Source organism: Arthrobacter sp. Cr_A7, from assembly GCF_029222765.1.
Lineage (GTDB): Bacteria > Actinomycetota > Actinomycetes > Actinomycetales > Micrococcaceae > Arthrobacter.
Genome location: NZ_JARHXQ010000277.1, coordinates 1 through 50,010, shown reverse-complemented (window position 1 = coordinate 50,010; position 50,010 = coordinate 1). Strand labels below are relative to the sequence as shown.

The following is a 50,010-nucleotide window of genomic DNA, read 5'->3' as shown; positions in this document are numbered from 1 at the left end:
TTGTAGGTTCCGCCGTAAAGGCTGGGGCTCGCGACAATATGGTCGCCGGCCTCGGCAATGTTCAGGACAGCGAAGGTCTCGGCTGCCTGTCCGGAGCTGAGCAGCAGGGCTGCCAGGCCGCCTTCGAGGCTGGCAATCCGTTGCTCCACCGCGTCCTGGGTCGGGTTGCCGATGCGCGTGTAGATGGGCGCCAGTTCCGCCAGCGCAAACCGGTTCGCGGCGCTCTCCGCGCTGGGGAACACAAAGGACGTGGTCTGGTAAATGGGCAGCGCACGGGCGCCGGTGGCGCTGTCCGGTTCTTGTCCGGCGTGGATCTGGCGGGTTTCGAAGGACCATCCGTTGGACATTCAAGGCTCCTTTGACATGGGCCCGGCATGCTGGGAGCACCACGGGCCGCGCTTGCCATCCGGCCGTTGCCGGACAGCCAGGTCCTCACCCGGGGCACCCCACCGCGGATGGAGGGTTGCCGGCCAGCGAGCCGGGGCTTGGCGCTGGCGCTCATGACCTGAGCTCAGTGTAGGAACATTGCCGGCTGAGCGGACAGCATTGTGACGAACATAGTCCTGCAGGTTTCGCCGCCTGAAGGTTGCCCGTGAAGGGGTTGACCTCGGAAAATCCCAGTAAGGCAACCCTTAGCTGAGAGCCCGATCACAAAGTGCCAAGATGTTGGCATGCGCATGGATCACGTCTCTTACGCCTGTGAACACGATGGCCTCGCGGCCACTACCGAACGTATTTCCTCTGCCCTCGGCGTTGAGGCAGTGAAAGGCGGGGTACACCCCCGGTTCGGAACCCGGAATATGATCATCCCGCTCGCGGGACACAAATACCTCGAGGTGGTGGAGGTCCTGGACCACCCCGCATCGGACAAGGCACCCTTCGGGCAGGCAGTACGTGCCCGCTCGGCGGCCGGCGGCGGATGGATGGGCTGGTGCGTCGAAGTGGACGACCTCGCCCCCTTCGAAGAACGCCTCGGACGCTCCGCCGTGAACGGCAACCGGAAATTCCCGGACGGCCGTGAACTGGTGTGGAAGCAGATCGGCATCCTGGGGCTCATTGCCGACCCCCAGGTTCCGTACATGCTCAAGTGGGAGGGCGACCCCTCCCTGCACCCGTCCAACGCCTACGACAGCAACGTCAAGATGAGCTGCCTCACCATTGCCGGTTCGGCTGCCCGGGTCACCGAGTGGCTGGGCGAACCGGTGGAGAAGCCGCTGGAAGACGTGGCCGTGGAGTGGGTGGCGCCGCACGGGACGCCGGGCATTCTGTCAGTTACATTCGAAACCGCCAGCGGAGCCGTCACAATTTAGCCTCCCGAAGTGGTCCGGTGCTGCCGGATCACGCCGGGGCACCCCCCTGGGGGTCCCTGTCCGACCATCTTCGGCCGCCATCAGCATGTGACAACGAAGTCACCTGCCGATGACGGCCGAATCCATTTCTGGGCCGCCGGGTCTTGGTTTGCCGGGTTCCTGGTTTACCGGGTTCTTTGGTTTGCACGGTTCTTGTCGTGCCCGGTTCCTGGTTTGCCGGTTCCTGACATGCGCAGTTACTGGCCCGCCCGGACATTGGACTGGAGTACCTGCCGGGCTTTTCATGCCGAACTCCCAGTGGTCCACATGGATTGTCAGACCCCACTGTCATAGTTTTCCTATGGCAAGCAGGGCGGCATTGGAAGCGTTGGAGGTCCTTGAGGCGTCCCTTGCTGAGCTGGGTGCTGTGCTCCGTGGGACCGGTGAGGGTTTTGATCCATTGCGGGAGCAGGCTGATCGGAGCCTGGACGGGCTCGCCGGGGTCGCCCGGCTTGAGGCCCGGACAGCTGCGTTGAAGGTGCATCTGGCCGCAGGGTATGCAGAAGCTGCCAAAGCTGTGGCGTCACGGGCCACGGTACCGTCCGGGGCGATGGCGCAGGAAGCGTCAATGGTCGCCGAAGTCGCGGGTGTGCTAACCATTGGTGCGCGGGCCGCCGGTGTGCTGCTGAACGAGTCGCAGGTGCTGGCCAATGTTTTGCCGTTGACCCTGGCGGGGTTGCAGGACGGTAGCCTGTCGTGGGCGCACGCGAAGGCGATGGTGGAGGAAACCGCCACCCTGGATCGGGCCGGGGCCGCGGCGTTGGAGGCGCATTTCCTGGGCCCGGACGCACCGAACCCCGCCCGCGGGTGTGCGGGGCCGGGGGAGTTGGTGCCGCACCGGTTCCGGCACAAGGCCCGGATCTGGCGCGAACGCCACCACCCCGAATCCCTTGAGAAGCGCCACGCCAGGAGTGTTGCGGAGCGGCGGGTGGAGCACCGTCCGGACCTGGACGGGATGGCCTGGTTCCACGCCTACCTCCCTGCCGATACCGCGTCGGCGATGTGGAACCGCACCACCGCCCTGGCCCGGGGCCTGCAGGGCCCGGACGAGTCCCGCACCCTGCCCCAGCTCTGCGCCGACATCTTCGCCGCCGCCGTCCTCAGCAACGGCCAGGACGGGCGCAACGGGCAGACCGTGCAGGATCCCGGCGGTACGGTTGCGGAGGTCCGTACTCCGCACGCGGAGGTCCTGGTTACGGTGCCGGTGTTCTCGCTCATGGGTCTGACGGATGAACCGGCCATGCTCGACGGCCACGGCCCCATCCCGGCGTCGATGGCGCGGAAGTTGGTCGCGGACGGGGCTGGCTCGTTTTACCGGGTGCTGGTGGATCCGCGGGACGGGGCGCCGCTGGAGATCGGGCGCACCAGTTACCGGGTTACGAAGGCGATCCGGCGGTGGCTGCGCTTGCGGGACGGGAAATGCCCCTTCCCGGGCTGTTCCAACAGCTCGTTGGACAACGAGGCGGACCATTTGTTGGCGTGGCATCACGGTGGGACCACCGGGATCAGCAACCTGGGCCAGCCCTGCCGCAAACACCACCGCCTCAGGCACACCAGCGGCTGGACACCCACCCCGGCCACGAAACACGAACCACCCGGCTGGATCTCACCCTCAGGCCGTCGCTATAAGAGCGAACACCAGGACTGGGAACCACCACAATGGCCGGATCAGCTCAGGCGCGAGCTGCATCGGAAGCGGAAACGGAGACAACTTTCGCAGCGGAAGCGAAACGTGCACCGGCCGCTGTCACTGACCAACCGTGCTCCCTACGGCTACCCGGACCTCTGCTACAAAGGGCTGTCCCCAGGTGAGGAAGGCCTGTTGCGTGTCCTGCACGGGACCGGAAACTGAGCAACGGCCCGCTTGTGCCCCGCCCGTCGTCGTGCCCGCCTAGCCCAGGCCCACGGACCTTCCAAAGAGGCTGAAGCCGACAAAAGCGACGATGTCCAGCAACGCATGCGCAATGACCAGGGGCATGACGCGCTTGGTCCGGGTGTAGAGCCACGCGAAGACAATACCCATGACCACATTGCCGATGAACGGCCCGAAGCCCTGGTACAGGTGGTAGCTTCCACGCAGGAGGGCGCTGGCGGCAATGGACAGCGGCACGCTCCAGCCAAACTTGCCGAAGCGGTTCAGCAGGTAGCCCACCACGATGACTTCCTCCACCACGGCATGCCGGATGGCGGACAGGATCAGAACCGGCACCGTCCACCAGTAGGCGTCCAGCGCACTGGGAATGATCGCGGTGGTTATCCCCAGCGCCCGGCCCGCGGCGTAAAGGCCGAGCGACGGGACCCCGATCAACGCCGCGAGCCCCACCCCCTGCATCATGTCCATTCCCGGACGCGCAAAATTGAAGCCCAGCTTCCGAAAGGCTGAGCCCTGATTGCCAACATCTCCGGACGCCTGCCGCTGGTCTGTAAGGAAGTAGATCACCAGCAGCACCGGAACCAGCGCGAAAATGATGTCCAGCAACTGGTAGGTCAGGTCGAAATACTCGCGGGCACTCTGGGAGCGGTTCAGCGTTGAGGTGCCCTCGGCCAGCGGCGCTCGGGTCATCTTGTCCAGGAGCTGCACCACGGAGTACACGGCGGACTGGCCAAGGGAGAGCCCCAGCACAATCCAGACTTCGAACTTCAGGCGGCGGCGGGAGGGAACCAACATGTACCCATCTTGCCTGCAGTTGCTGGGTCAAGCCTGACCCAGCAATCCACGCGTGGCGCCGGCGGTATTCGGAGGGCGGTGTGCAGGCCTGCAGTATCCAGGCCGGAGGTATTGAGGCTGGCTATATTCAGGCGGGGATATCCAGGCCTGCCGTATTGAGCCGGGAGTTCAGCTGGGCGCGACGATAACTTCGGTACCGTTGGCCTCGAAAGCCGCCTTGTCCCGCGGCGAGATCCCGGCATCCGTAATCAGCCGGGTGAAGTTGTACCCGTCCATGGTGGCAAAGGCCCGGACGCCCACCTTGGAAGAATCAGCCAGGACATAGGACACCCGTGCCCGGCTCGCGAGCAGCGCGTTGACGGATGCCTCCCCCTCGCCGGTGTTCGTTGGCCCCACTTCCGGGTCGATGCCGTTGACCCCGATGAAGGCGATGTCCAGCACTACCTTCTGCATGATGATGTCCGTGTAGGGGCCTACCAGCTCGTAGGACCGGGGGTTGAGGATGCCGCCGGTCACCATGACCTTGATGTTGGGCCGCACCGCCAGCTGCCCGGCGATGTTAATGGCGTTCGTGACCACCGTCAGCGTGGGCTGGTTGGAGGGGGCGTTGAGGTCTTCGCGGGTGGCGAGGATCTGGGCCAGCGCGGTGCTGGTGGTGCCGCCACAGAGACCGATCACGGCGCCGGGCCTGATCAGCGCGGACGCCGCCTGTGCAATCTGTTCCTTGGCTTCGGCGTGGTCGTCCCGGTTGTAGCGGCCGGGAAGGTCGTACGCCAGGGCACCGGTGGTGGCTCCGCCCCGGGTCCTGGTAAGGAGCCGGCGCTTGGCCAGGCTGTCCAGGTCCCGCCGTGCGGTGGCCGGTGATACGCCCAGGGTGCTGACGATTTCATCGACCTCCACCTGGCCCGATTTGGCCAGCAGGTCAAGGATGGCGGTCAGCCGGTCAGTGCGGGTCATGCAGGGCCTCTCGGTACTCCGGCCATCGCTTCGATGACGCTTTCTGATCATAACAGAAGCAAAACGATCACCTTACGTCACAAAGGTGGCAGGGATTTACCGTGCCCGGTCTCCGGCCCGCCACACAGCGTACGTCAACGGCATGCCCGGCCGGTAAGCGAGGTGCGTGGCCGAAGGTGCGTTAAGCATGTGAAGGTCCGCCCGGTGCCCGACGGCGATGGAACCGACGGCGCGTTCGCCGTCGGCGTCGTTTCCGGTGTCCTTGTGCAACGCCAGGGCGCCGCCGTAGGTGGCGGCCCGGACTGCCTCGTGCACACTGAGGCGCATCTGGAGCACGGCAGTAGCGACGCAGAACGCCATCGAGCTGGTGTAGGAGGTGCCGGGATTGCAGTTGGAGGCGAGCGCCACCTGCACGCCGGCGTCCAGGAGCGCGCGGGCGGGTGCCAACGGCTGCCGGGTGGAAAGGTCGCACGCCGGCAGGCACGTGGCCACGGTCCCCCGCGAACCCTCGCCGTTCGACGCATTCCAGCCGGACCAGGTGCCGGCCAGGGCTTCCACGTCCCGGCCTGCCAGGTAATTCACATGGTCCACGCTGGCTGCGCCGAGTTCCACGGCCAGCTGCACACCGGGGCCCTCGCCGAGCTGGTTGCCGTGCACCCGTATCCCCAGGCCGGCGTCGCGGCAGGCCAGCAGGACCCGGCGTGACTGCTCAGCCGTGAAGGCGCCTTCCTCGCAGAAAACATCAGCCCACTGAACGTAGGGACGGACCGCAGCCAGCATGGGACCGCACACCAGGTCGGTGTACGCCTCCGGATCCTGGCCCGCCGGAACCAGATGGGCGCCCAGATACGTCACCTGGTCTGCAACGGTGGACGCGATGCGGGCACTGCGGGCCTCATGGTCCGTGTCCAGGCCGTAACCGGTTTTCGTCTCCAGGTAGGTGGTTCCTTGTGAGACGGCTTCCGCCACCCGGCCGAGCGCCAGGCGCGTGAGGTCGAAGTCCGAGGTGGCGCGGGTGGCGTTCATGGTGACGGCGATGCCGCCTGCGGCGTACTGCTCCCCCGCCATGCGTGCTTCGAACTCGGCCGTCCGGTCGCCGGCGAACAGCAGGTGGGTATGCGAGTCCACCCACCCCGGGAGGACCGCCCGGCCGCCGGCATCCATGGCCTCGTCCGCGGCAGGGGCATCTGCAGCAGCGCCGATCCAGGCAATTCGCTCCCCCTCAACTACCACCGCCGCGTCTTTCAGGACCCGGTGCTCGAGGTCCTGGGTCATCAGCTCGGCAATGTTGGTGATCAGGGTGCTCATGGAACCATTCTTCAGCGCCGGATGGACCAGCGGGTGGCTGCCAAAGCCTCCGCTGTCCGGGATTCCGGACGCTCGCCGCCGGCCTCAGCCCGGCCCTGCTGCCCGGCCAGGATCTGTTCAGCAGCCAGTTCCGCCATGGCGGATGAGGTCTGGAACCCGTAGCCGCCCTGTCCCGCGAGCCAGTAGAAGCCGGGCGCTTCGGCGTCGAATCCCGCCACCGGGACGCCGTCGGCAGCCTCGGTCCTGAGTCCCGTCCAGGCCCTGCGCACCGCCGTGATCCCGAGCGTGGTGACAGCGTTCAGCCGTTCCACCAGGTGCTCCACGTCGCCCGCGCGGGGCCGGGCGTCCTCCGGCCCGCTGGGCACGGTCTCCGACGGCGAAATGAGCACGTCGTTGCCTTCCCGCCGGAAGTAGAAGGTGTTGTCCGCCGCTGCAACCATGGGGCTGTGCTCCGGCAGGGGGTGCCCGACGGCGGCAATCGCCGCAGTGCGCCGGTACGGCTGAAGGCCCAGCTTTTCCACGCCGCTGATGACGGCGAGTTCATCGGCCCAGGCACCGGCGGCGTTGACCAGGACGCCGGCCTGGAAGGCCTCGGTGCCCGCCCCCACCTGCCAGCCGGAACCCAGGCGCTGCGCTGAGTGGACCCGTGCGCCGGTGATGATATCCACGCCGGCCGCTTCCGCCCGCTGCCGGTGGTCCGCCAGCAGCAGTGGAGCATTGCATCCGAAGGAGTGGGTGTCCAGGCCCGCCGCACTGAACGCGTCCGGGACCAGCGCCGGGCAGAGCTCCAGCGCCTCGGCGTGCGTGATGGGCTGCATGGAGCCGCTGGCTTCCGCCGCCACATCCTCCTCGCCGCCGATCAGCATGAAGCTGCGGGGCGTGAGCACCGGTTCAGGCAGTTCCACGTCCCTGGCGGCAATAAGCTCCAGGGTCCGGACCGTCAGTTCCCGGACCACCGGCGGTCCGTAGCTCGGGATGAGCTGGCGGGCGGACCGGGAGGACGTGTGGTACGCGAGTTCCTGCTCCGCTTCCACCAGCGCCACGCTGCATCTGCCCGCCAGCGCGGACGCCAGAGACAATCCGGCGATGCCGCCGCCGACAATCAGGACATCGTAATGTGCTGCCATGCTTCCATCCTTGCAGAGATGCAGAGTTACTGAGCTCCTTCTGGTTTCGACAGGCTCAACCACCGGAGGTTAGGGAGCGAACCAGGGTGTTGCAGGGGTGCGGCGGCGGGGTCAGTCTGCTGCTACCTCAGCCCGGCTGGCGACGAAGGCAGCCACGCAGGCCTCGACGTCGTCCGCGGAGTGTGCGGCCGAAAGCTGCACCCTGATCCGCGCGGCGCCGCGCGGAACCACGGGGAAGCTGAAGGCAGTGACAAAGACGCCGTGCTGCAGCATCCGGTCAGCAACCTTGGCCGCCAGGACGGCGTCGCCGAACATCACCGGGACAATGGCGTGTTCGCCGGGCAGCAGGTCGAAGCCTTCCTCCGTCATCCGACGGCGGAACAGGGCGGCGTTGTCGAAAAGCTGCCGCCGCAGGTCCGCTGAGTTCTGGACCAGGTCCAGCGCCTTGATGGTGGCGGCAACAATGGCCGGGGCAAGAGAGTTGGAGAAGAGGTACGGCCTGGCCTTTTGCCGCAGCATGGCCACCACCTCGGCACGACCGGACACATAACCGCCGGATGCTCCGCCAAGGGCCTTGCCAAAGGTGCCGGTGTAGATGTCCACCCGGTGCGAAACACCGGCATGTTCGGGAGTTCCTGCGCCGGTGGCGCCCATAAAACCGACCGCGTGCGAATCATCCACCATCACCAGCGCGTCATGCTTTTCGGCGAGGTCGCAGATGGCTTCCAGCGGGGCCAGGTAACCGTCCATGGAGAACACGCCGTCGGTCACGATGATCCTGCGCCGGGCTCCCTTCGCTTCCACGAGCTTCGCTTCAAGGTCCGCCATGTCCTGGTTGGCGTAGCGGAACCGCTGGGCCTTGCACAGTCGGATGCCGTCGATGATCGAAGCATGGTTGAGGGCGTCGGAGATGATGGCGTCCTCAGGACCGAACAGTGACTCGAAGACGCCTCCGTTGGCATCGAAGCAGCTGGAGAACAGGATGGTGTCCTCGGTGCCAAGGAAGCGGGAGACGCGCGCCTCGAGCTCCAGGTGCAGGTCCTGGGTGCCGCAGATGAAACGGACGCTGGCCATGCCGAAGCCCCGCTCATCCATCGCGGCCTTGGCCGTGGCGATGATGTCCGGGTGATCCGCCAGGCCAAGGTAGTTATTGGCGCAGAAGTTCAGGACGGCTGCTCCGTCCGCGCCAATCCTTCCTGCCGTGATGTGGCTGGATTGCGGGGAGTTGATGCTGCGTTCTGTCTTGTAGAGTCCGGCGGTGCGGATGTCCTCCAGCTCGGTGCGCAGCTGGTCCTTGATCGAGGTGTACATGGTGTTCCTTAGAGTCGGGTCCAGTCGAGGACAACTTTGCCGCCCGCGCCGCTGCGGGCAATGTCGAAGCCTTTCTCCCATTCGGCAGCGGGGAGCGTATCGGTGACCACGGCGGAGATGCCCGCGTGGAGCACGGGGTTGGAGGAGAGCATGGCGCTCATCGCGTACCAGGTTTCGAACATCTCCCGGCCGTAGATGCCCTTAAGCGTGAGCATGTGGGTGACCACCTTGCCCCAGTCGATGGTGATGTCCTGGCTGGGCAGGCCCAGCATGGCAATGCGACCGCCGTGGTTCATGTTGTCAATCATCTCGGGCAGGGCTGTGGGGTGGCCGGACATTTCCATGCCGATGTCGAAGCCCTCCCGCATGCCCAGTTCGCGCTGGGCATCCCGGACCCGTGTGGTGGAGACGTCGATGGCGAGGTCTGCGCCCAGCTGCCGGGCCAGGTCCAGCCGTGGCCGGGAGACATCGGTGATGGCGATCTTGCGGGCACCGGCATGGCGGGCGACGGCGATGGCCATCAGTCCGATGGGCCCGGCGCCGGTGATCAGCACGTCCTCGCCCACCAGCGGGAAGCTTAGTGCCGTGTGCACGGCGTTGCCGAAAGGATCGAAGATGGCCCCCAGCTCAGGGGTGACCGATGGATCGTGGTGGACCCAGACGTTGGTTTCCGGTATGACGACGTATTCGGCAAAGGCACCATCACGCTGCACGCCCACGCTGACCGTGTGGATGCACATCTGCCGGCGGCCCGCACGGCAGTTGCGGCATATTCCGCACACCACGTGCCCTTCTCCGGATACCCGGTCCCCCACCTTGACGTCGCGGACGTCTTCGCCTGTTTCCACCACTTCGCCGTAGAACTCGTGGCCGGCGATCAGGGGCGCCTCGATGATCCCCTGCGCCCAGGAATCCCAGGACTGGATGTGGAGGTCGGTGCCGCAGATGCCTGTGGTCATAACGCGGATCTTCACGTCGGCAGGGCCAGCCTCCGGTTCCGGCCGGTCCACCAGCTCGAAGCCGCCCTGTGGGCCGGCCTTGTACAGAGCCTTCATTGGCTTCCTTACTCTTTGTCAGTCACTTCTTCGGCAGGTTGCTGCCCTCCTCATTACAACGGCGAAGAAGCTTTAGCACAACAGGGATATTCTCAATCGACGATGTAGCTTTTCCTAATGCATAAACTGGTGGAATGGAGATCCACCAGCTCGAAATCCTGCGCGAACTTGGCGCCCTGGGCAGCGTCAAGGCCGTTGCGGACACCCTCATGGTCACCCCGTCGGCCGTCTCCCAGCAACTGGCCCTGCTGCAGCGAACTGTGGACGTGCCCCTGACGCGGAAGGAGGGACGGAACCTGGTGCTGACCGAGGCGGGGCAGGTGCTTGCTGACGCCGGTGCCGCCGTCGTCAGTGCCATGGCCGACGCCAGGGGTGCGATCGGGACCTACCACGGGTCGGCGTCCGGCCGGGTAACCCTCAGCGGTTTCCACAGCGCCGGCCAGGCCGTGTTCGCGCCGCTGGCCAGGATCCTGGACGCCCCCGGGCAGCCGCGGGTGGAACTCTCCGATGAGGACGTGGCACAGCAGGACTTTCCCGCGCTGACGGCGCGCTATGACCTGGTCCTCGCGCACCGCATGGACCACAGCCCCCGCTGGCCTGCCGAACGGGTGACAGTGATTCCGCTCGCCCATGAGCCGCTGGACGTGGCGCTGCCCGCAGGGCACCGGCTGGCCCGCCAGGCCGCCGTAACAGCGGACGACGTCGGCCGCGAGGCCTGGGTGACCAGCCACGCAGGCTACTCCCCCGCCGATGTGCTGTCCGCCGTCGCCGCCGTGTCCAGCAGGGAACTAAACATTGTGCATCGCATCAACGACTACTCCACGGTGGCGGCACTTGTGGCTGCCGGGGGTGTGATCGGACTGCTGCCGCGGTACACGGCAGGCCCGGTGCTCAACCCGGACATTGTGCTCCGTCCCCTTGAGGGCATCAGCACCCGCCGACGGATCGACCTGCTGGCCCGGCCGGAAAACCTGAAGCGCCGTTCCGTCATGATCGTGTGCGAGGCGCTTCAGGACATCATGGCGGGACTCGTGGACGGGGGCTGACCCAACTGGGTAGCAGTAACTGCCGTTCTGGGCACCCATAACGACAGTTGGCGCTACCTACTTGGGCTGGTTTCCGTGCCCGTGGCCCCTGCCCAGCCCGTTGCCGTGGCCGTGGTCCATTCCATGCCCCAGGCCGTGGCCGCGGCCCAGCCCGAGGCCCGGCACGTCCCCGGCGCCCTCGGCGATCCGGTCCGCCGTGGCCTGGTCCCCGTTCTTCACCCCGGAAATCCTGACCACTTCCCCGATGGTGATGTCCGCGATGGTTCCGGCTGACTGCTTATGCCGCTTGCCGCCGTCGCCCGTTGCCCCCGGACTGCCTGTAGACCCTGGACTGCCCGTAGATCCGCCGTCAGCCGCAGGAGCCGGGACCTTGGTGATTTTCGTATCAGCGGTGACGGCGTACGTCCGGGTGTAGCCATCCTCGCTCCTGACCGTGATGGCCGTGCCGCTCACCGATTCCACGGTTCCGCGCTGCTCAAGAACCGTCTGGAAGGTGCCGTCCGCCCTCTTAACCACGCTTTCGCTGTGCTGCAGCTGGGGCCGCTGGGCCTTGTCCGGCTTGGCCGGCTTGTCCGGCTTGGCCGGCTTGTCCGGCTTGGCCGGCTTGTCCTGGCGGTTGTCCTGCCCGGGCGCCGACTGGGTCGGTGAAGGGGTGGGTGAATCGGCAGACCAAGCCAGGGCCGCGCCAGTTCCGGTCAGGGCAAGGGCCACAGCCCCCGCCAGGAGTGCCTTCCGGATCCCCGGCTTGTCCTGCTGTGGCATCGCGGCCCCCTTCGCATCGCTGGCCGGGGCCGCCATGGGCCGGCCCCGTGCGCTCCAGTGTAGGACCGTGGCGGGCGCCTGAATACGCGTACTTTTCCGCGCGGCCACCTGAGTACTTAAAGCACAACCGGGCAGCAGTAGATGCCGTGATGAACGGCAAAAACTGCTGCCCGGCTGGGACGGAAGGACTTAGACGGTGACGCCCAGCTTCTCCAGGATCAGCTCGCGGACGCGGCCGGCGTCGGCCTGGCCGCGGGTGGCCTTCATGACCCCGCCCACGATGGCGCCGATGGCCTGCACCTTGCCGCCGCGGATCTTGTCCGCGACGTCGGGCTGCGCCGCCAGGGCGGCGTCGATGGCTTCGAGCAGGGGGCCGTCGTCGGACACGACGGCGAGGCCGCGCTTGTCGACGATCTCCGCCGGAGTGCCTTCGCCGGCGAGCACGCCGTCCAGCACCTCCGAGGCCATCTTGTTGTTGATCTTGCCCTCTTCCACCATACGGGCGAGTTCCACGATGGTGGCGGGACGGACACCCAGCTGGCCGGGATCCACGTCCGCGTTCTTGGCTCGGCCCACGATCTCGCCCATCCACCACTTGCGGGCAACCGAAGCCGACGCACCGGCGGCGATGGTTTCCTCGATCTCGTCCATAACGCCGGCGTTCACCACGTCGCGGAATTCCAGGTCCGAGTACCCCCAGTCGGCCTGCAGGCGCTTGCGCCGGGCAGCCGGCGGCTCGGGCAGCGTGGCCCGGAGTTCCTCAACCCATTCCCGGGACGGAACCACGGGAACCAGGTCAGGCTCCGGGAAGTAGCGGTAGTCGTCGGCGTCGGACTTTGCCCGGCCGGACGTGGTGGTGCGGGTGTCCTCGTGCCAGTGGCGGGTCTCCTGGACCACGGGCTCGCCGGAGTCCAGCACGGCGGCGTGCCGCTGGATCTCGTAGCGGACGGCGTGCTCGACGGCGCGCAGCGAGTTCACGTTCTTGGTCTCGGACCGGATGCCGAACCGTTCGCGGCCATGCGGGCGGAGCGAGACGTTGGCGTCGCAGCGCACGTTGCCGCGTTCCATCCGGGCGTCGGACACACCGAGGTTCTTCACGATTTCGCGGACCGCAGCCACGTAGGCCTTGGCCAGCTCCGGCGCACGGGAACCGGCGCCCTCGATCGGCTTGGTGACGATTTCCACCAGGGGCACGCCGGCGCGGTTGTAGTCCACCAGCGAGAAGTCCGCACCCTGGATGCGGCCCGTGGCCCCGCCCATGTGGGTCAGCTTTCCGGCGTCCTCCTCCATGTGCGCGCGTTCGATCTCAACGCGGAACACGGTGCCGTCGGACAGCTCAATGTCCAGATAGCCGTCGTACGCAATGGGTTCGTCGTACTGCGAGGTCTGGAAGTTCTTGGGGGTGTCCGGGTAGAAATAGTTCTTCCGGGCGAAGCGGCAGGACTCGGCGATCTTGCAGTTGAGTGCCAGGCCGATCTTGATGGAGGACTCGATCGCAGCCTTGTTCACCACGGGCAGGACGCCGGGCATGCCCAGGTCCACCTCGTTGACGTTGGTGTTGGGATCGTCACCGAAGACGTTGGGCGCGGAGGAGAACATCTTGGTCTTGGTGTTGAGCTCCACGTGGACCTCGAACCCCAGGACGGGATCGTACTTCTCCATGGCCTCTTCGAAGCTCAGGATTGCGTCAGTGTTCATTATTTTGCCTCCTTGGCTTCAACGAGCTCACCCAGCGCGGGCGCCTGCGCCAGCAGCGGGCCGCCCCACTTGGCCTCAAGCAGCGACTCCAGGACGGCGCCGACCCGGTACAGGCGGGCGTCCTCCCGGGCGGGGGCGAGCAGCTGGATGCCCACGGGCAGTCCGTCCTCGTCCGCAAGTCCGCCGGGCAGGGACAGTCCGGGTACACCGGCCAGGTTGGCCGGGATGGTGGCGACGTCGTTGAGGTACATCGCCAGCGGGTCGTCCAGCTTTTCGCCGAGGCGGAAGGCGGTGGTGGGCGCCGTGGGGGAAATCAGGACGTCGGCCACGGTGAAGGCGGCATCGAAGTCGCGCTGCACCAGGGTGCGGACCTTCTGGGCCGAACCGTAGTAGGCGTCGTAGTAGCCCGCGCTCAGGGCGTAGGTGCCCAGGATGATGCGCCGCTTCACTTCGTCGCCGAAGCCGGCGGCGCGGGTGGCACCCATTACGCGCTCAATGGTCATGGGACCGTCCTCGGGCAGGACGCGCAGGCCGTAACGGACGCCGTCGAACTTGGCGAGGTTGGAGGACGCCTCGGACGGCATGATCAGATAGTAGGCGCCCAGGGCGTACTGGAAGTTGGGGCAGGACACCTCAACGATTTCCGCGCCCGCTTCCCGCAGCAGTTCCAGGGTATCGTTGAAGCGGTTCTCGACGCCGGCCTGGTAGCCCTCACCGTGCAGTTCCTTTATGATGCCGATCCGCATGCCCTCGACGCTGCCGGTCTTTGCGGCGGCCACGAGGTCCGCCAGCGGGTCCGGAAGGGAGGTGGAGTCGCGCGGATCGTGCCCGCCGATGACCTGGTGCAGGAGTGCCGAGTCCAGGACAGTCCGGGACACCGGGCCGATCTGGTCCAGCGAGGAGGCCATGGCGATGGCGCCGTAGCGGGACACGCTGCCGTAGGTGGGCTTCACGCCGACGGTGCCGGTGACTGCCCCGGGCTGGCGGATGGACCCGCCGGTATCCGTGCCGAGGGCAAGCGGGGCCTCGAAAGCGGCGACGGCGGCAGCGGACCCGCCGCCGGAGCCGCCCGGGATCCGGTCCAGGTCCCAGGGGTTGCGGGTGGGGCCGTAGGCCGAGTGCTCGGTGGAGGAGCCCATGGCGAACTCGTCCAGGTTGGTCTTGCCCAGGATGGGCATCTTCGCCGCGCGCAGGCGCTCCACCACAGTGGCGTCGTACGGGCTGTGCCAGCCCTCGAGGATCTTCGAGCCGGCCGTCGTGGGCTGGCCGACAGTGACGATGAGGTCCTTGACGGCGATGGGAACGCCTGCCAGGACGTGCAGCGCATCGGCTTCGGCACCGCCGGCGGCGCGGATGGCATCCACCTCGGCTGCGACGGCGAGCGCCTCTTCGGCGTTGACGTGCAGGAACGCGTTGACGCCCCGTTCGCCGCCGTCCACCGCGGCGATCCGGTCCAGGTATGCCTGCGTGACCTCCACGGAGGTCACCTCGCCGGCGGCCAGCCTGGCAGCCAGCTCCGCGGCGGAGAGGCGGATGAGTTCGTTGTTGTCAGTCATGGTTATGCCTCATCCAGGATTGCCGGGACCTTGAAACGGTTGTCATCGGAATCCGGCGCACCGGAGAGTGCCTGTTCCGCGGTGAAGGTGTGCCCCACAACGTCCTCGCGGAACACATTGTTCAGCGGGATGGGGTGGGACGTGGCCGGGACGTCGTCACCGGCGGCCTGACTGACGGACTTGACCGAATCAACGATGACGGCGAGTTCCCCGGCCATCCTGTCCAGCTCTTGAGCACTCATCTCAATGTGAGCGAGCCGCGCGAGATGCGCAACGTCGTCACGGTTGATCGCAGCCATGGATCTCCCCTGCAAAGTTTGAATTGATTTCCGATCCATTCTAGTGGGGAAACGATGATGCCCGTCTGACGACCCCCAGCGGGCGTCAGACGGGCACCTTCCTACCGGGTCCCTACCCCTAAGGGCAGCACCGCGGCAGCTACAGACTAACCGATTCCAATGGCTCCGGTCAGCACGCCAATTCCCAGCATGACCAGGGACACCACCGCGCTGCGCCACAGCACTTTCTTGTGGTGGTCGCCGAGGTCCACCTTGGCCAGTGATACGAGGAGCAGGATGGCGGGAACCAACGGGCTCTGCATGTGGAACGGCTGGCCGGTGATGGAGGCGCGGGCCATCTCGGCTGCGCTGATCCCGTAATGGCCGGCGGTCTCGCTCAGGACGGGGAGCACGCCGAAGTAGAAGGCGTCATTGCTCATGAAGAAGGTCATGGGGATGCTGAGGACGCCGGTAATGACGGCCATGAGCGGACCCATGCTGGACGGGATGATCTGGACCAGCCACGCGGACATTGCTTCCACCATGCCGGTGCCCGTGAGGACGCCGGTCAGGACTGCGGCAGCCATGACCATGCTGACCACGGCAACCACTGACGGGGCATGGGCCACGATCTGCGCGGCCTGGTCCTTGACGTGGGGGAAGTTCACCAGCAGGGCGATGGCGGAACCCACCATGAACACGTACGGCAGGGGCACGAGGTCGGCGATGAGCATGCCCATCACCGCGACCGTGAGGACCAGGTTGAACCAGAACAGCTTGGGGCGCAGGGTGCTGCGGTTGGGGTCCAGGGCGGTGTCCGCCATGGCGGTGTCGCTGTCATCCACGAGGTCTTCGGTGCGTTCCAGGACGGCAACGGAGGAACCGCCGACGGCGGGGGCTGCTCCGCCGGGGTTGGTTCCCTTGCGTCCGCGGCCGGTTCGCGAACCGCCCGCGGGGGTGCCGCCGTCGAACTCTTCAGCGGTGTCCGGCACGCCCCAGATCTCCGGCGCCGTGGCGCGGAGGCGGTTGCGCTCCTGCAGGCCAAGGAGCCAGGCGAAGGCGAGCACAACGGCGATGCCGCCGATCAGTGACGGGAGCATGGGAACGAAGACGTCGTTGACATCGATCTTCAGGGCGGTGGCGGCGCGGGCCGTGGGGCCGCCCCACGGAACGATGTTCATGGTGCCGTTGGCCAGGCCGGCCACACAGGTGAGGACCACGGGGCTCATCTTCAGGCGGAGGTAGATGGGCAGCATGGCCGCGGTGGTGAGGATGAAGGTGGTGGAGCCGTCACCGTCCAGGGACACTGCGGCAGCCAGCAGGGCGGTGCCCAGGACCACCTTGGCGGGGTCGTTGCCCAGCTTGCGGAGGATGAACCTCACCAGCGGGTCGAACAGCCCGACGTCGATCATCAGTCCGAAGTAGATGATGGCGAACATCAGCAGGGCTGCGGTGGAGGTCATGGACTTCATGGAGTCCATCACCATGTCGCCGATGCCAAGGCCGGCACCTGCGAAAAGTCCGAAAACGGTGGGGACGATGATCAACGCCAGCACTGGCGTCAACTTTTTCGTCATGATCAGCACCATGAATACCGCGATCATTGCGAATCCAAGTAATACCAGCACGGCCGGCTCCTTCTTTGTGAACAGCGGCACAGCGTTGTGACGCGTGCTACAGACTGTAGGGTGGCCGCCGTCACGGCAGTGCCTTTGGCTCAATTGATTGGCATACTGCTTATTGGGAGCATTTTGCGCATTGTGCTCACGCTTCTGCCCACGCCACTGCCGAACGCCCCGCCGCCCGCCGGACACCCATCAAGGAGGATCATGCAGCGTTCCGCACCCCGCCCGCCGTTGCGGTTCTCCACCCAGACGCTCCTGCTGCAGGTGGCCGTGGTGCTCCTGGTGGTCCTGCTCAGCGCCGCGGTCCATGCCTGGCTCACCTATGACCGGGTGGGCAGCGAGGCCGAGAACCAGGCGCTGACCCTTGCCCGGACCGTTGCCTCGGACCCTTCCGTGCGCGAGGACGTGCTGGCCATCAGCAGACAGCCCGGGACTCCCCCGCCGGCCGAGCTGGCGGCCGGGCCCCTGATGCGGGAAGCCGAGGCCGCGAGGGTGCGGACGGGCGCCCTGTTCGTGGTGATTACCGACGAGACAGGTTTGCGGCTGGCGCACCCGGACCCGGAGCGGCTGGGCGAAAAGGTCAGCACGGATCCCACCGAAGCCCTGGCGGGCCGGGAGGTCACCACCCGGAACACGGGAACCCTCGGCCCGTCCGCGGGAGCGAAGGTGCCGGTGTACGCGCCGGACAGCACCGCCGTGGTGGGCGAGGTGAGCGTGGGCTATTCGATGGAGACCGTGGGCCAGAGCGTGGCCCGCGACATCGGGCCGGTGGCGGTGACGGCTGCCGGCGCCCTGCTGGCCGGCGTCCTGGGATCCTTCCTGCTGCGCCGCCGGCTGCAGCGGCTCACGCTGGGGCTCGAGCCTGAGGAGATCAGCATGCTGGTCCACGACCAGGTGGCGGTGCTGCAGGGCGTGGACGACGGCGTCATCGGCATTTCGGCCGACGGCCGGATCAGTGTCTTCAACGCAGCGGCGCAGCGCCTGCTGGATTTGCCCGACCTGGCGGGCACGCGCTGGGAGGACGCCCCGGTCCCGGACCAGCTGAAGTCCCTCACCAGGCCAGGTCCCGCCGGTGCCGACGCCCTGGAGATCGTGGCCGGCGGCCGGGTGCTGGTGGCGAACGCCCGCAAGGCACTTCACCGGCGGGAGGACCTGGGTTGGGTGGTGATGCTGCGGGACCGCACCGAACTGCAGGAACTCACCCGGCAGCTGGACGCCGTGGGCACGATGTCGACGGCCCTGCGGGCCCAGCGGCACGAGTTCGCCAACCAGCTGCACACGCTGGCGGGGTTCATGAGCATCGGACAGCACCAGCAGGCCCGCGAGTACCTTAGCCGGCTGGCTGCCACGGGACCCCTGAAGTTTCCTGTCGAGCAGGCGGAACTGCTCCAGGACCCTTACCTGCAGGCCTTCGTGGGGGCCAAGGGCGTGGAAGCCGACGAGCGGGGCGTCGCCCTGCGGATCGGGCCCGAGACCCTGGTCCGCGGGCAGGTCACCGAGGCCCAGGACGTCACCACCGTGCTGGGCAACCTGATCGACAACGCTGTCAACGCGGCCGTGGCCGGCTCGGCGGAGGACCGCTGGGTTGAGCTTGAGGTGCTGGATGAGCCGGGCGACGACGGCGGCACCCTCCACGTGGTGGTCGCAGACTCGGGCGACGGGCTGGCTGAGGGGACGGACGCCGAGGCAGTCTTCGCCGAAGGCTTCACCACCGCCACGGGACCGCTTTCCCGAAACGTGCGGGCCGGCGGCGGCCAGGGGTTCGGGCTTGCGCTGGCCCGCCAGCTGGCCCGGCGGCGCGGCGGCGACGTCACGGTGCTGGATCCGGGCGGCAGGGGCGGGCCGGGCGCAGTTTTTATGGCCACATTGCCGCACACCACGGCAGGAAGCCATACCGCAAAGATCCCGGGGGTAACTGGAAAGGATAACGATGGCTGAGGATTTTCGCGTCCTGATCGTGGACGACGACTTCCATGTGGCCAAGCTGCACGCCGCCTACGTGGACTCAGTGGCAGGTTTCCTGGCGCTCTCGCCGGTGGGCACCGCCTCCCTGGCCTTGCAGGCGATCCACAGCCTGCGGCCGGACCTGGTGCTGCTGGACGTGTACCTGCCGGACGCTTCGGGCCTGGACCTGCTGCAGCAGCTGGACGTGGACACCATCATCCTCAGCGCAGCGTCGGACGCGGCGTCCGTCCGGCTGGCCTTCCGCCGCGGCGCCCTGGGCTACCTGCTGAAGCCGTTCACCGCGGACGCCCTGTCGCAGCAGCTGCGGTCCTACGCCCGCTACCGCCGCCTCCTGGGGCAGCCCGGTGCACTGGACCAGGAGTCCCTGGAGCGGGCCAAACGTTCGCTGATCCCTGGGGACGTCACGCCATCGGCCAGGCCGCGCTCCGCGACGGAAGCCGCGGTGCTGGAATCGCTGGTTCCCGGCGAGCAGTACTCGGCCGCCGAGGTGGCGGGGCGGGTGGGCGTATCGCGGGCAACGGCGCAGCGGTACCTGTCCTCGCTCGCTGACGACGGCGCCGTGGACATCCAGCTGCGCTACGGGACAACGGGCAGGCCGGAGCACCGCTACGGCCTGCCCGCGACGTCCTGAACCGCGCCTTGGCTAGTTGGCGCTCTTCTGGGCCACGAGCTCGATTTCGACGAGCATCTTCGGGTCCAGGAACGGCAGCACGTGTACCAGCGACAGGGTGGGGCGGATGTCACCGAAGACTTCCCCGTGGGCCCGGCCGGCTTCTTCCCATTTGCTGATGTCCGTCAGGTACAGCTTGGACTGCACCACGTCCTCCAGCCCGAATCCGGCGTCAGCCAGGACCTTGCCCAGCTTCTGCAGGATGTACTGGGTCTGGGTGTAGAAGTCCTCGCCCACGATGCCGTCCTCGCCGCTTGCTGCGGTGGCGGAAATGTAGAGCGTGTTGTCTACCTGGACGGCGCGGGAGTAGCCGAGGGTCTGTTCCCAGACGGAGCCGGTGCCGAAGGTTTTGCGCATGGTGGGCCTTTCAGAGCTGGAATGAGGTCGCCACCACTGTAGGGCTGCTACAGGTCCAGCCGGTAAACCAGCAGCTTTATGTCAGTTCCGGGGACGAACCAGTCACGGTCCGGCACCCTGGCGAAGCCGGTTTTGTTGTACAGCCCGCGGGCGCTTTCCCAGGTGCTTCCGGTGGTCAGCGAAACGGCGTTGATGCCGTCCAATGCTTTGGCGTGGTCCACGATGGCCGCCATCATGGCCTTGCCGGCGCCGCTGCGCTGCACGGCCGGGTCCACCACCAGCATGCGGAATTCCAGCTCGTCGCCCAGTGCGATGTCCGCGTACGGCTCACCCGCCAGGGCCAGGGTCACCGACCCCACCACGGCTCCGGCCCGCTCTGCCACCCAGACGGTGGCCTGGCCGGCGCGCTGTGCGACGTCCTGGACCTTGCGCATGTAGGGGTGCTCGGCGTCGTCGAAGTAGCCCGCCGCGAGGTAGGAATCACGCGTGATGCGGGCAACGGCGTCGAAATCGGATTCGACGGCGGGACGGACGGTTATCTGCGGATGCACCCATCAATGGTAGTGGCGGCCAGCGCTCCCCTGGCCCCAAAGGGCGTTTTCCGTGATCGAACTATCACCTTTTGGCAGCTTTCAGAGCGGGAACCTGCCGGAGAGCTCCAGGCCCGCGGCACAGGTCCAGGCGTCCAGCCGCTCCTGGTCGGTGGGTCCGCCCTCCAGCGGGCTGGCCAGCCGGGGCCGCCGCACCCAGCACCCGGCCTCCTCCGCGATGAGGGCACCGGCCGAAAAATCGTGCTCGTTGAGTCCGCGCTCCCCGAAGGCATCATGGGTTCCGTCTGCCACCAGGCACAGGTCCAGGGCGGCGGAGCCAAGGCGCCGGACGTCCGCGAAGCCCGCCATCAGCTGGCCAAAGACGGCTGCCTGCTCGGAACGGACGCCGGGATCATAACTGAAGCCGGTGGCGAGGATCTGCCCCTTCCGGCCGGGAACCGGACCTTCCAGCCGGGTCACCGTACCGCCCTCCTCCAGCCAGGCACCCCCGCCGCGGGAGGCGTAGTAGACGCGGCCCAGCGCTGGCGCGTTGACCACGCCGGCCAGCCAGGCGCCGTCGGCATCCGCCACCGCCACCGACGTGGCGTAGTAGACGATGTTCCGGATGAAGTTGGTGGTGCCGTCCAGGGGGTCGATGGACCAGCGGTACCCGGAGGACGCCTCCGGCCGGGTGGTTCCGTGTTCCTCGCCGGTGATGCTGTCACGCGGACGGGCCGCGGCAATGACAGCGCGCACCGCGTTCTCGGCGGCCACATCGAAGGCCGTGACCCAGTCCCCGGCCGCACCCTTGTTGCTGGCGTTGAGTGCGTCGCTGTTCCTCGTGGCGAGGACCTGCGCTCCTGCCGCTGCCGCGTCCTTTGCGATGGCAAGGAGCCCTGCTGTTGTAGCTTCGCTATTCAGCTGTCCTTCGCCGACGCTCATGCGTCCTCCTCCACGGCTTCGGCCGTATCCGCCGCTGCCGGCGCTGCTTCCGCGAATGCTGCCGGCCCGGCCTCCAGCAGGAGCCGGAAGCCGTCTTCGTCCAGGACGGGAATGCCGAGCTGCTCGGCTTTGTCCAGTTTGGTGCCGGCGCTTTCGCCGGCCACCAGGTAGCTGGTGTTCTTGGAGACCGAGCCTGCGGCCTTGCCTCCCCTGAGCAGGATGGCTTCCTTGGCTTCGTCCCGGCTGAAGTTGGGCAGCGAGCCGGTCACCACCACCGTGAGTCCCTCAAGGGTGCGCGGCATGGACTCGTCACGCTCATCCTCCATCCGCACGCCGGCGGCTGCCCAGCGGTCCACGATCTCCCGGTGCCAGTCCTCCGTGAACCATTCCTTGAGTGCGGCGGCGATGGTGGGTCCCACGCCGTCAACGTGGGCGAGGTCTTCCTCCGACGCTGCCCGGATGGCGTCCATGGTGCCGAAGGCCTGGGCCAGCGCGCGGGAGGCCCGCGGACCGACGTGCCGGATGGACAGTGCCACCAGGACGCGCCACAGCGGCTGCGCCTTGGCCTTTTCCAGCTCCTTGAACAGCTTTTCCGTGGTGGCGGTGGGCTTCGACGGCGACTTCGCCGTGCCCTTGCTGTAGAAGTAGGGCACCAGCTCGTACTCACCGGTTCCAACGCCCTTGGACCGCTTCTCGCGCCGGATCTTTACGGGGGCCAAATCTTCGGAGGTAAGGTCGAAGAGGGCGGCCTCCGAGGTGAGCGGCGGAACCTCCGGTTCGGCCGGCTGGGTCAGCGCGATGGCCGCTTCCCAGCCCAGCGCCTCAATGTCGAAGGCGCCGCGGCCGGCGAGGTGGAACACCCGCTCCCGGAGCTGTGAGGGGCAGGACTTGGCGTTGGGGCAGCGGATGTCCACGTCCCCCTCCTTGGCCGGGGCCAGCGGGGTGCCGCAGGACGGGCATTCGGTGGGCATGACGAAGTCCCGGACCGGCGGATCCTGCTGGTCGCGAAGGTTCAGGACCGGGCCCACGATTTCGGGGATGACGTCGCCGGCCTTCCGCAGGACCACGATGTCGCCGATCTTCACGCCCTTGGCCTTGACCACGTCCTGGTTGTGGAGGGTGGCCATCTCCACGGTGGAGCCGGCCACCTTGACCGGTTCCATCATTCCGAAGGGCGTAACCCGTCCGGTGCGGCCAACGTTGACCATGATGTCCAGAAGCTTGGTGTGCACTTCCTCCGGCGGGTACTTGTAGGCGACGGCCCAGCGCGGTACCCGGGTGGTGTAGCCGAGGGCGCGCTGGGTGGCGAAGTCGTCCACCTTGATCACGATGCCGTCGATTTCGTGGAGCAGCTTATGGCGCTGGTCACCGTACTTCTTAATGAAGGCCAGGACGTCCTCCCGGCGTTCCAGCACTTCAAAGTACGGGCTCACGGGAAGGCCCCAGGCCTTGAGCAGGGCGTAGGTTTCCGACTGGCTGCGGGCTTCGAGGCCTTCGCGTGCGCCGATGCCGTGGACGAACATCTTCAGCGGCCGCTTGGCGGTCTCCGCCGGGTCCTTCTGCCGCAGGGAGCCTGCTGCGGCGTTGCGCGGGTTCGCCAGCGGAGCCTTGCCCGCTTCGATGAGTGCTTCGTTGAATTCGGCGAAGGCCTGCGAGGGAATGAACACCTCGCCGCGGACTTCCATTTCGGCGGGGAAACTGTCGCCGTTCAGTTGCTGCGGGATCTCCTTGATGGTGAGCACGTTGTGGGTAATGTCCTCGCCCGTGGTTCCGTCTCCGCGGGTGGCGGCACGCACCAGCTTGCCGTCCCGGTACAGCAGGTTGACGGCCAGCCCGTCGATCTTGAGCTCGGTGAGCCAGGCGGCTTTGGCAGCGCCGTCGCCAAGTTTTTCGATGCTAGCCTCGGCCCTGTTGAGCCATGCCTCGAGTTCCCCGAGGGAGAAGACGTCCTCGAGGCTGTACATGCGCTGCAGGTGCTCCACCGCGGCGAAGGCCGCCGAGACTTCGCCGCCCACTTCCTGGGTGGGTGAGTCGTTGGAGACCAGTTCGGGGTGCAGGGCCTCGATCTCCTCGAGGCGGCGGAAGAGTGTGTCGAATTCGGCATCCGATACCAGGGGGGCGTCTTCCTGGTAGTACGCGAACCGGTACTTCCGGACGAGATCCGCCAGGTTTTCGTACTCCTCCCGGACGGACTCGGAAGGGATGGCGTCCGGACCATCGGGGGCGGTGGTCCGGGTGGCTGTCTTTTCTGCGGGGCCTGCTCCTGTGCTCACAGACCTATCTTGCCCTACCCGCGCCGGAGTGCGGGGTCAGTGCGCGCGGAGGCGGTTCCTGCCCCACCAGGTAAAGACGCCTCCGCCGAGGCCCACCAGGAGGACGCCGGCCGCGATGGCCGGCAGGTTGGGTCCGCCCGGGCCTTCGCTGCCGGGACGGCTCATGGCGGCGGCCTGGGTAGCCTTGGCTGAGCGGGTGACGGGCTGGTTCCAGTTTGATTCCGACGACGGTCCAGCCGTGGAGGGATTGACGCCGGCCGGGGTGCCGGTTTCGGGCGTGCTGGACGTCGCGGCGGGGTCCGGAGCGTCGGCATCGGCCGGTTCTGCGGGCTCGGGGACCACAGTGGGGGCTGCGGGAGCGGGCGCGGAGGGCAGCTGGGGCTGCGGGGCCGCCGGAGCAGGGCCGTCCGGCTGGCCGGGGGGATCGTCGGGATCCCGGGGCTTCTCCGTGCGCTCCGTGGTCTTGGTCTCCGATGGTTCCGCAGGATAGGTGGTGCTGGTGGTGGCAGAACCTGTTGGCTCGGGCGAATCAGCGAAGGCGGCTCCGCCTGCGGGAAGGGTCACCGAGAGCGCCAGTACGGCTGCTGACGCGGTTGCCGAGGCAGCGCGGAGTATCGGAGAGGACGCGGTCATGGATACCTTTCGACGCGCGCAGTCCCCCGTCTGCGGCTTTCTGGTGTCCCTGCAGTCTTCTACAACACGCCGGAGGGCCGCAAATCCATCGAATGTGCGGCCCTTCGGATATACGGTTCCTAGTCCCGGTTTTCGGGCGGCAGCGCCACCTGGATTTTGCGCGCCTTTCCGCGGCCCACCACGTATCCGCGGCCCGGGATGAAGTCCGGGCTGACCCGGCCCAGCGACGTATTCAACAGGCTGTCGCCCTCGATGTCGCCGGGGTTCAGCAGCAGGCCCCGGCGGCCGGACTTGAAGGGCTGGGCGAGCTGCCAAGCCGAGGACCAGGTGGAGGTTTCCGACTCCCCCACCACCCATTGGTCCGCTTTGATGGACGCGGTGACGAGTTGTGCCACGCCGGATTCTGCCAAGGTATCCGTGTATTCCGTCAGGCCTTCGATGAAGATGGCCAGCCGGCCCGGGTTCCCGGAGGAATGCGCCACCAGGTCCTGCACCACCTCCGCCAGGTCATCGGGTCCCACGACGGAGCGGTTCCACAACGGCAACGAGGCCACCGCTGAGCGCCGGGCACCGAGGTAGATCAGCTCGGTTTCGGGGTTGGACCGGCGCAGGGCGTAGGCGAGCGTCACCAGGGCCACGGTGCGGCCGGCGCCGGGAGGTCCTGCCAGCAGCAGCGGACCGCGGGCCATGATTCCCGCGGGCTGCAGGGTTTCATCATCGACGCCGATAACCGGCACGTCCGGGCCGCCGGCCGGCAGCACGTCCAGTTCCACCTGGTCCGGAAGCCGCTCGATGGCAGGCGCTGCGTCCAGGCCCTGGCGCAGCATCGCTTCGCTGAGCTTGTGCACCTCGCGTGCCTGCAGGGCCAGGTTGGAGTTTCCGCCGAGCACGGCCAACTGGACTTCCAGCCCGTCCAGCAGTCCCCGGCCGGGCGGGGAGGTGGCGCCCAGGACGTCGCGGGGCACGTCCAGGGAGAGGTAGTCGTCATCGGAGGACAGGCGAAGCACCAGCCGGCGCTGGATGGAAGCGAGCAGCGACGCAGGCACGGCGTTGGGCCGGTCCCCCGTCACGACCAGGTGGATACCCAGGGCACGGCCGTCGGTTGCCAGTTGGAGGAAGATGTCCCACAGTCCGGACAGCCGGCTGTGCTCATAGGCCTCGCGGAACGCTGACATGCCGTCCACCAGGACAAAGATGCGCTTCTCCTCGGGCCTGTTGGCGAGCTTCCTGTACTCCACGATGGTGGATGCCCGGACTTCCGCGAAGCGGGCGGAGCGCTGGTCGGCGATGTCGCGCAGGAGGCGCAGCAGGCGGCCCACCCGTTCGACGTCGTCGCCGTCGATGATTTCACCCACGTGCGGTAGTTCTTCCAGCATCCGCAGGCCGGCCGAGCCGCAGTCGATGCCGTAGACGTGGACGGGCCCGCCGCGGGGTGTGACGGCGGCGGCGATGGCTATCCCGCGCAGGGCGGCGGATTTTCCGGACCCGCCCGTGCCGTAAATGGCCATGTTGCCGTCCTTGTCCGGCTCATAGAACACCGTGGGCTGGTCCTGCCGGACGGGGTCGTCGGCCACGCCGAGCAGGAGCTGCTCGTCGGTGCGGGGATTGGGCAACCTGGAGAAATCGTAGGTTTTGGCCAGTTCGTCCAGCCATGGCTTGCGGGGCGGCCGGATGGCGAGCGCATCGGCGGCCCGCGCGATGTTTGCCGTCATCCTGGCGATATCGTTGGGCCCGGCAGGTTCGGCCACTGCAGGTTTTTTCGGGGCGGGCGCTTCCCAGCTTGGCCCTGACCCGAAAGCCATTTCCACGATGTCGATCTGCGGACGCTGCGGTTTGTCGGTGGTCCAGCCGCCGGCGTAACCGGTCTGGAACCCCTGGATGCGGCCCGGGCCGGTCTTCGCGGCCCCGCGCCCGGGAATGCCCGGGTCGAAGTAGGCGGCGTCGGGCACGCCCAGGATGTCGGTGGCGTCTTCCTCGTCCGCCATGCGCAGGGCCACCCGGAGGTTGGTGTTGGCGCGGAGGTTGTCCTTGATCACGCCGGCAGGCCGCTGGGTGGCCAGGATGAGGTGCAGGCCCAGGGACCGGCCGCGGGCAGCAACGTCCACCACGCCGTCCACGAACTCGGGGACCTCGCTGGCGAGGGCCGCGAATTCGTCCACGATGATGATGAGGTAGGGCGGTGCCTCGCGGTCGGCTTCGCGCTGCAGCGCCAGCAGGTCCTTCGCCTTCTTTCGGTTCAGCAGATGCTCGCGGTAGTGGAGCTCAGCCCGGAGCGACGTCAGGGCGCGGCGCACCAGGTGCGGCGAGAGGTCGGTGACCAGGCCTACCGTGTGCGGAAGGTTGATGCAGTCGGCGAAGGCGGCGCCGCCCTTGTAGTCCACGAACAGGAAGCTGACGCGGTCCGGGCTGTAGGCAGCCGCCATCCCCATCACCCAGGACTGCAGGAACTCGGACTTGCCGGCGCCGGTGGTGCCGCCCACCAGGGCGTGCGGGCCCTCGTTCTTCAGGTCCAGGTACAGCGGCTCGATGCCCTTGGACCCCACCAGGGCGCGGAGGGTGCCGTTGTCCTTCCGGTTGGGCACAGCGGTGGCGTGGACGGAGTTGTTTTCCGTCCAGCGTTCGGCCACTGCCTGGGGGTTGTCCAGGAAGTCCTTGCCGATCAGCGTTGCATAGGAGACCGCGCGGGGCAGGTCCGAGTCGTCGTTCACCGGCTTGCCCACATCAACCACGGGGGCGAGCATCCGTGCCAGCTGGCCGGCGAGTTCGGCGTCCACGCTCTCGCAGCTGACCGGGTAGGTGTGGCGGCCCAGGCGTACCTGGCCGGTGGTGGTGCCGTGATCGCCGTCCACCACCATAAAGTCCCGGCAGGCTGCCGGCAGGGCCTGGACGTCAGTGGCCACCCACATGACGTGGACGCCGGAGTCGGGTCCGCGTTCGGCAAGCCTGGTGAGGCGTCCGCGGTCCACGGGCGCGTCGTCCTCCACGATGACCAGCACAGATGGCAGCACCGGCGCTTCAATCTCATGCTTGGCGGGGTCCACAGCGGGACGCAGGTCCGGGGCGGACCGTCTGGCGGCGGCCTCCCGCGCGTCGAGCAGGTCCTCGAGGCGGGCCACGAGTGAGGAGCCGCCGGCTGATCCGGCGGCGAGGTGGTCGCCGGAGAGGGGGCTGTGGCCGGAGCCGACGTGCGGCAGCCACTGCAGCCAGTTCCAGCGCTCCCGCGATTGCGCCGAGGTGATGGCGGTGAGGACCACCTCCGCTGGCGAATGCAGCCCCACAAGCTGGAGCACCATGCCGCGGGCAACGTCGTCCACCAGGCCGCGCGCGCCAGCCAGGCCGAGGGAACCGGAGGTACGGAACTGCGAGACCACGGGCACGCCTTCGATGTCCCGGAACTGCTTCAGGCAGTCCTGGATTTCGCGGGTGTACTGGACTTCGGTGTCGTTGCTGGACGGTTCTTCCAGCTGGATGCGCGACGGCGCCGTCCCCAGCCCGAACCGCAGGCCCAGGAAGAACTCGTGCTCCGGGCGGTGGGTCCAGAGCAGCGGTCCGAGCTTGTAGATGGCATCAACGGTGTCACTGACCGACGGTGCTTCCTGCAGGCGGACAGCACGCTCCACCTGCTGGGCTTCGGTGAGGTCCTGCCGGAAGGCCGCCATGGAGGCCCGGAACTGCTTGAGTGCTTCCTTCTGCTGGCGCCTGCTCCGCATCTTTTGGTCCACATAATGGCCCACCACGAACAGCGGCATCATCAGCATGAACACCATCGACAGCGCGTTGCGCGTGACGGCGAAAATGACGGCACCCATCATCAGCGGGGTGATCAGCATGATGTAGGGGAAAGGCTGGTCATCGGGACGTTTGGGCCCGGCCGGAACCACCCGCTTGGGCTCCTCGAACCGGGGCACCACGCGGGGTGACCGGTTGAAGTCCACAAGGGGCGACGTCGGGGCTGCCGCATGGTTGTGCCCCAGCGGAACCACCGTCACGGTGGTGTCGCCCAGGGTGACCGTGTCCGAGGAGTTCAAGGTGGCGCGGGTAACGGGAAGGCCGTCCATCAGGAGCCCGTTGGCCGAGTTCGTGTCCACGATCTCCACGCTTTCGCCCACGGTGATGCGGGCATGGCGCTTGGAGGTCAGGGGGTCAGTGAGCCGGATGTCGACGTCCCGGTCCCGGCCGATGTAGCTGGTGCCGGTGGGCAGGGAAAATTCCCGTCCGACGTCGGGCCCGGACAGTACACGGAGGGTGGCGGCGGCCGGCCCGCGGCTGGCGCCGGGAACATGGAACTGTTCGCTCACCTGGGCCAGCGATACCACCGAGCCCGGGCGGAGGCCGGACTCGAGGAGGTTGTCGGTGCGGGTCAGGACGTTCCCGCTGATGCCGGCGCCCACGAAGGCCTCATCGATGCGCAGGGAAAGGTTCTCCGGCGCAGGGGTGCCCTTGCGGTCCGGGTCCGCAGCCCAGAGCACGGCGGCGATGTCAGCCACCGTGGCCAGGCCGTCCACGGTCACGGCCAGGTCCTTGGCTTCGGCGGGTTCCCTGCGGAGTGTCAGCCGGATCCTCATCCTTCGTCCACGCCCCTCATCTTCTCGAGGAGGTGGAGGTCGTCCGGTGTCACCAGGTGTGAGGTGACGGCGTGTTCCACGAGCCGTGCCCGGCGGTTGGTGGCGAGCTTGCCGCCGCCGCCGCGCAGCCCCACCACGCCCACGCGGTCCAGTTTGTCGCAGACGTTGTCCAGTTTCCGGTTGAAGCGGGTCAGGGCCCAGCCAAGGGTCTTGGCCGCCGCGGCTGAGGAGGGAATGGCGCTGAACCCCGTCCCTTCCCGGCGGAGCATCGGCTCGGCAAGCGCCACAATGAGCGCCTTCTGCGAATCGGTGAACACCACCGGGCCGATGGTGGTGTCGCCGTTGCTGTCGCCGTCGCGCGCCTCCTGGCGGAAGGAAGGGGTCTTCAGGTGCACCGCAAACTCGTACGTTGTGGGACCGGCCGTGAAAATGATGTTGGTGTGGCTGAACACCAGCGGGATCCGGGCGCCGGGCGAGAGCCAGGCCTGCATGCCGCCCGAGGCGTCGGCCACGGTGGCGGACAGCATGCTGCCCACGTTGCTCAGCCACCAGATGCCGTCGTAGCGGGCCACCTGCAGGAACTGCCGGTGCAGATACGGGTTGTCGTCCACCTCCAGGTCGCCTTCACGGCCGATGTTGAAGACGTCCTCGTCCGACGGCTCGTACCATTCACCACAGAAATCTATTGCTAGATCCCCCATGCTCTATGCCTCCTCAGTGGGCAATGTGCGTGTGTCATGCGCCGGCTAATCCTCCAGGCAGGCAATGGAGTCCGGGCCCCCCGGAGAAGCACTGCCGTCGGCCCGTACCAGGATCACCTGAACGCAGATGGGCGGCTCGAGAAAACCGGAGACGAAGGTACTCTCCGTGAGTACGGTTTCATACTCGCCGTCCGCTTTCGCCGACTTGGTCCGGTACTTGTACGTGTCATCCTCCTGCGGCTGCGGGTTTGTCCAGGAGAATTCGATGATGTTCCGGTCGTGGGACGTCCGCGCTGCGGCAAGGCCTTCGACGTCGGGAACGGTGCCGTTGTCGAGGGCATCGGCGGGCGGATTGTTTACCTGCTGGGTCTTAACTGCTTCGGGCGTGTGCGGGGCGGCGTTTGCCACCACCAGGCCCACGACGGCGGCGAGCGCCAGCAGTGTGCCCCCGGACAGGGCGAGCCAGAGGTTGCGCTTGCCGTGGTCCCTGACGGGCGCCACGGCTGGTTCGTCCACCCTTGCCGGCCGGTGGACAGTGGTGTCAGCGGCGCCGGTATAGGAAGCATCAGCGGCGTGCACGGGCCCGCCGTCATTGGGATGCGCGCTCCCCGCGGTGCCGCGCAGGACCGTAGCCTGGGCCCATTCCTGCGGGCCGCCGTCGTGCCTAACGTCCTGGCCCGGGAGGCCGGCGGGGACCTGCGGGGCGGGCGCCGCCGGGGACGCGGGCAACGCCCCTGCTGCGGGAAGGCGCGACGGCGGTGCGGCGCTTCCGGGGCCGCCGGTTCCCCGGTTGTTGCCTCCCTTGCTTGTGTCCTGGGGCCACGTGCGTGCCGGAAAGGTGGGCGCGCTGCCTGTCCGCTCCGGATCGATGGCGGCGATGCTCCGGACACGGGTCTCCTCGAAGCCGTCGTCCGGGTGGCTGTCCTCCTGGTGCGGTTCCTCCAGCACCTCGAAGGGCGTGACGGAGAGGTTGAGCTCGGCCTGGATTCGCTGCAGGGCAAGGGCGAAGGCGTGCGCGGACGAGTAGCGGGACTGCGGGGACTTGGCCATGGCCGTGGACAGCGCCAGTTCCAGGGACTCGGGCACGTCGGCGCGGCCCAGCCGGGGCAGGGCCATGGTGCTGATCCGGTTGATCAGCTCACGCTGTGAATTGTCGGCACCGGGCATCACGAACGGCGACCGGCCGGCGAGGAGCGTGTAGAGCGTCGCGCCGAGGGCCCAGACGTCCACCATCACGCCGTCCACGCTGCCGTCCCTGAACTGCTCGGGCGGCGACCACGGGATGGACATGCCGGAGTCGTCGTCGGAGTCGCCGGCCAGTGTGCCGGAGATTCCGAAGTCGGTGAGCGCCGGGCGGTTGTAGTCGGTCACCAGGATGTTGGCGGGCTTGATGTCGCGGTGGGCAATGCCTGCGCGGTGGGCTGTTTCGACGGCGGACGCCACCTGGATGCCGACGGCCAGGACCTCGTCCACGCTGAAGCGCTGACGGCGGTACCGGACGTCAAGGCTTGGCCGGGAGCAGTATTCCATGGCCAGGTAGGAGTGCCCGGCGTCGGTCACTTCCGCTTCATAGATCGTGACGATGTAGGGGTGCGAGGACAGCTGCGCCATCAGGTTGGCCTCGGACTCGAAGCGGCGGCGGGCGCCCTCGGTCTTCAGGTCCGAAAGCAGCACCTTGACGGCGACTTTCCGCCGGGGCCGGTCCTGCTCATACAGGTAGACGTCGGAGAACCCGCCGGAGCCGAGCAGGCTGATGTACGTGAACCCCGGGATGTGGGGTGGCGGCGCTACAGGCCGTTTGGAACTCAAAGAATCTCCTCAAAACGCAGCGAGATGTTGTCTCCCAGTTCGGCGATGTCGCCGTCCAGCAGGATGGCCATCTCGTTCTGGGCCAGCCGGCGCGGCGGCTGGCCGTCCCGCACCAGGACGGTGCCGTTGGTGGCCTTCAGGTCGCAGAGCATGACGTGCCAGCCTTCCAGCCGGACTTCAACATGGGAACGGGAGATGTCGCCGCCGGGACTCGCCACCTGGACCAGGCGCGGCATAACGCCGCCCTGCACGCGGGATACGGACGGCTGCCGGCCGATGACCAGGGACTGGTCCAGATCCAGCAGCTCGCCGGTGGACAGGCGCATCCGGCCCAGCCTGGGACGGGCCACCTGGACGGCGTCAGGCAACAGCGCCTCTCCGCATGCTGCGCATTGGGCACGGGTGGGCGGGTTCGCGTGGCCCTGGGCACAGACCCGGGCCAGCACAGTGGGCCCTGCGGCGGGATCCGCGGAGACGGCCGGGGCGGGATGGGACACCATACCGGCGAGGCTGCCCTTCATCACGGTCTGGCCGTCGTGGTCACCGTCAAAGTCCAGTGCGGCCTGTGGACGCGCCCCTCCTTGCCAGCCAGTCCCTTCCGGCGGCGTTGTTCCCGCCACGGGTGCCGGCACGGCCGACGGCGGTGTTCCCGGGGTTGGCGGGGTTGGCGTGGTTGGCGTGGTTGGCGGCGCTGGAGGCGCGGCGATGTGCGCCGCGGCGATTGGGGTTGCGGTGATGTGCGCCCCCACCTGCGCCTGCGCCTGCGCCTGGCCGGAGACTGGGTTTCCGGTCCGCCAGGGTACGGAATCGATGAGGGTCCCGGCCTGGGCCGGGCGTGCTGCTGACTCGGACCCGTCGCCGGCTCCGGGCCGGTGCCCGGGGCCATCAAGCGGACCGGAGCCCGACGCGCTTGCGGAGTCCCCGCTGGTGGCGGGCACGCCCGGCACCTCCCCCTCGTCGGCGGGTTCAAGCGCCGCCCGCTGGGCCCCCGGCTCCAGGGCCGGGGCTTGGGCGGCGACCTCGGCCGGGGCCCGGGAAGAGGCCTGCGCAGCCTCGTCCGCCTCCGCGTCTTCCCGCACGGCCGCATCTTCGATGTTCCGTATCACCGTGCGCTCCCACAAATGGTCATAGGAACCCGTGAGGTCACTGGCCGCCATAGTTTCAGCCTGTGCAGACCCCGCCCCGCCAGGTGTGCTGCCTGCCTCCGCGGTCCCTGGTTGAGAAGCGTCGAGCGGCGTGACGGATACCTGCGGAATTGGGGAAACCGGGGCGTGCCCCGCATGGCCTTCCATCTCCGGCTGCCCGCCGAAGCCCGCATCGTCGTGGTCCGTTTCGTTGTGGTCCGGATCGTTGTGGTCCGCCTCGTCGTCGATAACCTCGAGCACTGTTTCCGCTGACACCCCGTGCTCCGGCGACACCGTCATTTCCAGAACATCCGCTTCGGCTTCAACTTCCAGGTGCCCTTCGATGGCGGTTTCGGCGTCAACCACTCCCTGAAGTGCAGCGGCGCCGACTGTCGCCTGCACTGAGCCGGCTCCTGCTTGTCCCGTAGCCAGCGCAAGGGTCAGGGACTGCAACAGGACCGCCCCCTCCCCCAGCGGAAGTTCCCGGTGCCCCTCGGAAGCAGCGTCCGGAATGGTGAGTGTGCACTGTCCCGGCATGTCGAAGCGGCGTTCGTTCCAGGTAGTAACGTCCCGGCCGTTGAGCTCCACTGTGCCGTTCGGCAACGCGACGGTGAGCTCCAGTTCCCCCCGCAGGAACACCCGCAGGGGCCCGGTGAAGTCGAGGATGCCGAAAGACGGGATGCTCGCCAGGGAGCCGCCGGAGCTGCTGGTGACGGCATGCAGTACTTCGTGGACCTCGGGTGTGTCCGCCAGCAGGCTCCAGAGCACATCGGCAAGGGCGGGCGGTGTGTCCGGGCCGAGGAGGACGGCGGTCCGGGAACGGACGATGCCCAGCCAGCTGCCCGGTACGTAACTAATGCCGGCCATGGTCGGGCTCCCCGTTGTCGTCGCTGCCCTGTTCATTCTTCGTTCCCGGGCCCTGGCCGTTGTTCGTTTCAGCACCCTGGTCCACCGTCTGCCCCGTGCGCTGCCCTGCGTCGTCCTCCCCTGCGTCCTGCTGAGGCAGCGGCTGGGTGGCCGACTGCACGGCCTGCGAGCGGGGCAGCGTCACTTCGTCTTCCGCGGAGGAGTCGGGCCGCGGCGCGGTGGTGGCCGCGCCGGCGTCGTTCAGGACGTTGCGGGCGTCCACTACGATCACCGTGACGTTGTCCCTTCCGCCGTTGCGCAGTGCGGCCTGGATGAGGGCATCCACGGCGTCCTGCGGCTGGCCCACTGTGCTGAGGATCCGGAAGATATGTTCATCGGTCAGTTCTGAGGTGAGCCCGTCGGAACACACCAGGATGCGGTCCCCTTCCTCAACGGGAAGAAGCCAGTAGTCGGCCTCCGTCTCGTCTCCCGTGCCCAGGGCCCGCGTGACCACGTGGCGCCGGGGGTGCACAGTGGCCTGCTGGGGGGTGATCTCGCCGGCGTCCACGAGTTCCTGGACTTCGGAGTGGTCAACACTGATCTGTTCGAACCGGCCCTGGCTGAGGCGGTAGGTGCGGGAGTCGCCGATGTTCATGACCAGCCAGTAGGGCACGCCCATCTGCTCCACGATTACGGCACCGCTCAGGGTGGTGCCGGCGCGGGCGCCGGTGGCTTCCCGGATAGAGTTGTCCGCCCGGACCAGGTATTGCTGGAGGACCGCTGCCGTGGCGGTCCGCTCTCCGGTGGTGAGCTGGGGCATGGCGGCCAGGGCGCGGACGCACAGTCCGCTGGCCACCTCGCCGGCCTCGTGGCCGCCCATGCCGTCCGCCACTGCGAAAACGGGATCGGAAGCAATGTAGGAATCCTCGTTCAGCTCCCGGCGGAGGCCCCGGTCGGTTCCGTAACCGCAGGTCAGGCTGAGGCCCGGCCCCGGCTGCATGGTGGAGGGAACGCTGGCGGGCTGTTGGTTCATGCCTGTCCTAGGTAAAAGGTTCGGTCTCCAAAATGAACACTGGATCCCGGGGTAACAAAGGTGGGGACACCCGGCACAAGTGCTGTGCGGAGTCCGTCTGGGGTGGTCACGGCGCTGCCGTTGGTCGAATTCCGGTCGGTCACCCAGATTCCTGCGCCGTCCGTGAGCAGGTGCAGGTGGGTCTTCGAGATGGAGCGGCCGGGATCGTCAACGGCCAGCAACTGCGCGTGCTGTTCACCGGCCTGGCCCACAGGGTTGCGGCCCACCAGCACGCTGCGGTCCAGCTGGAAGTCGCGGCCGTCGTCGAGCCGGATTCTCAGGACGGCAACGGGAGCAGGGCCGCCGGTTCCCGGCCGCACCTGCGTGCGCTCGACGTCGTCGTCCGGGTGGTACGCCCGGACCTGCTGCGGGTCCGGTGCCTGTAGGGCAGCCGGAGCCGCTTCCAACCCCGTGCCGGAAGGCGGCACAAAGGACGCCGGGGCGGTGTACGGCATCGTCTGGGAGGGCAGCGTAACGCCCGGCGCCTGCGTGGTGGCCGCCGGCGCCTGGCCCGGGCTTACCGGACCCTGGGCATTGATGACCGTGGGAGCTTTGGCACCGGCCACCGGCGACAGCACCTGCTGCACGGGCGGCAGGTCCAGCGGCGCGAAACTGTAGGGCCCCTGGATGCCGCCGGTGGTGATGGGGTCGCGGCCGGCCTTTACGTCAAAGACAAGCGTCTTGGCAGCGGCATCGTGCCAGCCCCGAAGCCGGCCGTTCTTGTCCCAGCGGTTGGACACCACCACCAGCACGGCCCAGGCCGCGCCCACCAGCATCAGCGGCGTGAGGATGAACAGGGCGGGACCGAACCATTGGAAGACCACCACCAGGATCGCCGCGAGCAGCGCCAGCAGGATGCCGGCACCCGTGACCAGGCCACGCAGGAAGACGGCACCTGCACCGGGGGCGTAGCCGTCGTTATCGGCGCTGCGGATGCCCATCAACAGGGTTCCCGGAGTCTTGCCGGTCCGGGCTTCGATTCCCATCACCACGAAGGTGTAGACGAGGGTGAGCCCCAGTCCGATGCTGCCGAACAGCACCAGGGACGCTGTGTCGTAGGTGATAAACCCGCCGTTTCGGGTACGGGTGATCCCCGCAAAACCAATGGCGAACGTCACCACCAGCACTGCGAGCGGCGGCAGCCAGTCAATGACGGCGGCACCGAGCCGCTTGCCCGCCGTGGCCGGAACAAGTTGAAGGTTTGTTGCCATTCCCGTTCCTCCCCCTGGAGCGGCACCCACCTGGGCAGTGGAACCGCCGGAACTCCCCTGCCCCGTGCCCGCGATGCCCGCGGCGTGATGGGCCGGGGGCGTTTGTACTACCGGGATAGTACCGGGAATCGCCGGCCCGTGCGCGGCGGGCAGGCCGGTACGGGAGTCCACGCCGTGGTTCGGCCTGCGGTCCAGGTTGCTGGTGCTCCGCGCCGACCGGTTGGGCAGGGGCGCACCACAGGCCGTACAGAAAGCCGCCCCCGTGCGGATCAGTTGCTGGCATCGCGGGCAACGTTCGGCGTCGGAGGTCACTGCGTCATGGGTCCTTGCGTGGGAGGTGCTGTTGTGGGCGGTTGTCCTGTGCCCGGCTGTTCTGTGCCTGGCTGTTCTGTGCCTGGCTGTCCGGCCGGCGGGGCCTGCGGTGCAGGACCGTCAGCCGGCTCCTGCCCCGGCCCCGGTCCTGCCGCGGCACGGCGCCGCCCGGGCAACGTGATGGACGGCAGGGCCGGCAACGCCAGGCGTGAACCCCGCAGGTTGAGGACCGTGCGGGCATCGGCAAGGAGGGAACGCGGGGAGAACCTCGCCTGTTGCCGGCGCCAGAATCCCATCGTTGCGGTCATCTCGGTCAGGGAGCTGTCCACAATGGTCCAGTACTCCCGGACCTCGTCCTCGGTGGGCTGGCCGGCACCAAAGATCGATGCGTCGGCCCGTCGTGCCAGCAGGGTGGTTGTTTCCTTGCTGGCGGGGAACGCCTCGGCCAGGACCGCGGCGCTTTCCCGGCGCGTGGCACGGGTATCAACGGCGGCGCCCAGGTCGGTGGCAAGGCTCACCACCTCGCTCCAGCCTCCGCCGACCCGCTGCGCAGGGTGGCCGGCGCTGAAACGCGACTTCCGGCGTCGTGATTTCAGCAGGGCAATCAGCAGCAGCGGCAACGCAAGGATGGACAGCGGGATCAGGGCGACGCCCAGCGCGCCCAGCAGGGCACCCCAGAACAGCCAGGGATTGTTCTTCTTCTGGTCGGCGTCCAGCGCATCGGGCGAGGAGTCCGGCGGAAGGTCCGCGGGCTCCTGCGGCGGGGGCGGCGGCTGCAGCACCTGGGGCTTGGGCTTGGACTTGTTTTCCGGGTCCGGCGGGATGGGAACGTTGTCCTTCGGCGGGGTGGGGTCGAAGCTGACCCAGCCCACGCGTTCGAAGGCCACTTCCACCCAGGCATGGACGTTCTTGCCGGTGATCTTGACCTCGCCCGCACCGTTTTCGGGGCTGGTGGGATCAGGGTAGAAGCCCATCACCACGCGGGACGGAATGCCCAGGTGGCGGAGCATCAGGGACATGGCGACGGCGTATTGCTCATCGTCACCAAGCATCTGTTTCGCCGTCAGCAGGTTTCGGATCCGGGCGGCACCATGCCCGGAGACGCTGGGCAGCTGGCCTTCACTGACCAGGCCGTTGCTGAAGGCGCCGGTCTTCTGGAAGTGCGCTTCGATCTGGCGGACCCGGTCAATCGCGGTGGGCGCATCTGCAGACAGATCGTTGGCCTGGGACGCCACGACAGGCGGCACCTCGAGGGCGTCCGGCAGGGTGATTTTGGCGAAGTCGTACTGGGTGAGCTGCCCGTGTTCCAGCTTGACGGGGTCGGACACCTGCACGCTGTAGGAATCGCCGCGGGACAGCCCGTTGGTGGTGACGGCGGTGTCCGTGCCTGAGTTGAAGTAGAGGCCGGAGGCTGCGGCGGAGGCACCCTGGTCAAAGCTGAGGCCGGTGGTTTTGCGCCCGCCCGGAACAAAGAAGCCCTGGTAGTCCTCGATGGTGATGTTGATGGCGTAGTCGTTGGTGGGCACGGTCCCGGAGGTGTCGGCCAGCGTGTTGATGGATTCGGTATCGCCCACCTTGCTGAAGTTGCCCGATCCGTTGGGGTCCATGTTGTAGTTGGTGCCGTTGAAGGCGTCCAGCGCCCCCAGGCGCACCCGGGCATCGCGAGGGAGGCCCTTGACGACGAACAGGGTGTCGTCCTTCTTGTCCTTGACGAAGGTCCGGAAGCTGGCCAGCGGAGTGATGTAGTCCTTGGGGTCGAACGGCGGGACCACCACATTCCGCAGGACTTTCCGGTCGTTGCCGGCGGTGACCAGCGGGGCGGACAGTGCGGTGACGGCGACGCTGACGGCGATGACGCCCGCGGCCATTCCCAGCCGCCGTACCTTGGCACGGCGGGCGGTGGAGGAATCGGTCTGCGGGTTGTTCACCGAGACCTTGCGGGTGCTGTTCCGCCGCAGGGCGTCCCGGCGGAACGTTGCCCACGCGATGCCCAGGACCGTGAGGCCGATGCCGCGTTCGAGCGTGAGGAACGCTGCGTTGGTGCTGAACGCGATGCCCGTGACGAACAGGACCAGCACGGGAAGGAGCGGAAAGTAGGGGCTCCTGGCGCGCCAGGTCAGGATCGCAGTGATCAGCGCGGTGATCATCGAGCTGAGGAAGGGGACGATGAGCACGCCGCCGGCCGTTCCAACCGGCACGCCGACCGTGAGCATGTCCTTCCACGCGAAGACGATGCCCAGCAGCAGGATCCGCAGCGAGTCCAGGGTGGGAACAAACCCCGCGATGGCCGAGTCAGGGACCGCCAGCAGCGTGCCGAACACCAGGTAGGCGCCCAGGGCGAGGGCTGTGGTGATCAGCAGGCCCAGGCGGAGGTGGGCATTGACGACGCCGATGGCCAGGCCGAGGATAATCCCGCCAAAGCCGGACAAGAGGTAGTAGGGATCGCCGCCGAAGCTCAGCCCGAAGCCGAGCAGGCCCAGTCCCAGCAGGACTGTCAGGGCGCCGGCGTCGAGCGCGAAATGCCAGCGCGGCTGGCCGTCGTCGAACGGCGAGCCCTGCTGGTTCCTTGACGCAGCGCGGCGGGAGGTCATGCGCGGGCCCTGGCCCGGTGCGGAGCTCATGCTGCCGCCTTTCTCAGCACGATGGCAAGGTCGGCCAGGTCACCAAGCGTCAGCACCGTCAGGTCTGCGATGTTGGCCCTGGTGGGGGCGGCCCCCGCCTCGATCCTCACGGCGAGGCTGCGCACGCCGGGCGGTACAGACACCGCCGCGGAACGGAGCTGCGTGGCGGTCACGTTGCTGCCCACCACGAAGAAAATGACGGAGGCGTTGGGGACAGTGTCCGCCAGGGTCCTGGCGACGTCGACGGCGGTGCGGCGCATGGAAGTGCCGACAATCCTGGTCATGTCATCCAGCATGTTGCGGCCGGTTTCACAGCGCAGCGGGCCTTTTTGGGTGAGGATATCCAGTTCCCGCTGTTCACGGATGGCCTGGCGGCCGATCGACGCTGCCGCCGAGATGGCCATCTCGAATTCGGTCTCGGAGGCATACTCATCAGTGTTGATGGACAAGGAGATGGCAAGGTGGGCGCGGCGGGTTTCCTCAAACTGGCGCACCATCAGCTTGTTGGTCCGCGCGGTGGTCTTCCAGTGGATGTGCCGCCGGTCATCGCCCGGGACGTAGTCGCGCAGGGCGTGGAAGGACACGTCGGCGCTGGACAGGTCCGTGGTGGGCATGCCTTCCAGGTCGCGGATGAATCCGGCTGCGGAACCGGCGAGGGCAACGGTGCGGGGGTGGACGAAGAGGTCTTCCGGTTCGGTCCACCGGACCTGCCGGCGCAGGAGGTGCAGCGGGTCGGCCCGGACGGACCGCACGGGCCCCACCACGATCACGGCGCGGCGGGCCGTTGGAATGGTGAACAGGTCCTCGTGGACCTGCTGGGGTTTCATCCGGGGCAGGTGGAACACCGCCGTGGCATTGCCCACCGGCAGTTCCAGTGCCGCCGGCAGCAAAGGACGGGCTGACGTGTTGGACACGGCGATGCTGCCCACGGCGCTGTCCCCAACGGCCACCCGTGTGCGGGCGAGGTCCAGCACCACTCCGTAGGAGGATCGGCCCAGGATGAAGCCCACCGCAACCAGGAGCATGACGAAGGCTGCAATGGCAGCTGCCTTGGCCTCCTGCCAGCCGAAGGCCTGGCCTGTTGCCCAAAGCAGGATGGAAGCGGCAAGCACGGACCAGCCCAGGACGCTGACCACTGACAGGACCGGCCAGGCGTACTTCAGCCAGGCGCCGCGGACCGCCCGCCACGCTGGTGCCAGTGCCAGGACGGCCGTGCTGCTCGCTTCGGCCCAGACGGCGGCCGGGTGCAGCCGGGTGGGCTGGCCGTTCCTGGCGAAGGGTTGCTTGAGACGCTCCGTGAGACGGATCAACGGGGTGCCGCTGGACATATGTGTGCCTTCGTTATGTTGCGCTGGATTATTTTTCGCGGGGGTGGCGGCGGTCAGGCGTTGGTGCGCTGCTGCGGGGCGGCGACGTCCGCGAGGATACGGGTCAGCACAGCCCCGGCTGTGGCTCCGGAGAATTCCGCTTCCGGGTCCATCACAAAACGGTGCGTCCACACCACGGCAGCTAGTTCCTTGATGTCGTCCGGGAGGACGAAGTTCCGTCCCTGCGAGGCGGCCCAGACCTTGGCGGCACGCACCATCGCCAGCGCGCCGCGGACCGAGACGCCGAGGCGGGTCTCGGGGGCGTTGCGGGTTTCTTCACACAACCGGGAAATGTATTCAAGGACGGCCGTGTCCACATGCGCCGTGGCGGCGAGGTCGGCCATGTCAGCGACGGCCTGCGTGGTGATGACGGCCGACAGTTCCTTGGAACGGTCCTTGAGGTTGGACCCGCCCAGGAGGCGCACGGTGGAGGCGTGGTCCGGGTAGCCGATGGACGTCTTGATCAGGAAGCGGTCCAGCTGTGCTTCGGGAAGCCGGTAGGTGCCGGCCTGCTCAATGGGGTTTTGGGTTGCCATCACCATGAACGGCCGCCCTGCCTCGTAGGTGACGCCGTCCACCGTGACGCGGGATTCCTCCATCACCTCGAGCAGTGCGGACTGGGTCTTGGGCGAGGCACGGTTGATTTCGTCGGCGAGGACGATGTTGTTGAAGATCGGGCCTTTGTGGAACTCGAACTTCTGCGTTTTCTGGTCATAGATGGTCACGCCGGTGACGTCCGAGGGCAGCAGGTCCGGAGTGAACTGGATGCGGTTGTTGGAGCCCTGCACCGTGGCGGCGAGGGCCCGGGCGAGGGACGTCTTGCCGGTTCCCGGCGCGTCTTCGAACAGCACGTGGCCCTCGGCGAGCATGGCCGTGAACGTCAGCCGGATGACGTGTTCCTTGCCCAGGACGGCCTGGCCCACATTGGCAACGAGTTTCTCGAACGTGTCGGCAAACCAGGCGGCCTGCTCGGTGGTCATGGTCATGGTCAATCCTTTGCTTGATGAGTAGGGGGAAAGCAGTAACGGGCTAGCGCTGCGGCATGCCGGCGGGCGGGCCTTGGCCGTCCCTGTTGGTGGTGTCGTGACGGACGTAGTTGCCGGCGGCGGGACCGCTGGTCAGGTGGTACCAGATGCCGGATGGGTTCTCCGAGGTCTTGTACCAGACCACATAGAAATCCGACTCGGACGGGGTGTTTTCGGGCAGCCACTTGCCGGGGCTGACGCAGCTGGACGGGTTGCCGGCGCGGAAGCTGTCCACGCCGTAACCGGGCTCGGTGCAGCTGCGGACCGGTGTGGCGGTGATGGTCCACGAGGTGGGTTGCGGAGGCGGTGGCTCTGAACCGCTGCGTGACGTGTCGCTGCCGATCCGGCCCGGCTGACCGGCGCTGACGGCCCGCACCCGGAGGGTATGGGTTTCGCTGTAGCCGGCACCCGTGGAGAAGGATCGCGCATCGATATTCGTCCAGGCACCGCCGTCGAGGCTGTACTGGTAGCCGGTCACGGGCCGGCCATTGCCGCTGGGCTGGGTCCAGGTCCAGGAAACCGACCGTTCCCCCTGGGGCTTGCTGGCCCCTGTCACCACGGGAGCATCCGCCAGGCCGTACGGGTTGACGGAGTTGGACGGGGCGCTGGCATCGCCGGCAACGGTACTGCGGGACGACACGGCCAACACCACAACTGCAGTGTTAGTGCCGTTGGGGGCTGCCACCACGCCTCCTCCGGCCGGGATGGTTCCGGAGCCGCCTCCTGACGTGAGCCTGTACTGGTAGGTAATTTCGGCCGGGGCGGACCCGTTCCTCTGCGCTTCCGTCAACACGGTGAAGCGGACGTCGATCTTGCCGCCGTTGCCGTCCGTGTCCACCAGGGCTGCCGTGGGGGCAGCCACGGTTCCTGGCTTGCCCACGGCACGGATTGCCGCCGATTGGGCACTGGTTGCACTGGTGCCCGCCTTGTTGGTGGCGGAAACCGTGAACGTGTAGTTGGTTTCCGAGTTGTCCACCGTCACGTTCTGGGACGTACCCGCCACCTGCTGGGTGTTGACCACAGTACCGCCGCGAAGCGTGGTCAGGGTGTATGCGGACACGGCGTCGCCGTTGTTGTTCGGCGCCGTCCAGGTCACCTTCATCTGGCTTTGGCTGCCAACCGAGGATGCCTGGGCAGCGGTCGGCGCCGCCGGGGCTGCGGGGACGCCGGCCGGCACTTCGGCAGCCGAGTACGGGCTCCACTCGGACGGTTCCTTGGCATCGTTGCGGGCCAGGACCCGGACCTTGTAGGAGACGCCGTTCTGCAGGCCCTTCCAGACGTAGCTGACAGCCGTCAGGTTCTGGATCTGGGCGTTCTGCCCTGCCGGCGGCGGCGAGATCTCCAGGTCGTAGGACTTCACCGGGGAACCCTTGCTGGCCGGGGCGGTCCAGTTGATGGACAGCTCCTTGTCGCCGAACTTCAGCGAGGGCGCCAGCGGGGTGTCGGGCTTGACGTCGGGACGGACCTCGGCCGAGGCCGGGGACCGGTCGGACTCGCCGAACTCGTTGGTGGCGGTGACCTGGAAGTGGTACTTGGTGTTGTTGACCAGTCCGTCAAGGGTGCAGGTGTTGGCGGGGCAGTCCTGCTGGAACCCGCCCTCGCCGTACACGGTGTACTTGGTGATCGGGGAGCCCCGGTCCGCCGGCGCCGTCCAGTTCAGGAGTGCTGTCCGGTCCCCCACGCTTTGCGCCTGCGGGGTGGCGGGCGCCTGCGGCTTGTCCTTGACGGTGAGCCGGACGCGGGCCGTCGCCTGCCGGGAGGAATCCCCTGTCCTGTCGGCCACCGTGTAGGACACCACCATGGTCCCGGTGAAGCCCGGCGCCGGGGTGATCGTCACGGCGTCACCGTTGACGTCAACGTTGCCGCTGCCGGTTTCCGCCCCGGCCGCGATGATCTTCAGCGGCGTTTCCGGGAAGGGGTTGGCGTCGTTGGCCAGGACATTGACCGTCACGGGCTTGCCGGCGGCAGCGTTGTCCTGGACATCGTCATTGGCCACTGGTTTGGGCCGGTTGGATGCGGTAACTGACAGCTGGTACGTGGCCACTGCTTCAAGCCCGCGCGGGTCCCTGGCCTTGACCTGGACGGCCGCGGTGGTTCCGGTGCCGCTCGAATCGGCTGCCGATACTTTGAGGGTCTTGCCGTCAATGCTTGCGTTGAAACCGGCAGGCGATCCGCCCACCAGCTCGTACTTCATCTTTTCGACGTCGTCCCGGTCGGGGTCCGAGGTCAATTTGCCCAAGTCCGCAGTTGCGGCGTCACCCTTCGGCACGTCCACGGTTGCGCCCAGGAGCTCCGGCGGGTTGTTCCGGTTGGGATCAGGCAGGACCTTGGTGCGGATGCTGAGGGTGGACTTAAGGCCTGCCGGGTCGTCCGGCCCGGTCCCGTCCGTCACCTCGAAGGTCAGCGACCCCGGCCCTACATAGTCGGTGCCTGCCGTGTACTTCAGTCCGGTGCCGTCGCCCGTGACGGGATCGCTGCCGTCCGAACCGATCAGCTTGATCCGGTCAGTCTGCGTCAGCCGCGGTGACCGGCCCTCCCGGACCTTCACCCACTCGTCCAGGTCGACGTCCGCGGACTGGCCGGCGATGACCTCGATGACCTCGTCCTTGGCCAGGGTGGGCACCTGCTGGCCGAGCCCCGGAACCCAAATGACCGCCGTCGACTGCTGGCCGTCCACGTCCTCGACGGTGTAAGGGATGAGCTGCGGCTGCTCGGTGAGGTCCACGATCATGGTGCCGTCGGCGCCTGGCCGGGCGGTGGTGGTGTCGGTGCTGATCTGCAGGTTCTCCCCCACGCCGTCGGGATCCTCGTCGTTCTTCAGGACGGGGACGTCCACGGCGGACTTCCCCATGGTCTGTGCGGAGGTGACCCTGTCGTCACGGGCGATCGGCGCCTTGAGGGGCACCTCGTTGTCCACCACCACACCGATGGCAGCCTGGGCGGAAGCATCCCTGTCGTCGGCGATGGTGTACCGGACGTTGACGGTTCCGGCTTCGCCCGGCGCCAGCAGGATGATCCTGCCGCTGGCCTTGCTGACGGTGGCCTGCAGTGCCGGGTCTGCTTCGATGCCGTCCGTCAGGATGCGGATGAGGTCGCCGTCCGGGTCCGTGTCGTTGCCGGTTGCGTCGACGGCGATCTGCCGGCCGGGGCGGACCCGCACCTCGTCATCCACGGGGGTGGGTTTCTGGTTGGTCTCGCCGCGCGGCGCGATGCCCACAGTCACCGTTCCGGTGTTGACAGCCCCCTGGCGGTCAACCACCTTGTAGCGGAAGGTATCAGTTCCGGCGCCGTCCCCGGCTGCCGTGAAGTCGATGAAGTTGCTGCCGACGGCGGCCGTTCCCATCGCCGGGGTGCTGTCGATGCCGGTGAGCTGGACGGAGTCGCCGTCCGGATCGATGCCGTCCAGGGGAACGGGGATCCGGACCGTGCCGCCGGCCACCACGCGTGCGGTGAGGTTGCGCGGCTGCGGACGCGAGTTTTCGGCACCTTCGAGCGGAAGGATATGGATGGTCACCGCGGCAGCGCTCTTCTGGCCCTGCGGATCCATGGCGTTATAGATGGCACGCACCGTTTTGGGCTGGCTGCCGGCAATGAACCGCAGCGTGTTTTCCGAGACGAAGCTCTTGCCGTCCACCGGGTCCACGCCCTGCGGCAGGACAGGGTCCACGGTGAGTTCCTGGCCCTGCGGGTGGGTGTCATTGTCGAGCACCGGGATGGTCACGACGTCGTTCACGCGGACGTTGACCTCGTCCGGTTTCGGCTGGGGAGCCTCTACCACGGCCGGGGCCGGGACCGGGACAACCGAGACGCTGCCCGTGGCCGATTTCCTGCCGTTGGACATGGTGTATTCGAACAGGATGGGGTCTCTGGTCCCCAGGATGTCCGTGATGCGCAGGACGCTGTGGTTGATCAGGCTGACAGATGCGGTGGAGTTTTCGGGCAGCCGGACGGACTGGAGTACCAGGACCCCGCCTGACGGATCGGAGTCGTTGGCGAGGGGGTCCAGCAGCACGCTTCCGCCGGTGGGCATCAGCGCCACGTCGTGGACGGCCACCGGGTTGCCAGTCTCATCCCCGGATTCGACGTCAACGCGGATCAGGCCCTGGCTGCTCTGCGGGCCGTTGCTGGCGATATAGGTCAGGTACACGGGGCCGGGGGTGGTGCTGCGGAAGGTGAACGTGCCGCCGTCGGTGACCGGGCCGAGTTCGGCCGGGCCGTTTGCCTCCACCTGGGCGAGCCGGAGGGCGCCGCCGTTGGGGTCCACGTCGTTCTTCAGCGGGGAAATGACCAGGTCCTGGCCCACCACGGCCGTGACGTGGTCGGCATTGACCACCGGCGCTAAGGCTCCCGGCGGCTGGACGTTGACCACGACTTTTCCGGTCACGGTGGCGCGGCCGTCCCAGATGGTCACCTCGACGTTCTTCTTGCCGGCCGTGGCGCCCGAGTCCTGGAACGTCAGGAGCCCGTCGCGGCGGACTTTCACCTGGTCCTGGTCGTTGTCTGCCTTGGCGTCGAGGAGGACCAGGTCGTCGCCGTCGGGGTCGATCCAGTCCGTGAGGATGTTCTGGCTGACGGTCTTGCCCTGCTCCACCAGCATGGTGGTGTCATCGCCGCGCTTGAACTGTGGCGGCTTGTTCTCGTCAGGGCCCACCACGCTGAGCGTGACCTGGCCGCCGGCCGAGAGGCCGCGGCCGTCCGAGGCGTTGTAGTTGAACGTCTCGGTGCCCGGTTTCGCATCTGCCGGGACGGAGACCTGGAAGGCCGTGCCGCCGTAGATGTTCTCCAGGGTGCCGGACTTCGGGCCCGTATCCGCCAGGGCGGCGGTGAGGACGTCGCCGTCAGGATCGGAATCGTTGTCCAGGACGCTGAGGACGGTGGTCCGTCCGGGGCGGACGCCGACGGCGTCGGGCTTGGTTTCCGGCGGACGGTTGGGTTTGGTGCGGTCCGGCAGGACGTTGATGGTGTTGTTGTCCGCCGATTCCTGGTCCTGCTCGTCGGATTCGTTTTTGGGTGGAATGACGTCGTCCCAGTTGTTGACGAGCTGCATGTTCTGGTTGACCAGCCACACGTTGCCCGAGTTAACATCGTTCAGGACCACCAGGTCCCGGTTCACCCGGAAAACATACGACGGCGACGCACTGGCCTTGGGCACGTCCACGTTCTTGTCGTCAGCATCATCCACACAGTCCCGGACGTACTTGTTCGCCCCCGACCACGCCGCGTGCACACACCAGGCCAACTGCACCGGCGCAGCCGGGACACCCTCGCCGTCGAACGTCACCGTTTTGGCCGTGCCGCCATCCAGCGGCTGCTTCAGCAGCGCCTTCTGCGTCGAAATTGCCACAAAGTCGCTGGCCGGACCGCCCTGCTGCAGCTTCGCCTCGCGGGCGTTCTCCAGCTGCAGCCGCTTCCCGCCCGGCAGGAACAACTCCCCCGCAGCCGCATCAAGAACCACCGGCTGGTCCCCCACCACCGTGATCTGCAGGTCGCCCGCGCCCTTCAACTCGCCCCACGTCTCGGACTCCGAGGACGTGACCTCACCGTTGGCATCAACACCGGTCACCGTCACCACACCCGACTCCGGATCCGCCGAGTAGATCCGGTCATCCTCCCCCACAGCCGACACGGTGCCCTCGGAGCCCACCAGAACCGGCTCGGTAGCCTCCTCATCAAAACCATTCACCGTGGACGGCGACACCGCCCACACCTTGCCCGAGGCCGCATCCGTCACCGAGATTACTTCCGAACCGAAACTCACATCAGCAGCCCCCGGCAACTGCTTATCCCCACCCAGGCGCATGTTCGCCGGCGACACCTGATTCAACGTCGAACCAGACTCATCATCCACAAACACCTCCCCCGCGTCCTGCAAAATGTCGAACGTCGTGGACGCCGGCGTCACCGCACCATCCAGGACACGCGACGGGTAATTCAGCCGGCCCACCGCATTCTTCGACTTCGACACCACCCACACACCGCCGTCGTTCAACTCCACCTCAGTGGTCTTGAACCCCGGATAGAGCACTGCCCCGGTCACCACAACAGCCACCGCGGCACCAAAGGCAGTGCCGGTGACGATCTTTTTGTGGCGCCGTTGCAGTCCAAGTTTCCCCAGCAGACCTGTCACAGCGTAGATATCCCCCGTTTGCGGCCCCCAGGCCGGCACGTGAGAGAACCCGGTACCGGGCTCTCCGTTTCCCGGGCAAGCCTACCCAAGGGGCAGTAAGCCCGCGATGGGGAGGCCTCCCCCCGCGTCCGGTCTGCAGCACCTTCCATCAGGGGTGTCAGCATGGCGGTACCCCCGCATTTCCCGGCTGGCCCAGGGTGGTGGATCCGGCCACGACGTAGCGGCCCACGTTGCTGGCAGAACCTGCCTCGATCCGGTACCAGGCTTGGATCGGGTTGGGGGTCCAGTGGTCGCTCTGGATGATGTAGCAGCGGACCACGAGGGTGTGGTTGTCGGCAACGTACAGCCACGGCGGCTGGTGTGCGTTGATGCCGTCGCAGTCGTAGTAGGGTGCCGGCCGGTAGTTCGCCCCGCCCAGGGTGTAGGTGCACGACCGAACAAAAGTCGGGTCTGCGGAGCTGAGCCGGGTTGTCCATTCACCTCGCTTGCCGGAGGTGGCGGTGGCGCTGACCTGGGCGCTGCCGGTCCCCAGGGAGTTGAACGTCTGCACGGTGATGGTGCGTTGCTGTTCCCAGCCCCCGGTGTTGATCGTGCGGCTGCCGGACGGCGCAACACTCTCCCAGCCGCCGCCGCTGATGAGGATCCTCGTCTCCGCTACGTCGTTGGTGGACGTGGAGGGCGATGACCAGCTCAGCGTCACGGATTGGTCATTGAGCTGTCCGTTGGTGCCGCTGGCTGACGGTGTGCCGGGTGACCCGTACGGCGTGACCCGGGCCGGTGCACTCGCATCCGAGCTCGGCGCCACGGTGGATACCGCTGTCACGGTGACGGCAAGCGCCTGTCCGTTGGTGAATCCGCCCACGGTTTCGCCAGGGCTGATGGGTCCGGTTTGTCCTCCTGCCGAGTACCGGTAACTGACTTCTTCGGCCCGGGACCCATTGCGCTGCGCGTCCGTGAGCCTGTTGAACTGGATGGTGACCTGCCGGCCGGCGCCGTTTGTATTGGCGGGCGTCGCGCTGACGCCGGAAACCTGGGCGAGTTTTCCGGTGGCGCGCCGGGGGGCCGAGGGTGGGCTGGCGGCGCCCTTGCCGGCCTTGTTTTCGGCCTGGACGGTAAAGGTGAAGGCCGTCTCGGAGTTCTGTGCCCGGAACACGGCAGTGCGGACTGTCCCGGCCACCACCTGGGTCTGTGGGGCTGCGCCCCCGCCATTCATGGTGACGTAGTAGTTCCGGATGGGATCGCCGTTGGTGTCGGGTTCGGCCCAGTCCACCCTGATCTGGTTTTCGCTGCCAACTGCGGAGGCCACAGCCGTGGTGGGTGCAGCGGGGGCGGCCGGAACACCGGCAGGGTTGTCCTCTACGGAGTAGATGCTCCATTCGGAGGGGCCAAGTTCGTTGACTGCCTGAGCGCGGACCCGGTACTTGACGCCGTTCGTGAGGCCGGTCCACGTGTAGTTCAGGCTGGCCACCTCATTTTTGACGGCGATGCCGTTGGAAGGCGGCGGCGAGATCTCCAAGTTATAATGCTTGACCGCGGAGCCCTCCGTCTTGGCGGCAGGCCAGTTGATGACCATGTTCCTGTCGCCGGCTTTGACCGACGGTGCGTCCGGCGGGGAGGGCTTTTCATCCGGCCGGATCTCGTTCGAGGCTGCCGATGGCCGGGATTTGCCCACTTCGTTCTCGGCGATGACGGTGAAGACGTATTTGACGTCGTTGGTCAGCCCGGAGAGTGTGCAGGTGGTGGTGGGGCACGCCTGCGAAAAGCCGGTGTTGGATTCCACGCGGTAGCCGGTGATGGCGGCGCCATTGTCCGACGGCGGCGCCCACTTGAGGACGGCTGTCCGGCTGCGGACGTCCGTGGCGGAGGGGGCAGAGGGCGCGTCAGGCACATCGCGGACGGTCAGCCGCAGGCGGCCGGTTGCCTGCCGTGATACGTCGCCGGTCTTGTCCACCACCGTGTAGCGGACAACCATCACGCCCTTGAAACCCGGTGCCGGGGTCACGGTGATGGAGTCGCCGTCGAATGTTGGTTGTCCCGCCGCAGATCCCGTTTCCACTCCCGCGGCAACAATTTTCAGCGGTGCGTCATCAAACGGGTTTCCGTCGTTGCCCAGGACGTTGACGGTTTCCGTCTTGCCCGCGTTCGCTTTTTCGACGACGTCGTCGTTGGCCACGGGCATGGGCCTGTTGGAGGCCACGTGCCGTGCGGAGATGTTTGCTTTCACCGCCGGAGACCTGCCGTCAGTGACCCGGACGGGGATGTTTCCGGTAAACCCGGCCGCTACCGACGTTTCGGCCCGGACTTCGAGGATTGAACCGTTCACGGAGGCCGAGAATCCAGCGGGAAGATTGCCGTCGAGCTCGAACTTCAGGTTGCCCTTGTCCTGCTCATCAACATCCGCAGCGAGCGGCCCCAGGTCCAGCCGTGCTGTTTCGGCCTTGGGTACGTCCAGTGCAGCACCGCTGAAGGTGGGCGGGTGGTTGGCGTTGGGATCCGGTATCACCCTGGTCATGATGACAAGGGTGGACTTCAGGCCCTGGGGATCGTCCGGTCCATTGCCGTCCGTGACTTCAAAGGTCAGGGACCCCGGGCCCACGTAGTCGGCCTTGGCGGCGTAGCGGAGCGCAGTCCCGTCTCCGGCAATAACGTTTTCCGGCGAAGCGCCCTGGACCTTGACGGAGTCTGCCACGGTGATGCGCGGCCGCTTCCCGTCGCGCACCCGGACGTAGTCGCTGAGGTCGAGGGTGACGTCCTTGCCGGCCATCACTTCGACGATGTCGGTCCTCGACAGGCTGGGGTATTGGGCTCCCTGTCCGGGGATCCACATAACGGCGGTCGAACTCAGGCCGTCAACATCCGTGACGGTATAGGGAATCAGCTGGTCCTCCGGCGTGAGGGTCACCACTACGTTGCCGGAGCCCCCGTCCCGCGCGTTCGGGTTGCCGTCGGGGAGGCTGATCTTCAGGTCCGCGGCGACGCCGTCGGCATCGGAGTCGTTCTTGAGGACCGGGACGTCGACAGCGGCCTTGCCGAGGGTTTCCGAGGGCGTAACCCTGTCATCCTTTGCGGCCGGACGCTTGAGCTCGGCGTCGGGACTGATCCGTATCCGGATGGCAGCCC

At 67.4% G+C, this 50,010-nt stretch carries 33 protein-coding genes and 1 riboswitch; of the genes, 5 read left to right on the top strand and 28 right to left on the bottom strand.

All coding sequences use genetic code 11. The features are described from left to right. The coding region (locus P2Q66_RS16455; protein WP_275729840.1) for a PLP-dependent transferase at positions 1–347 on the bottom strand (347 nt) is incomplete at its 3' end. A 43-nt stretch (positions 348–390) separates the two neighbouring features. Beyond that, a riboswitch (SAM riboswitch) is annotated at positions 391–506 on the bottom strand. 165 nt (positions 507–671) lie between these two features. On the opposite strand from P2Q66_RS16455, the gene P2Q66_RS16450 reads away from it, so the two are divergent. Then, complete coding sequence (locus P2Q66_RS16450; RefSeq protein WP_079595580.1) at positions 672–1,310, top strand: VOC family protein; 639 nt, start codon at positions 672–674, stop codon at positions 1,308–1,310. A 340-nt stretch (positions 1,311–1,650) separates the two neighbouring features. Continuing rightward, on the top strand, positions 1,651–3,201 hold the full coding sequence (locus tag P2Q66_RS16445; protein WP_275729836.1) for an HNH endonuclease signature motif containing protein: 1,551 nt from the start codon (positions 1,651–1,653) through the stop codon (positions 3,199–3,201). A 39-nt stretch (positions 3,202–3,240) separates the two neighbouring features. On the opposite strand, the gene P2Q66_RS16440 is transcribed toward P2Q66_RS16445, so the two are convergent. From P2Q66_RS16440 to tdh, 6 genes are all read right to left on the bottom strand, one after another. Further along, a complete protein-coding gene (locus P2Q66_RS16440; RefSeq protein WP_275729834.1) occupies positions 3,241–4,017 on the bottom strand; it encodes a CPBP family intramembrane glutamic endopeptidase in 777 nt (258 codons plus the stop codon). 168 nt (positions 4,018–4,185) lie between these two features. Next, the gene (locus tag P2Q66_RS16435) at positions 4,186–4,974 is read right to left on the bottom strand and encodes a DeoR/GlpR family DNA-binding transcription regulator (RefSeq protein WP_275729832.1); all 789 of its coding nucleotides are present in this window, start codon (positions 4,972–4,974) and stop codon (positions 4,186–4,188) included. Positions 4,975–5,070: 96 nt separating this feature from the next. Next, positions 5,071–6,282 carry an imidazolonepropionase gene (gene hutI / locus P2Q66_RS16430; RefSeq protein WP_275729831.1) on the bottom strand — a complete coding sequence of 404 codons (1,212 nt, stop codon included), beginning with the start codon at positions 6,280–6,282 and terminating at the stop codon, positions 5,071–5,073. Between the two features lie 11 nt (positions 6,283–6,293). After that, a complete protein-coding gene (locus tag P2Q66_RS16425; RefSeq protein WP_275729829.1) occupies positions 6,294–7,409 on the bottom strand; it encodes an FAD-dependent oxidoreductase in 1,116 nt (371 codons plus the stop codon). 111 nt (positions 7,410–7,520) lie between these two features. Next, positions 7,521–8,720 carry a glycine C-acetyltransferase gene (locus P2Q66_RS16420; protein ID WP_275729827.1) on the bottom strand — a complete coding sequence of 400 codons (1,200 nt, stop codon included), beginning with the start codon at positions 8,718–8,720 and terminating at the stop codon, positions 7,521–7,523. 8 nt (positions 8,721–8,728) lie between these two features. Next, positions 8,729–9,775, bottom strand: coding sequence for an L-threonine 3-dehydrogenase (gene tdh / locus P2Q66_RS16415; RefSeq protein WP_275729824.1), 1,047 nt, complete (start codon positions 9,773–9,775; stop codon positions 8,729–8,731). Between the two features lie 134 nt (positions 9,776–9,909). On the opposite strand from tdh, the gene P2Q66_RS16410 reads away from it, so the two are divergent. Further along, positions 9,910–10,821, top strand: a complete 912-nt coding sequence (locus P2Q66_RS16410) for a LysR family transcriptional regulator (RefSeq protein ID WP_275729821.1) — start codon at positions 9,910–9,912, stop codon at positions 10,819–10,821. Between the two features lie 57 nt (positions 10,822–10,878). Here P2Q66_RS16410 and P2Q66_RS16405 read toward each other — a convergent pair whose 3' ends face one another. The 5 genes from P2Q66_RS16405 to P2Q66_RS16385 form a co-directional block, all read right to left on the bottom strand. Then, positions 10,879–11,583 carry a hypothetical protein gene (locus P2Q66_RS16405; RefSeq protein ID WP_275729819.1) on the bottom strand — a complete coding sequence of 235 codons (705 nt, stop codon included), beginning with the start codon at positions 11,581–11,583 and terminating at the stop codon, positions 10,879–10,881. 189 nt (positions 11,584–11,772) lie between these two features. Next, positions 11,773–13,281 (bottom strand): Asp-tRNA(Asn)/Glu-tRNA(Gln) amidotransferase subunit GatB, encoded by a 1,509-nt coding sequence (gene gatB, locus P2Q66_RS16400; RefSeq protein WP_115525516.1) that lies wholly within the window; start codon positions 13,279–13,281, stop codon positions 11,773–11,775. Then, positions 13,281–14,837, bottom strand: a complete 1,557-nt coding sequence (gene gatA / locus P2Q66_RS16395) for an Asp-tRNA(Asn)/Glu-tRNA(Gln) amidotransferase subunit GatA (RefSeq protein WP_275729817.1) — start codon at positions 14,835–14,837, stop codon at positions 13,281–13,283. Before gatA ends, gatB begins: the two co-directional genes overlap by 1 nt. A gap of 2 nt (positions 14,838–14,839) precedes the next feature. Then, on the bottom strand, positions 14,840–15,136 hold the full coding sequence (gatC, locus tag P2Q66_RS16390; protein WP_079595590.1) for an Asp-tRNA(Asn)/Glu-tRNA(Gln) amidotransferase subunit GatC: 297 nt from the start codon (positions 15,134–15,136) through the stop codon (positions 14,840–14,842). 146 nt (positions 15,137–15,282) lie between these two features. Continuing rightward, positions 15,283–16,743: a CitMHS family transporter gene (locus tag P2Q66_RS16385; protein WP_275729815.1), complete on the bottom strand. Its 1,461-nt coding sequence runs from the start codon at positions 16,741–16,743 to the stop codon at positions 15,283–15,285. A gap of 201 nt (positions 16,744–16,944) precedes the next feature. Between P2Q66_RS16385 and P2Q66_RS16380 the strand changes: the two genes are divergently transcribed. After that, a complete protein-coding gene (locus tag P2Q66_RS16380; RefSeq protein WP_275729813.1) occupies positions 16,945–18,678 on the top strand; it encodes a sensor histidine kinase in 1,734 nt (577 codons plus the stop codon). Then, the gene (locus P2Q66_RS16375; RefSeq protein WP_275729811.1) at positions 18,671–19,336 is read left to right on the top strand and encodes a response regulator; all 666 of its coding nucleotides are present in this window, start codon (positions 18,671–18,673) and stop codon (positions 19,334–19,336) included. The genes P2Q66_RS16380 and P2Q66_RS16375 overlap by 8 nt, the downstream gene beginning before the upstream one ends. A gap of 12 nt (positions 19,337–19,348) precedes the next feature. On the opposite strand, the gene P2Q66_RS16370 is transcribed toward P2Q66_RS16375, so the two are convergent. The 16 genes from P2Q66_RS16370 to P2Q66_RS16295 all read right to left on the bottom strand — a co-directional run. After that, the gene (locus P2Q66_RS16370) at positions 19,349–19,732 is read right to left on the bottom strand and encodes a RidA family protein (RefSeq protein ID WP_079595594.1); all 384 of its coding nucleotides are present in this window, start codon (positions 19,730–19,732) and stop codon (positions 19,349–19,351) included. 47 nt (positions 19,733–19,779) lie between these two features. After that, the gene (locus P2Q66_RS16365) at positions 19,780–20,283 is read right to left on the bottom strand and encodes a GNAT family N-acetyltransferase (RefSeq protein WP_079595595.1); all 504 of its coding nucleotides are present in this window, start codon (positions 20,281–20,283) and stop codon (positions 19,780–19,782) included. Between the two features lie 81 nt (positions 20,284–20,364). Then, positions 20,365–21,204: an inositol monophosphatase family protein gene (locus P2Q66_RS16360; RefSeq protein WP_275729807.1), complete on the bottom strand. Its 840-nt coding sequence runs from the start codon at positions 21,202–21,204 to the stop codon at positions 20,365–20,367. Then, positions 21,201–23,477, bottom strand: a complete 2,277-nt coding sequence (ligA, locus tag P2Q66_RS16355; RefSeq protein ID WP_275729805.1) for an NAD-dependent DNA ligase LigA — start codon at positions 23,475–23,477, stop codon at positions 21,201–21,203. The genes P2Q66_RS16360 and ligA overlap by 4 nt, the downstream gene beginning before the upstream one ends. A gap of 36 nt (positions 23,478–23,513) precedes the next feature. Next, a complete protein-coding gene (locus P2Q66_RS16350) occupies positions 23,514–24,110 on the bottom strand; it encodes a hypothetical protein (protein ID WP_275729804.1) in 597 nt (198 codons plus the stop codon). A 119-nt stretch (positions 24,111–24,229) separates the two neighbouring features. Then, positions 24,230–28,675, bottom strand: a complete 4,446-nt coding sequence (locus P2Q66_RS16345; RefSeq protein ID WP_275729802.1) for an FtsK/SpoIIIE domain-containing protein — start codon at positions 28,673–28,675, stop codon at positions 24,230–24,232. Then, the gene (locus tag P2Q66_RS16340) at positions 28,672–29,376 is read right to left on the bottom strand and encodes a hypothetical protein (protein ID WP_079595600.1); all 705 of its coding nucleotides are present in this window, start codon (positions 29,374–29,376) and stop codon (positions 28,672–28,674) included. The genes P2Q66_RS16345 and P2Q66_RS16340 overlap by 4 nt, the downstream gene beginning before the upstream one ends. 45 nt (positions 29,377–29,421) lie before the next feature. Continuing rightward, the gene (locus P2Q66_RS16335) at positions 29,422–31,185 is read right to left on the bottom strand and encodes a serine/threonine-protein kinase (protein ID WP_275729800.1); all 1,764 of its coding nucleotides are present in this window, start codon (positions 31,183–31,185) and stop codon (positions 29,422–29,424) included. Next, complete coding sequence (locus tag P2Q66_RS16330; protein ID WP_275729798.1) at positions 31,182–33,176, bottom strand: FHA domain-containing protein; 1,995 nt, start codon at positions 33,174–33,176, stop codon at positions 31,182–31,184. The genes P2Q66_RS16335 and P2Q66_RS16330 overlap by 4 nt, the downstream gene beginning before the upstream one ends. Beyond that, positions 33,163–34,188 carry a protein phosphatase 2C domain-containing protein gene (locus P2Q66_RS16325; RefSeq protein WP_275729797.1) on the bottom strand — a complete coding sequence of 342 codons (1,026 nt, stop codon included), beginning with the start codon at positions 34,186–34,188 and terminating at the stop codon, positions 33,163–33,165. The genes P2Q66_RS16330 and P2Q66_RS16325 overlap by 14 nt, the downstream gene beginning before the upstream one ends. Then, positions 34,185–35,750 carry an RDD family protein gene (locus P2Q66_RS16320; RefSeq protein WP_345795645.1) on the bottom strand — a complete coding sequence of 522 codons (1,566 nt, stop codon included), beginning with the start codon at positions 35,748–35,750 and terminating at the stop codon, positions 34,185–34,187. The genes P2Q66_RS16325 and P2Q66_RS16320 overlap by 4 nt, the downstream gene beginning before the upstream one ends. Beyond that, on the bottom strand, positions 35,747–38,371 hold the full coding sequence (locus P2Q66_RS16315) for a transglutaminase domain-containing protein (RefSeq protein ID WP_275729793.1): 2,625 nt from the start codon (positions 38,369–38,371) through the stop codon (positions 35,747–35,749). The genes P2Q66_RS16320 and P2Q66_RS16315 overlap by 4 nt, the downstream gene beginning before the upstream one ends. Continuing rightward, complete coding sequence (locus tag P2Q66_RS16310; protein ID WP_275729790.1) at positions 38,368–39,699, bottom strand: DUF58 domain-containing protein; 1,332 nt, start codon at positions 39,697–39,699, stop codon at positions 38,368–38,370. Before P2Q66_RS16310 ends, P2Q66_RS16315 begins: the two co-directional genes overlap by 4 nt. 53 nt (positions 39,700–39,752) lie before the next feature. Next, a complete protein-coding gene (locus P2Q66_RS16305; RefSeq protein WP_115525499.1) occupies positions 39,753–40,724 on the bottom strand; it encodes a MoxR family ATPase in 972 nt (323 codons plus the stop codon). Between the two features lie 43 nt (positions 40,725–40,767). Then, on the bottom strand, positions 40,768–46,890 hold the full coding sequence (locus P2Q66_RS16300) for an Ig-like domain-containing protein (protein ID WP_275729787.1): 6,123 nt from the start codon (positions 46,888–46,890) through the stop codon (positions 40,768–40,770). A gap of 157 nt (positions 46,891–47,047) precedes the next feature. Next, the coding region (locus tag P2Q66_RS16295) for a fibronectin type III domain-containing protein (RefSeq protein ID WP_275729785.1) at positions 47,048–50,010 on the bottom strand (2,963 nt) is incomplete at its 5' end.

What these genes read in the sequence shown, in the direction of transcription:
- P2Q66_RS16435 (WP_275729832.1), bottom strand. Translation starts at nt 4,974, where the DNA reads ATGACCCGCACTGACCGGCTGACCGCCATCCTTGACCTGCTGGCCAAA.
- gatB (WP_115525516.1), bottom strand. Translation starts at nt 13,281, where the DNA reads ATGAACACTGACGCAATCCTGAGCTTCGAAGAGGCCATGGAGAAGTAC.
- P2Q66_RS16310 (WP_275729790.1), bottom strand. Translation starts at nt 39,699, where the DNA reads ATGTCCAGCGGCACCCCGTTGATCCGTCTCACGGAGCGTCTCAAGCAA.
- hutI (WP_275729831.1), bottom strand. Translation starts at nt 6,282, where the DNA reads ATGAGCACCCTGATCACCAACATTGCCGAGCTGATGACCCAGGACCTC.
- P2Q66_RS16420 (WP_275729827.1), bottom strand. Translation starts at nt 8,720, where the DNA reads ATGTACACCTCGATCAAGGACCAGCTGCGCACCGAGCTGGAGGACATC.
- P2Q66_RS16375 (WP_275729811.1), top strand. Translation starts at nt 18,671, where the DNA reads ATGGCTGAGGATTTTCGCGTCCTGATCGTGGACGACGACTTCCATGTG.
- P2Q66_RS16315 (WP_275729793.1), bottom strand. Translation starts at nt 38,371, where the DNA reads ATGAGCTCCGCACCGGGCCAGGGCCCGCGCATGACCTCCCGCCGCGCT.
- P2Q66_RS16410 (WP_275729821.1), top strand. Translation starts at nt 9,910, where the DNA reads ATGGAGATCCACCAGCTCGAAATCCTGCGCGAACTTGGCGCCCTGGGC.
- P2Q66_RS16305 (WP_115525499.1), bottom strand. Translation starts at nt 40,724, where the DNA reads ATGACCATGACCACCGAGCAGGCCGCCTGGTTTGCCGACACGTTCGAG.
- P2Q66_RS16360 (WP_275729807.1), bottom strand. Translation starts at nt 21,204, where the DNA reads ATGAGCGTCGGCGAAGGACAGCTGAATAGCGAAGCTACAACAGCAGGG.
- P2Q66_RS16340 (WP_079595600.1), bottom strand. Translation starts at nt 29,376, where the DNA reads ATGGGGGATCTAGCAATAGATTTCTGTGGTGAATGGTACGAGCCGTCG.
- P2Q66_RS16440 (WP_275729834.1), bottom strand. Translation starts at nt 4,017, where the DNA reads ATGTTGGTTCCCTCCCGCCGCCGCCTGAAGTTCGAAGTCTGGATTGTG.
- P2Q66_RS16380 (WP_275729813.1), top strand. Translation starts at nt 16,945, where the DNA reads ATGCAGCGTTCCGCACCCCGCCCGCCGTTGCGGTTCTCCACCCAGACG.
- P2Q66_RS16405 (WP_275729819.1), bottom strand. Translation starts at nt 11,583, where the DNA reads ATGCCACAGCAGGACAAGCCGGGGATCCGGAAGGCACTCCTGGCGGGG.
- gatC (WP_079595590.1), bottom strand. Translation starts at nt 15,136, where the DNA reads ATGGCTGCGATCAACCGTGACGACGTTGCGCATCTCGCGCGGCTCGCT.
- P2Q66_RS16345 (WP_275729802.1), bottom strand. Translation starts at nt 28,675, where the DNA reads ATGAGGATCCGGCTGACACTCCGCAGGGAACCCGCCGAAGCCAAGGAC.
- gatA (WP_275729817.1), bottom strand. Translation starts at nt 14,837, where the DNA reads ATGACTGACAACAACGAACTCATCCGCCTCTCCGCCGCGGAGCTGGCT.
- tdh (WP_275729824.1), bottom strand. Translation starts at nt 9,775, where the DNA reads ATGAAGGCTCTGTACAAGGCCGGCCCACAGGGCGGCTTCGAGCTGGTG.
- P2Q66_RS16330 (WP_275729798.1), bottom strand. Translation starts at nt 33,176, where the DNA reads ATGGCCGGCATTAGTTACGTACCGGGCAGCTGGCTGGGCATCGTCCGT.
- P2Q66_RS16450 (WP_079595580.1), top strand. Translation starts at nt 672, where the DNA reads ATGCGCATGGATCACGTCTCTTACGCCTGTGAACACGATGGCCTCGCG.
- P2Q66_RS16350 (WP_275729804.1), bottom strand. Translation starts at nt 24,110, where the DNA reads ATGACCGCGTCCTCTCCGATACTCCGCGCTGCCTCGGCAACCGCGTCA.
- P2Q66_RS16445 (WP_275729836.1), top strand. Translation starts at nt 1,651, where the DNA reads ATGGCAAGCAGGGCGGCATTGGAAGCGTTGGAGGTCCTTGAGGCGTCC.
- P2Q66_RS16370 (WP_079595594.1), bottom strand. Translation starts at nt 19,732, where the DNA reads ATGCGCAAAACCTTCGGCACCGGCTCCGTCTGGGAACAGACCCTCGGC.
- P2Q66_RS16425 (WP_275729829.1), bottom strand. Translation starts at nt 7,409, where the DNA reads ATGGCAGCACATTACGATGTCCTGATTGTCGGCGGCGGCATCGCCGGA.
- P2Q66_RS16325 (WP_275729797.1), bottom strand. Translation starts at nt 34,188, where the DNA reads ATGAACCAACAGCCCGCCAGCGTTCCCTCCACCATGCAGCCGGGGCCG.